We start from the raw sequence: 57,671 nt of genomic DNA on the forward strand, positions 1-57,671 counted from the left end.
TATCAGTTTTCTGATCCAGTTTTAGTGGCCATCCTTCCTGCCACTTTTTTCGGTGCCTTTTTTGATAAAGCGCCTTGTGAGAACATTTAAAATGAAAGAGCTTGATAGGCTTGTCGATTCTCTAGCAAAGAATCGATACTATGTGAGTGATACACTCATTAATAACGAACTAGTGCGTGCTTTAAAAGATGAAGCACTTAGTCGTTTTGAAGTTGGTGAATTTGATCAAGCAAGAGTTGGCAGACAACTCACAAAACGACTCGATCAGCATATCCGAAGAGATAAAATCTCATGGATCTCTTCTGATACAAATGAGCAGACTAATGCCTTGAAAGAATATTTTAGCTTTCTTAACCAATTAAAAGATTATTTAAACCCTCTCTTCTATCTCGGGATTAGAAATTATGAGGGCCACTTTGCCTTCTACGATACTGGTGCCTTCTATAAGAAGCATGTTGATCAGCATCGAGGAAGAGGTTTGAGGCGTCTAAGTGTTATTCTCTATCTAAATGATATGAATGATGGAGATGGTGGAGAGGTTGTTCTCTATGATTTTAATCATCACGAAAATGTTCTTGATACAATTCGGCCAAAAGAAGGTCGACTTTTAATTTTTATCTCTGAAGACTTACCCCATGAAGTTCTGACTGCTCATATGCCAAGACTTTCTCTAACGGGGTGGATGAGAGCATAGAAAGATCAAGAAATTTTAAACCTTATTAATATTAATATGAAATAAAGATTTCATAATAAGAATTATTTCAAAGGAGCCTAAAATGAAAACTAATGAAGGAAATGCAGATCGCATTCTTCGCATCGTAGCTGGTTTAGTCTTATTATCGCTAGTTTTTGTGGGTCCCAAGAGTAACTGGGGCTATATTGGTCTAATTCCTCTCATAACAGGGGTTTTAGGAGTATGCCCAGCTTATAAAATCCTTGGTCTCTCTACTAGAAAGGTCCATCCCACAAAGTAGATATGTGTTATACTCTATTATAGAGTGAGGACATATCTGTGAACGAAAGAGAATTAATCAAATCAGAGCTAGGCTTTGATCAAGTATCCTTATACATTGATGATCGTAGTTATTACTTCTTTTTTATGAAGCATGAGAAAGAGAACTACATGGTTCTTTTAAAAAATGAAATTGAAAAAAAATCACATGAGATGCTTAGAAATTTCTCCTGTGATTATCCTGAACTGCCGACCTTTCTAAAAGAAACGCAATCTCTAATGCTCTTTGATATTCCAAACGGAAAATTAACAAGACTTGTTGAAGAAAAAATCGATAAGGAAATTTCGGGCCAGGCAAAAAAACTACAACAACGTCTTAATGAATTTGTTCTTCAATATGGCTATTATTGGAATTGGGAACTGAATTACTTCTTTGTGACAAATAACAATCTTATGTACATTGACTTAGAAACTTTAGAGATTGGCACAAAAAGTCGAATACTTGATATGCCAATCTATAGTGAACTAAGTCTTGAACAAAGAGTTAGACTCAAAATTAAAAGAGAGAATAAACAACTAAGTAATCACGCCCGCTTTACCAAGTGGCTTAAATAACAGCTTCTCAGTCCTAATTCCTATCCCTTAATTCCACAGCGTGAAAATGCTTCTGGTAGAGAAAGTAAATTTAAGCCTATCTCTTCATCCATTTTTCTTTCAATTCTTTGTGTTATTGGAAAGAAATAAATTTCAGTAGTAACTGCAACCTTTGCTCTAAATAAATGGCCACCTTTACAAGAGAAGTCTTCATCACCTAATACTGTGTGAATATGAAAGAATGGCCTTCCATCAAGATATGATAAGTTTCCATCCAAACTTAATAATTCGAAGTCTCCATTGAATTCTTTTCTGTCGTACGTTTTTGTCTCAAGGTGATAAAAACCTAACTCAACTTCTTTTAATGCCCCAATACCTTTGAGCATTCCCGCTGACAGCTCTTCGGCCACTGCAAACTCTTCGAGAGCAGAAAATAAATCTTCGTCTTTATATAAACGAATTAAATAACATTCCTCTTGCTTGATATATTTCATGTTAAACTCCTGAATTTACACAAATTATACAATGAGAAGGGCCTCCAGTCCCCCCGCACTGCACCCTGAAAATCTTCTAGCCTTGATGGACGCTAGCATTAAGCAATGCTAAACATAATACATGTATAAGATGCGTAAAATTCTCTTATTTTTCACAATTATTTCAGGACAAATAATTTTTGCATCAGAATGTTTTAGTGAGCACTTAAAAGAAGCTATTGAACAAAATCGCCAGCGTAGAGGCCTCTATGCATCAATATCAAATAATAAAAGTAAGTCCATTTCAAATAAATTAATATTTGCTGAAAAAATCGCCCACTTTTATTCAAAAGGCCTAAATAAGAAACTTAGGTCCTATCGTGAAGCAGGTATTCCAATTCTCTGTCTTGATTTCATTGAAATGAGTAAGTCACCGACCTATCTAGGTAAACAAGCTCCTCCAACTCTTATGTACAATGAAATAGATAGCATAGGAGCTAAAGACCTTAAAAAGAATCTAAAAGAGATGCTAAGTGAAGACAGATTTCACCATATTACTGACTTTATCGAAGAAGAACTCTCAAATGAGATCAAATATGGGCCATATAATTGCCTCTTTAAACACGTCCTTGAATCTCTTGGGCGTACATCATATCTAACTCCTTACTATATAGAACATGCCAAGAGCCTTGGCCTTAAGTCACCTCAAAAGCTTCTAAAGAATTATCTTAAGATGAATATCTCAGCATTAAGCTTTGCAAGATATCTCGACAAAAAGGCTAGCTCTCTTCAAGAAAAAGGAATTGGAATTTTATGTAGAGATGTTCCTCATATTCCGTTAAGATTAGACTATGAGATGGAACTTTCTAAATACTAAAATTGGTGTGGCCTTTGGCGGTGGAGCTGCTAAAGGAATTGCCCACATCGGTGTACTTAAAGCTTTTGAAGAAAAAAATATCAAGATATCGTACGTATCTGGTACAAGTGTTGGCGCAATTGTCGCTTCCTACTATGCGTTTGGAAAGAATTATGAAGACTTCCAAGAGCTTGCAAAGAAACTAAATTATAAAGATTCAATAAGCTGGACTATTCCAAAGAAAGGCTTCTTTAGTACAAAGTCAATCAGGGAAATGATCATCAAGGACCTGGGAGATGTAAATATTGAAGATGCACAGATCCCTCTTGCAATTTGTACAACTGATATTTCAACAGGAGAGCAAGTAATCTTTCACAGAGGAAATTTAGCCGATGCAATTTGTGCTTCAGTATGTGTGCCAGGGGCCTTCATTCCTCAAGTAATAGAAGGAAGAACCCTCGTCGATGGAGGAATCACGGAGAATGTTCCCGTCTCACCTCTTTATAAAATGGGTGCTGGAATTATCGTTGCGGTTGATTTAAATGGTGTACAAAAATACCAAGAACCAGATGATACATTTGCCATAATTAGCAATGCTATGGATATTGCAATTGACTTAAGAACAAGAGAACAAATTCAAGATGCAGATATCATCCTATCCCTGGATCTTAGTAAGTATAATCGTCTTAATAACTCAAAGTGTATTGAAGAGCTCATAAACGAAGGCTATAGGCCAATGATCGACTCACTTTCAAGTCTTTCATGGTATCGCAATGCTAATTATCTCGAGTTTCTCAAAAAGCTGATCATTGAGTTTCTACCGTTTAGGATACCGCGCGTTATTTCTAATATTTATAAAAAGAAACTTTCTCAAATTTTTATTAAATAATTAAATTATGAGAATGATTTTTTATTTTTCATAATTTTATCGTTATCATTAAGATATAAATTAAAATGGAGTTTAATTTGTTTAATCACGAAAAAATGATTTCACTTCTAACAGAGAAGCTTTCTCTTTGGTATGAAGCCGTTATCAAAAACATTCCCAATCTTGTTGTTGCCTTTGTCGTTCTTATTTTCTTCTTCTATCTAGGTGGAGTGATTCGAAAGGGAGTTAATAAAGTACTTCCAAAAATTTCTTATAAGAGATCTGTAAATAACTTAGTAAGTTCAATTGTAAATATCGTTGTCATTTTAATTGGTATCTTTACAGCTCTTGAAATAATGGGGCTTGAAAAGACTGTTACTTCAATTCTTGCCGGTGCTGGGGTTATTGGTATTGCTCTTGGTTTTGCCTTTCAAGAAATTGCTGCAAACTTCGTAGCAGGTCTTCTTATCGCTTACCGCGAACCTTATCAATTAGGAGATATCATTGAAATCGATACTATTATCGGACAAGTTACAAATATAGAATTTAGAATTACATGTGTAACAACTTTCCAGGGCCTTGAGGTATTTATTCCTAATAAGGATATGTTCACCAAGCCTTTTATCAATTACACAAGTACACCGAGAAGACGAGTTGATCTAGCTGTTGGTGTTTCATATCGCGATGATTTAGATAAGGTTGAGCGAGTTACAAAAGATGCCCTATCTTCAATCAAAGGCCGTATTGATGATATTCCGGTTGAAGTCTTCTTTAAAGAATTTGGCGATAGTTCAATTAATTTAAGTGCTAGAGTTTGGGTTCACTACAATAATGGAAATGCATATTTTCAGGCACGTCATGAAGCTGTAAAAACGATTAAGAAGTTTTATGATGAAAATGGAATTACCATCCCATTTCCTATTAGAACACTTGAGTTTGGAAATTCTTTGGACGTTAATAAAGGCTAATTACACATCTGTTGCCAGCCTTCAACTTCGGCCAGAACTTTCTTATGATCTTCACGGCATCCCTCTATTGGTACGTATGAGTAATAGAGGGAGCCATTACTAATTTTCTCCATTACATCACGACCTTCACCTGGAACAAAGGCAGGACATCCAAAGCTTCGCCCCATAACCTTTCCTCGATTATAATAAGCTTCATGCATAACAACACCTTGTGACATGGCCTTATCATTTACTCCATCAACGAGCCCTTCCATTCTCATGCCATTATAGTTTCGCCCATTCACACTAAAAGTTGGCCAACCTCTTTGACCCTTAACCCTTTCGTCATGAGAAGCAGACATATAGAAGTTTGCAGTTTTAAAGAAGCCTGGACGTGTCATTGCCCATTGGTCATGCTTTTGTCTTGTTCGCGAATTTTGAGGGATACGACAACGTCTCATCATCCCATTATGATTAGAAGACTTTATGACTTTTCCATCTTTGATTGTAGCGTCACTATACTTCACGCCACCAAGTGAGCCACTACCATGAGAAACTTTCTTATATTCCACTTCTCCTGTTTTCATATTCAACAGAAAGAAGCGCTTTTGAGTAGAGCTTTGTGAATAGTCTGCAATTGAAATATAATTCTTATTTTTAAAAGTATTTTTATGATCTCGATAATAAAGTAGAGCCTGCTTTAGTGCATCTTGAGGAACACCTTGGTCTCTAAAGTCCTCAAAGAAATTACATTCTTCTCCACGATAAATATTATCTGTGACTTCAAAAACATCATCAATTGCATCAAGAATAATTTGAATCTCTGGTAAGACATCTTTTGGGGCACATTCAGTGCTAATTTCTGGATCTGACTCGTAAGAAGTTGGAATAACCTCTTCTGCAAGTATCGATAATTGCATGAATAACAATGAAAATAAGAATAACCTCACATCTCCCCCTAGATTCCTTATCGGAGGAGATGATCGAAACTTAATAAAGAATGTTGACGTTTAAAGGACTACTCATAGCCTATATCATCTTTAATAACCTCTTCCATCACCTTATTTTCTTGAGGTGTAAAGACATCTGTTAGGTTCTTTATCCATCTATTCTTCTTAATAATTGTAATTGCCATTGCCGCACCAAGAATATTTCCAACGACAAATGAGAAGTAGATTCCAACTTGAGCTAATTGAGTATGTTTTGAAAGAAGATAAGCAACAGGAAATCTAATTACCCATAATGAAATGATGGCCACCATCATCGAGATCATTGGACTTCCCCCACCCCTCATGGCACCGGAACATACTTGTTGAACACCTATGAGTCCAAATGTTAGAGCTATAACGCGAATAAATACTGCGCCTTCTTTAATGACGGCAAATTCTCCAGGGACAAAGATTTGCAATGTTTGCTCTGCAAAGATAAAGAATCCAATTCCAGCAATGGTTAGAACAATAAAGATGACCCATAATGCTTTACTGGTTACTTCTTTTGTTCTCTCTATCTTTCCTGCTCCAATATTTTGTCCTACTAGAGTTGATGTTGCCATGGCAAATCCAAGACTTGGAATAATCATTAAAGTTAATACACGAATTCCAATTCCATATGCAGCGAGAACGACATCTCCAAAAGTAGCGATAAGGAAAGTCATAATTGTCATGGCCAGTGCACGTGAAGATTGTTCAGCAGAAGCAGGGAAACCTAGATTAATAATTTTCTTAGCAAGAGTGAAATCAAAATCAATCTTTTTAAAATTAATTTTTATTCCACCTTTTCCTTTTGCTAAAAGATATAAGGCGATAATAGCAGAAAGCCCCTGCGTGCAAATAGTTGCAAAAGCAGCTCCATCAACACCATATGCAGGAACTGGGCCCCATCCCATAATTAAAATCGGATCGATTATAAAGTTTAAGATGACAGAGAAGAGAACAATATAAAAAGGAGTCTTCACATCTCCAACACCACGATAAAGAGACTGGAACATCATATAAAGATAACTAAATATAAGACCTATGAATGATATTCTAAGATATGATGTTGTAATCTTTTGAATCTCTACCGTTGGTGTCATTGCCTCAATAACATAAGGGATAACTGCATAAGCAATCCCAGCAAGTAGAGCTGATGTAGCGAGTATAATAATTAAGGTATGAAGACATACCTTAGAAACCATCGGTGTATTTCTTTGGCCTGTGTACTGAGCAACTAAAATCGTTCCACTAACAGCAAAGCCTGCTCCCATAGAAATTAATAGAAATAAAATTGGAAATGAAAGTGAAAGAGAGGCTATAGCATTTGTCCCTAAGCGACCCACCCAAAATGTATCAGTCAACTGATAGGCCGTTTGTAAAAAATTTGCCATAACAATTGGAACTGACAACTTAAATAAAGATTTGATGACAGATCCTTGTGTAAGATCTCTTCCTTCCACAAATATCCTTTAGTTCGTGACTTAACTAAGTTTAGGCCACTTTTAATTCCTCCGTATCATCAACTTCTTCAATCAAATCTTCAATCTTTTTTTTTATAAAACACTCTTGAGCTTTTTCTAATTCTTCTTTTAGTTTAGTCACTAAAAGAATTTTATCCCCTTTTTCAAATACAGTGGCACCATCTGGAATAATAAAAGCGCCATGCCTCTTAATGAAGAGTACAACAGAGCCAGTTGGTAGACCAAGATCAACAACACGATTATCAACAGCAAAGTCAGTCTCTCTAATTTCAAGTTGAACGATACCGTGCTTTGTTTGCTCAAGTAGCTCTAAGTCCACAGGGAAATTCGCTTCATCTTCTTGCTCAACGATAAGCCCAAGCTTTCTTGCCATTATCTTCAACGTTGAGCCTTGAATTAAGGCAGAAATACTAACAACGAAGAAAACAATATCAAAAATAGTGTGAGCACGCTCCCCCATGTGAGTTGCCGCAAAGCTTGCAAAAACAATTGGCGTTGCACCCTTAAGTCCTGCCCATGAAACAAAGATCTTTTCATTTAAGTTAAAGCGACTTTTTACAAGACAAAGAAATACACTAATTGGCCTGGCCGCAAAAGTTAGGAAGACAGCAATTAACAAACCAGTTGGAGCAATACTTGGTAGTCGGCTTGGAACGACGAGAAGTCCAAGCATAACAAATAGTCCGATTTGTGACAGCCAAGTCATTCCATCAAAGAAGAGTGTTAGCAAGTTTTTATGTAGGATCTTCTTGTTTCCAATAATCATCCCAAATACATAGACGGCCAAGAAACCATTTCCACCTAGCTTTGTAGTTACAGAATAACCGAAGAAGAGAGCAGCTATTGTTAATGGAGGGTATAGGCCATTGTAGTCTAGTTTTATTACATTATTAATTAGGATAAATGCACGAGCAATAACCCATCCACCAGCAAGTCCAATGGCCGGATTTGAAAAAAGTAGAAAGGCGGTATCCTTTACATCTCCAATCCCCTGCTCAATAAAGCCCAGAAGAACGGAAACAAGAAAGTAGGCCATCGGGTCGTTACTTCCTGATTCAAATCTTAAAATATTTTTAACATCACCTACTTGAGTATTTGGATCTTTAAAAGCTGAAAAGACTGCAGCTGCATCGGTTGCTGATAGAATGGCACCGATAAGAAGCGACTCTAATATTCCAATATCAGTGATAAGATGAGTGAAGCCACCAACTAAGAGTGTTGTAAAGACAACCCCAAGAGACGACAAGGCCACACCGCGACCAAAGTCGCGCTTTATTTTATTAAATGGAGTTTCAAATCCACCAGTGAAAATTATTAAACAAAGAGCAACAAGACTTAATGAATGAGTTAGTTCAAAATTGCTAAAGTTGATGCCTCCGATTCCATCTGAACCAGCAAGCACTCCGATAATAAGAAAGAGAATTAGAACAGGTAGACCAAATCGACTTGAGGACTTACTCAAAACCACGCTTAGTAGTAAAAGAATTGAAGACCCCAAAAGGAAATTATTTAAAAACTGCTCCATCAAAGCATCTTATCGGTTTATTGGCATAAAACTTTAGTGAAAACATCGGATTATTTTGTTAATTATTAATATTTTCACACTCACTTTACCGATTGATTTTGAGGGCGTATTAATTGTTTGAACCAACAAACAATTGAACAATAAGGCAAACAAAATGACGCTTTTAAAATCCCTACTCTCTTTTTTATTCCTGGCCATAACTCTATGCTCTGTCAGTGCCTCAGATCTGGCCCCAAGTGCAAACGATATGAAGTTTGTTACTGATTTTACGACTTTTGCCTGCAAGAGTTTTCGAGATAAGGTAGAGGCTCCTTATGAAGTTCAGGACTTAGAGGTCCAATTTACTAAATTAGGTATATCAGGCTCGACGAGAAGAATTATTATTGATGTTGAATCTAGTGATGGTGAGTGTTTTTATAGTGCTGATTACTCTAGACAAAAAGGGCAAAAGCAACTTAAGTTTGAAAAGTCTTATATGACACAAATACCTAAGTGTTTGGAGCTCAAAGAAAGTCTTGATCGCTACCTTTCACCTGGATTTAAATATATCATTAAATACAATGCCTATATCTCAATGTTATTTCTCTCAAAAGAATTAACAAGCGTGTGCGATGAGATCAGTGGTAATAAATTAATCGAGTTTCAATGGAAAATTTAGAATTAGTTGAAGAATATTGCTTAAAAAAATCAAATACTCCAAGTGAGCTATGTGTTCAACTTGGAGATTATACAAAGGATAAGCATCCTCTTGGCCACATGATCTCTGGTGAATTAGTTGCTTCACTTTTGGGCTTCTTCATTAACCTTAATGAATATAAGAACATTCTTGATATTGGCACTTTTACTGGTTACTCAGCTCTATCGATGGCCGAGTTCTTACCAGAAGACGGTAAAGTGATAACTATTGATAAGAATAAAAAAATAAATACTTTTGCAAAATCTTATTGGGATAAAAGTCCACATGGTAAAAAAATTGAAGCTTTATTTGGTGATGCAAACCAGGTACTAGAAAGTTTAACTGATCAAAGCTTTGATTTAGTTTTTATCGATGCAGATAAAGGAAGCTATAAGAATTATCTTGAATTTGCCCTTAAGCTACTTTCTACAAAGGGCGTTATCGTGGTTGATAATGTTTTACGAGCAGGACGTGTTGCAACTGATGATATGCCAAGTGAGGACAAGTCAGTAAATGCAATAGCTGAGTTCAATGACTACGTTGAATCTCGAGATGATCTTTTTAAAACAATGCTTCCAATAAGAGATGGACTTTATTTAATTCAAAGAAAATAATTACTCATCAATGGTAAGACTCATATAGAACTTCTTCTCGTTCATTTCGCCAGGTAATTGAAATGGAATCGTCACTGTACGAGGCCCTGTAATTCGACTTTCATTAACCTTCTCACCACATATGACTTCAGGAGTTGCTCTTTCAACTGTTAAGCCTGTGATCTTATTGATATCGGCCTTAGCTTGTCCTAATACCATATTTACGAACTCACCAGCAGAATCACAGATATCATCTGAAATCTCGCTTCTTTGTTCAGAGAACATATGGTTATAAATTGCTAGGTAGCTGTTTTTAGGAAAGCAGATTGCTAATTCCCCTGTTATCCTTTCGCTCTTTATCGTAATAAGACCTACAATTTCCAATGCTTCAGAAAACTCAATATTTGGATTTACCTCTCCAGCTAGTAGAGGAATATTTAACTGCTTCTTAAATACTTCTAGCAAGGCATTCAAAAATGGCTCGATCAACTCCATTAAAACTATCTCCGTCTTATCAACTAATTTGATTTTAATTGGTTAAAGCATTTACTACAAATGAAGACCCATTTTGCCCTCATGCTTGATTCATTTAATAGACTTTTTTAGTTAACTATTTAACTATCTGATATTTCATCGAGACTATTATCACTGACAAATAATGGTTATCTAAACACAGAGATACTTGGCAGTTTTCATCGTATTTTGGAAGTAAAAAACAAAGTTAACTCATTAACTACCCTGCATCACATTGTATAGGCTTAGGTCAAAGTAAATTTGAGTTAATTATATTAGACAGTTTTAAGAGCAATGTTTATAAAATAAATATAGAATACTTACATAAATAAAGGATTTTACATGCTTAAAATAGTTTTCGCTTTTTTAATTACAACGATCTTATCTTCGAGCGCATTTGCGCAATTCACTTCGGAAGATGAGCTGACATTTATCACTTCAGGTGGAAATACAAATAATAAGACTTATGAATTTGCCACTCGAAATTCTTATAAATGGCCAAAGAATAAGTTCACACTCAATGGATCATACTCACGTGGAGAATCCGATGGTGTTTTAGATGATGATAATTGGACCGCTCTTTTAAGATTTGATCACGACCTAAATTCTCGCCTTGATATCTTTGTTGCAGACTTTTTTGAGTCTGATCAATTCAAAGGTTTTTGGGCCAGAAATAACATCGATATTGGTCTTCAATATAAATTAGCCAATGAAGAGAAACTAAAGGTCTTAATTGATGCAGGTTATCGTTATACTCGCGAAAACTTTGTTCAAGACGAACCAGATAATCATGAGCATAAACTGCGTTTCTATTCTGAAGTTAGCTATATCTACACGAAAGGAATTGAAGCAAAGTACTGGGTAGAATATATTCCAAGTTTAGAAAATAGTGAAAACTATATTGTAAAAATGGAACCATCACTACTAACACTAATCAATAAAACATTTACATTAAAATCAGCTGTACTATGGGAATATGAGAATGAGCCAGTAGAAGGTCGCGATCAGCATGACTATAAGACAACACTTAGTCTGATTGCAAAGTTCTAGGAGAGATGATGAACAAATTATTAAATGAAGCAAATATTGAAAAGGTAACAAAGCTAATGGCCGAATATGGGTTTATCCTTGTTAAGGTCATCATTGTACTTGTCGTTGGTTTAAAACTTATAAGCTATATTGAGAAATTTTTCCAAAAGGTTTTAACTAAAAAGAAAGTTGATGTTTCAATTAGAAAGTTTATCGTAACAATCATTAGCATTACCTTAAAGGTAGGTCTTTTAATCTCAGTCGTAGGTATGGTTGGTATTAAGACGACAAGCTTTGTTGCTCTACTCGGTGCCGCTGGTCTTGCTGTCGGCATGTCTCTTAAAGATGCTCTAGGAAATCTTGCTGGTGGCGTTCTTATCCTTTTCTTTAAGCCTTTTAGGGTTGGTGACTTTATCGAAGGCCAAGGTTATTCGGGGAAAGTTAGAGAGATTGGATTATTTTGTACGAGTCTAAACACACCAGATAATAAGCGAGTAATCCTTCCAAATGGTGGCCTATCATCAGGAAGTATTGTTAACTACTCTGCTGAAGATGTGCGAAGAGTGGATCTTGTTTTTGGAATTGGCTATGATGACGACATTAAGAAGGCTAAGGAAATACTTAATAAATTAGTTAATGATCACCCTCTAACTCTAGATGATCCTGCACCAGTAGTTGCTGTCCTAGCACTTGCAGATAGCTCTATTAACTTTGCGGTTAGACCTTGGGTTAAATCAGCTGATTATTGGACTGTTCACTTTGAGCTACACGAACAAGTTAAATTAACTTTTGATAGCGAAGGAATTTCAATACCATTTCCTCAAAGAGATGTTCACTTATATCAAGAAAGTAAGTAAAAATATAAGCAAGGTTTTAGGGAGAGATCCCTAGAACCTTTGTTCAAAGCCGATTCCCAAGTAATGTTGAAGGTCTAAACGATCGTCGACAAAAGATTGTCCATAAAGTTCAGATAAACGATTATTATAATCATCTTCAACACCCATTCCAACTTTAAAAAACACTCTCGACTTATCTCTTTCATAGAGATTTACTCTCGCCTCAACTCCATAATTTTCATTAACTTCATTCAACTGAGTTATTTGAGCATCGTAATAAAAGCGCGTCTCAACAATTGGAAACTTCGTCTTGTCATCATTATTGATTTTAATTTTTAAATCTCCACCAATTGAAATGAAGTTCTCATTTCCACCGATATAAGAGACTTGCCCACCGGTATAAACCTCTGAAGAAAGGGAGACTTTGTTATCAGGGTCTGTTAGATCGATGATTTTGCCTATTCTTATATTTGCTTTAGGAGACATCACTCGTTCCATATGCTCAACATTCTCATATTGAACAGTCCCATTTTCTTGAGTTAACTCATGCCATCCTCTTTGAGTCGATGCTGCAAGACCTTTATCATCAAATGTTGTAATACCAACACCAACTTCAACAAAAGTAGATTTATCATCACCAATGCGACGATAAACCTTGATATCTAAATCATCTCGATTCAAAGCTTCTTGATTCCAAGTACCGTCCTCATTCTGATAACAATGTCTTTGATACATCAGTCCACCAATTTCAACTATTCCACAAGGCTTAGAAACTAGCTTTGTATAGACTTTAGAACTGTAACTAATAGACAACTCTCCATTTTCATATTTGAACCTGGCCGAAGGTTTTGCTCCAAAGGTTAAGCCTCGGTCATCTCCTTCAAACGTATCCCTCTTTTCATACTCAGTTACACCAACAAACATTAGTGCACCATGCAGAGGATTATCATTACTAGTGTTTAACTCAAATTCTGCAGATTGAAGCTCTCCAAGACCTAGAAAACTATCTTTCTTTAATTCAATCTTTGGAATTTCCATATCAACAACAAAGTCTGGACTCTCTTCATTGATTGAGATTCTTGAATCTCCACAATCGTAATCTTTAGCATTATTAATGGCTTCAAAATCCGAAAGAGCTGACGAGAGAACTTCTTCAGGAGCAGCATCCCCCATTCGATATGTATTCTTAATCAGCTTAAGTCGCTCTTCAAGCTTCTGGCGATCCTCACTTGGAACTTGAATGAATTTTTCCAAAATCATATCGCGATAGCGAAAACGTGGGTATTCCTTTAAAAAGTTTCCATTTTTAAAGATGAACTTATCTTCATTTCGATCATATTCAATTTGTATCTTTTCATGGCGATAAATAACACCAGACTCATTCGCGAATGTAGACAGGCCAAAAAGTAATAAGAATGACGTTAGAGACACAATTTTCATAACTTACTTATCGGTCACATCTTGGCCAAAACCTTATATTTCTTATAATTTCCTTTTAGATCCGTATACTTAGCTAGTTAAAGTCTGGTATAAACATTTGGTGAAAAAGAAAATCCAAGTTCTATTTGAAGATGAGCACTATATTGCGGCCACGAAACCAAGTGATCTGCTAGTACATCCTTTTAAGGCGAGAAGCCAGGATCGTCGCAGCCTTCTTAGATCACTCAAGAAGCAGACCGATCTCTACCTCTTTCCAATCCACAGACTCGACAAGCCAGTATCTGGAGTCGTTCTCTTTGCAAAGAGTAAGGAAGCGACTCGGCTGATGAAAGAACAATGGAATAGTGAGAATGTTTCAAAACACTATATTGCAATGGTAAAGGGAGTTACTGAGACTGAAGGTGTCTATGATTTCCCCATTAAAACAGATAAGGGACTACAAGAGGCCAAGACTTCATTTAAAACTCTTACATCAAATGATGAGTATAGCTTAGTTGATATTGAGATATTCACAGGTCGCCAGCATCAGATTCGAAAACATTTTTCAAGAAGAATGCACAATCTTGTAGGTGATACGAAATACGGACATTCTTCGATTAATAATATCTTTAGAAAGGATTATAAATTCTATCGAATCTTTCTCCATTCTTATCAGCTAAGATTTATCCATCCCTTTACAAAAGAAGAAATCATAATCTCATCTCCAGTAACTGAGGATTGTATAAATATTGCTAATGATTTATTTCAATTCGATCTTACTAATATAGGAAATGAAGCCAAAGAAAATTGACCATATCGTTGGATCACTTAACTTGTCTTCTTCAATACCTTCAACTGCCTCTAATATTGTTTGAGACTTTTCAAGGTTTCTAAGTAATAAGTAGAGTCCTTCTGATAAAATCTGAATTTGGACACGCTCATGATTCTTATATAAAAGAGTGTATTCTTTATTTTGAATTTCATTGAATGATTTATCAACGTCACCTTTTCGCATTTGCCAAAGCTGTGAAAGTTCAACATCACTCTCAAATAAGAAATATGAATTAGGAATAAGCTTTAACTTTTGTTCAAAGATGGCCTCTCCATATTTTTGAGGATCAAAACTTAGTAGGCGATCTTTTTGATGAAAGAGATGCCAAAAGGCACGTTCAAATTCAGCGAGATCCTTTATAAAACTAACATCATGGGCCTTCTTTGCGAGAAATTCAGGAAAGTCATCTCCATAATGAAGAAGATTGGTAAAACTTGAAGGATTTGACTCCACGTATTCATATGAATAACTTAGAAAGTCTTCGTCACCTAAAACAAACCAACAAGCTTCGTAATTATCACCTAGGACTTCCTGTAAGCGAGCACGATAATCATTTTGATAGACTTCCATCACTTGAGAACTCGATAACTCACCTATTGGTATCATCTCATCGAGAATATCTTTTGAAATATCCTTTGTGATAACACCTTTTAAAAAGTCATTTTGAAATTTACTGTTGTTCATAAATCTCCTTTGACTTTAAAAGCTCTTTTTCAAGAATTGGAAAATCAGGGATATCTTCATCCCACTCCAAAAGGATTGGTACATTAAATTTATGACAATACTTTTTAAATAACTTCCATACATCTTGATGTACTGGATGAGAGTGAGTATCAAAGAGATGAGTGCCTAAATCAGAAAAGCCGGCCAGATGAATTTGGGAAACATTCTTCGATTCAATCGTCTCGAAAAAATCTTGCGCTTCAAACTTTTGGTTAATGGCATTCACGTAAACGTTATTGAAGTCTAAGAGTATTTTACAACCTGTCTTATTAGCAAGATTATTTAAAAACTCGGCTTCAGTCATCGTTGAATTTTTAAGAGTAAAATACGCCGAAAGATTCTCAAAAGTCATCTCTCTTCCATAGAAGTCCTGGGCCTTCATCACTTTATCGGCAATGCGATCGAGATTATCTTGAGTATATGAAAACGGTAGTAAGTTATGAAGATTTGAATGTGCATGCCCAGTCCAGCACATATGATCACTTGTGACAAAGGGCTCAAATTGGTCATAGAGCTCTTTGGCCTTTTTCATATAATCAAGGTTTAAGTCTTCATCTGCGGCAATTGAAAGAGAGACCCCATGAAATGCAATGGGATAATCCGCTCTCACTTTTTCAAGCATCTTATATGGGCGACCTTTTGTTTCCATATAATTTTCCAATAAGGCCTCGAACCACTCTATTTCGGAGTGGTTCAAGTTCTCTTCTTTTTCTAAGAATGGAAAATGAGTATGTCTAAGACCGACACCATATTTATGCATAATATAACCTTCGCTTATCTTTGAGCTACTTTTCCACCTTTAGCTTCACACTCTTCTTTAGTCAGTTTAATTAAACCTTTACCTTTACAAGAGTTTTGACCACCACACTTAGTCTCAGCTTGACATCCATTCTTCCCATTACATGCATCAACTTTTCCGTGACAAGCCCCTTGGCCTTTACAAGAGTTAACCCCGTAACACATTACTTCGTTAGCAGATACCTCAGGCATCTTCTTTTCTGTTCCAGTACAAGAAATCATAAGACCAGCAACAGCAGCACCCATTAGTAGTGATTTTTTTGAATTCATTTTTTTCTCCTTATTAGAATATAAAATTATATTCTCTATTCCTTGTTCGAAATTATTTATTGTTTTGTTACATTTTTCTATTCTTAAATTTAAAAAATAAAACTCCAACTCCTGTTATCACTGCAACCGGTAGATAATGTGAGACTAAGAGGTGTTCAGTTGAAAATGAGCATGCAAAATAAAGTATGATAATTGGAATCATAGCACTTGTTAGAAAGCTCAGTGTTAGCATTGAGCGCTCAAAAGCAATAAAGCCTTTCTTAAGCATATAATAATTCTGCGCAAATCCTATTACCATTAAAATACTAAGCTCCAGTAAACAATGTGGACGATGATGTTCCTCTACTGGAAAGTTTGTTGGAAAGAAGTAATTTATCCCCAGTAATAAAAATAAAAGTAAGAACGGGATAAATGAAATAAGGTTCTTTTTTTCACTTAATAGCCCAGGTATCGAATTAGCAAAAACGAGATAGCCCCCTACAAGCAGAGCAATATTGGCAACGATGACCTGCAAAAGAAATTGTATATTTGAAATGTACTTTAGCTGAATTGGAGAACTTAGAAAAATCGCTACGACACTAATAATAATTTGTGATCCCATCCAAACAAGAGTGCGAATCCATGGAGCCGGTAGTGGTTTAATTGGCTTCAAGTCATCAACTAATGAATTTATTAATTTATTATCATTCATAATATTCCCACTTCTACTTTACGACTTTCTTAAGTTTTGCCATAGCGCGAGATATTCTCGTTCTAGCAGCTGACTCAGTGATCCCTAAAGTTTCGGCCACCTCTTTTGTTTGATGGCCCTCAATTTTTGCCATGAGCAATGGCCGTTTCAACTCCTCAGTTAAATACTTGTTTATGAGTACTGATAATTGTTCGTTAATAATCAATTTTTCAATACTATCTATTCCTGTATTCGTAAGACCTTGAGGATTTGTGACATCTTCCTGAAACTCTTCTTCTCTTTCTTTTAATTTTGAGTACTTACGGATGTAGTCAATAATTCTTCGTTCAATGATACAATTTACCCATGGCGTTACCGGTCGTTCGGGTGAGTACGTCGGTAGTGAATGATGAATACTCATTAATATTTCTTGGCATATATCATCTCGATGAGACTCGTTAAAAACTTTCACTGAGACGATCTTTTTCACAATATGTGAAATGGCCTCAAGAAAGATGCGGTAAGCCTCCTGATCACCATTTTGTGACAATATAATGAGTTTTTTTAAATCATTCACAAGGCAATTCTAACATAGTATATTTAAGGGCGTACATCTACTTTGCATCAAAACACTAGAGGAGAAAAGTTGAAGATATATCATATTGTTTGGTCAATGATCGCCATTTTGGCCTTCTTATTCATACTTACACCTTACTATCGTAAGAAAGAAGAAAGAAAGAATCAGAATGAGCGCGAATATTTTACTTTAATTAAGAAGGAACTCGACCAAGAAGATATTTCAGATGAGTTAATCGATGCTGCTAAGAAAGTGCATACTTCTAATTATATTGATACTGAAGAAAAGTTACTAGCAATAATAAAAGAAGATAAGGACTCAATGAGATCATTATGAGCGATGAAAATAATCAAAACTTATTAGAAAGACTGACAAGTGAAATTGATGACGCAAGATGGGACATCTTAAAACCTCACCATGAAAGAGAGGCCCTCTTTATGATTAATGATGAACTTGAACTACCAGCTGTCGGATACACAATGGCATCTGATCAAGTTGAGTATATTAAAAAGTGGTTAGCAGATGGCCAAATGTATCGCCCAACTGACGAGCAAATTGAACTTTGGGAAAAGAATAATACAGAGTTTAAATATTTAATTGTTCAACCATATGTTCTAGTTAAGATAAAAAAAGAAGGACTGGTCTAATGAAATACTTGATGACTTTATTGCTATTAGTTTCATGTGCAAAAGAATTCATTATTCAAGAGTCATCAAGTATCGACAACTTCACTTGTCCGGCCATTGAAAATTGCCTCTCTTCTTTAGAAAAAGACTCGTCTCCAAATTATATTATGCCGTTCAAAATGATAGGGGCCAGTGCTAAAGAAAATATGGATATTATTGAAAAAGTTATCCGTAAGATCGGTGATTTTAAAATTGAAAGAAATAGTGAATACCTAAAAGTTACTAATGATAATGTTCATCTTGAATTTATCGCCAATGGAGCAAAGAAGCGTATTGAAGTTCGCTCTCAAGTGAAAAAACAGAGCTTCTTCTCTTACGACCAAGGCCGTAAACAAGTAGAAAATATCCGTTTTAACTTCTATCAAGGCAATTACTAACACAATCCTTCCCAGTTAAAGCAATCCTTAAGATATGTTAAAATTTCTTCAGTGAAGAGATTTATTCTACCTATATTCTTACTAATTTCATCAAGTACTTACGCCGCAATTGATATTGGTGATGGTTCTGATGGAGCTTGCTCCCTTGGTGGTGCAATTAGTGTTACATCAACTGTATCGGGAACAGCATTCAATTGTACCTCTCTAGTAACAACTGGAGCTATTACAGTCTCTGATGGAAACCCACTAATTATTAAGGTTCAAGGTGATGCGACCATTGATCATACAATAACTCTCTTAGGTACAGCTGGTGGTGCAGCCGCTGGTGGCGGAGTTGTTGCTGGAGCTGAAGGTGGCGATGCTACAAATGCGGTATGTGGTGGTTTTAGTTTTGCTGATATCGGAGGAAGTGGTGGTGCCGGAGGCTCTCACGTTAACCTCGGTGGAAATGGTGGCGTAGGTCAGGCATCAGGGCCAACAGATGGGCTTGATACAATGAGTGCCCCTGGATCAACAACCACAACTTATGACTCGGCCCTTTCACTTGAGACACAGATTCGAGGTGGCTCCGGTGGAGGAAACGGTGGAGATGGTTGTGAAAGTAGTGGTACTTTTACTGAACCAGGTGGAACACCGGGTGGTGCAGGAGGTGGTGCACTTCATCTTGCCGCCGGCGGTGATATTTATATCAATGCACAAATTGATGTAAGAGGTGGAAATGGTCAGCCAGGAACAAGTTCAGCAAACGGCCAATCTGGTGGCTCAGGTGCGGGAGCAGGTGGAGTCATCTTCTTACAATCATCTTTAAATATTGAACTAAACTCTGCCCTACTTGCAAATGGTGGAACAGGTGGTGCCGCAGGAGGTGCCCTTGCTGGAGCAGGTGGAGATGGTGGAGATGGAATTATTCGACTCGATGATCTCGATGGAACAATAACGGGAGTCGGTGGCTCATATTCACCAAGTCCTACAATCATTACTCACGGAGCAACAAGTTTAGAAACACTTTCTTCAGGAATTGAACCAGGGTGTGCCGTAAGAGAAGACATGACACCGAAGAATCAAACGATCCTCGGTGCCTTATTACTTTTAATCTTAATGATTGGATTAAATATCAAAGAGACTAAGAAAGCTAATTGAAGCTGGAGACTCGTTATCCCCAATATCATCAGTATTAGCATTACCTAGCTGACCATGGGTCCCATAACCAATACATTTCACAAGACCTTCATCTGTTGATAAGAAACAGTGATGATGGAAACCACCAGATACTTGAGAAACACTTAGTCCTAGATCAATGGCCGGCAATTGGGCAAGTCCATCTACAATATTAGAAGTGTCTTGTTGTCCAAGTTTCCCCATTGCACCACTACCCCAACACTTAGCTTCTCCAGCTTTAGAGATAGCACATGTTGATGTATTTGAAGCAACAACTGAAGCGGCTTCAAAACCTAAATCAAGAGCTGAATGAGACTCTGTTGTCTCATCGTCACCAATTGACTCACCAGGATTTGAACCAAGTTGTCCAAAGTTATTATTACCAAAACAAAATACTGTTGAATCAGACTGTAGAGCACAAGAGTGAATCCCTCCCGTTGTTACAGCGATAACTCCTTTTGGAGTATATGTTGGCTCAACTGGCGTTAAGACATTATTTAAATGGCCAAGACCAAGTTGTCCGTGAGAATTACGTCCCCAACATTTTAATGTTCCACCAGATAGAATTGCACATGCATGGAAACTCATCGATGAAATATCCATTTGAATGGCCTTACCACCTAAGTCGACTAGACTACCTGTAGATACAGGTTCATCATCTCCGATTGCTTCAGTGTCACCTGTCCCAAGTTGGCCAAATGTATTCATTCCCCAACAACGAACGTCACCAGTCGTTAGAAGAGCACAATTATGATAAGTTCCACCATATAGCTTTCTAACAATTCCACCAATATCAGTATAACCATAAGAAGATAGAGGCTCATCATCGCCTAACTTTTCAGTAGAGCTCATCCCTAGCTGCCCATAGGCACTATCTCCAAAACACTTAACTTTATTTGACTCTGTTAAGACACAAGTGTGAAGGTTACCAGCAATGACCTGTAGAGCTTTTTCTCCACTTAAATCAATTGGAGCAATCGAATCAATTGATTCATCATCACCAATTCTTTCTGTATTACCTTGCCCTAATTGACCATAAGTATTATCTCCCCAGCATTTAACTTCACCAGAAGCTAATAATGCACAAGAGTGGTTACCACCGGCCACGATTTGAATTACTTGTTTTGTTACAAGAGGCTTTTCACAATATTGTACTGCCGCTGTAGAAAAAGGTCCTCTCTCATCATTTAAAGAAACAATATTAGTTTCTGCATCATATGAATACTGAACCTCTCCACCATCAACAAATGTACGAATTGTATTTGTATCAATATTTGATACTTTTAAATTAAAGTCATTAATAGGATCAATACGAGTCATGGCAAGTGTACCTAACTTTGATAGTCCATCACCATAATCACCTGTTGCCATATCAACAGTGAAGCCACCACCGAATTCAACAAACTCTTTATAACCATAACCAATTTCGTTTTCTCCACCAAATGGCATTGTTGAAGCATTATTATAAATTACTCCACCAGTAACAAGTGGGCGGTCATTATAAAGAGCACTTAATTTATCATAAACACTCTTTGGCGTTACAACTTGAGTTTCACCATCAAAACATTCGACTAAACGTGAACGATCCTCTCCCCCTTGTGGGTCAGCGACAGGAGTTACACCATCTGGATAAATCGCACAAATATCTTGTTCATCAGCAACAAAGGCAATAACAAGTGCGGCATCTGGCCTAAAGAATCCTTGTTCCTGAATTGCTGCAAAATAGTCGGCATCAAGAGCACGATTAAGAGAAGCTAAACCAGCTTCACCACCATCGGTTGCATAATCTCCAGCTGGATTTTGCATCTTTGTTTTTAAATGAGTCTTGATCTCTTCAATTGTTAAAGAACGATTAGATAGAATCGTTGGCTCAGTACCTTTTGTATAAAGTTTTCCAAAATGAGATGAGGTTGAACCGTGTCCTAGCATAACTGCAATATTAATATCCGCAGCAGCAGGTATTACATCTAAGAAGGCATCGAATCCCTCAGCAATGTCGGCCCTTTCTTCGATAATAGAACCAGATGTATCTGGAATGATAAGAATATCAATATTTCTCGTTATATCCTCTTCTTTAGGTGCATAAATATCCTGATAGCAGGCAACATCTAGGTTTGGTAAAGTTGGTAGATCTGCCCCAGGCACATCAACTAAGTCATCAAGACTTTCTGGCACACAAGAAGATGTGATAAATGAAATCCCAAGTATAAAGACCAACGTCTTCAACAAATATAAATGTGAATGTGGCCTTTTCTTATTACCCCTCAAAATAGCCCTCACTAGTTAAGTTTAACTTGGTCTTATTATAAGTGGCTGTTCGGTGAGGTTCTGAAATGGCCTAAGAATTTCAAGATTTCAGTTACTTAGGTGTAAATATGAAGATTTATGCCCTTATAAACTGACCAGTATTATGGCCATTCAATAAATTACATTTCCTAGAAGTTGTATTGAAGATTAAAGGCCATACTTTGCTGAGTGGATTCGATGTCGCTATTGCTAAAGTCTTCATAGCTAAAAGATGCCTGATACATATCACTTATTTCGTAAGAAACTTCAAAGTTTAGCCCAGAATAATTTAGAATAAAGTAATTTAGCTCAGCTGAAACCTTACCTATTTTGTAATTAAGAGATGGAGCGAGGTTAAGGTAAAACTCAGCATTTGATTCAATAGAATTGTCGCTTAGAACACTTAGTTCATTTCGATATTCAACTTGAGTGACGACTCCATACTTAAGCCCAGCGACAGAGTTTAAAGGACTTAATACTTGGGCCCCTAGACGTGTACGATTAAAAGCTAGATCTTCAAAAACAACTCCACTTGAATGCTTGAGAGAAAACTTAGCATCATAGTCCTTAATCTTTGTTTTATAACCACCAATGATAGAAATTAGATTCATGTCATCGACTTCTAGTTTCTTTGAATTACTAATAATATCGTAAGTTAATAATTCAGGACTAAACCCTACAAACCAATGGGTATCTCTTTCACTCTTTTCTAGTTTAGGCTTTGATTTAGAAATTCTATTTTCTTTAATCTCTTTTTTAATATCGATTCGACGTTTCTTTGAGTAAATGACATCACCTTTTTCAATTGCTTTAACTCTCCAGTAAAAGCTTTCTTCAAGCTGATTTTTAAATCGATAAGACGTCGCCTTCCCCAAACTAACTTCTTTAATATTTCTAAAAAAGCGATCTTTAGAGAATTCGATATAGAACCTATCACCTCTTACTTGTTCAAATTGAAGTTCAATGACATCGTCTTTCTTAAATCTCTTACCATGTCTAGGTGATAATAAATTAATGCCTTGAGCACCACCAAACTTCTTTGTAACAATTAAGTCTTCTTTAGACGAGAATTCACTCTCTTGGTTCCAATAATCAATAGCAGATACACGCCATTGAAAATGTCCAACTGAATAATCCTTCCATTCATAGCGATTTATTTTCACCTTCTCATCGACGACAATGTCATCTCCATCAAGGATTTGTACACGATATTCTTTTACATCATTAACAGCTTCCCACTTAAGTACAATATCGTCTTTTGCATGAGCAACAGGAATAAGCCAATTCAAAACTCTTCCAACAATTGGCCCTAACTGATTAATCTCAACACGCTTTTCTATCTTTTTAATCTTCGGTGCTGGCGGTGGCGGTGGAGGAACAATTATAATCTTTACTGGAGGAACAAATTTTCCAGACTCATTTTTCACTCGCCAATAATGAACACCAAGCTCTTTAATAAGTAATTTTGTATTGGCCTCAGTTGTTTCAATCTCTTGAACAATATTTTTAAAGCTACGATCTTTTGAAATCTCTACCTGAAAAGAGCGCTCTCCTGGAGCAGCTTTATTTGCCCAAGTTAAGTCAATCATATCTCCTGGCTTTTTAACGACTACCTTTCGTCCATTTTCAAGAGCGGAGTTATCATTATCAAATGTTACACTAAACTCATTCTCATCAGATGCTGATACTTTTTCACCATTAAAGTAATACTCTAGGGACCATTCATAATCGCCACTTTCTTCAATAGGAATCTTATAAGACTGACCGGCCACCAGGTGTCTCTTTCCATTTAAAACGAGATAAGTCTCAAGTCCCTCAGGAAGATCTGCTGTTTCCCAATTAAACTCAACGAGATCTTTCTGGTAGAAATAATATTCTTCACCATTAAACGGTCTTTTAAGAACAATCTTCTCAGGTGCCTTAATAACTTCAATTAAATGACTTTTTGATTTTAAAGCAAATGGGTGTTCAATGGACTTATTACGATAGCTTAATTTATAAGAGCCAACTTCATCGAAATTAACTTTTAAAACGCCATCATCATAATCGACATCTTCAATAATTTCATCATTAATGAAAAAATCGATTGAATCAAAAGACTGTGTATAAATTGTCTTTTCTTGCCCAACAAGTAATCTTGATTCATTTTCTAAATTCTCAAATGTTGGAATCTCTTCAAATATTATTTCAAATGACTTCTCTGTCGAAACCTCTTTATCATTGGAAACCTGCCAGTAGTAAATCCCCTGCCCTAAGTCCTTTATTGCGATTTGATTATTTGTTACGTCAAAGACTTCCCCATTTTCAAATGCAGACTTAGTTTTTGAAAGATGTAGTTTTTCTACATCTTCATTGAAACTGAACTTCACTTGATTATTTTCAACAAGGTAGAAAAGCTTACCATCAGTAGGAGTAAAATCGCTTGGCCAACTTTTCTTTACCGTATAAGAGTCATTCGTTAAAAGTACACGAACACCTTTTTCAATTGTTTCCTCACGATTTCCAAGGCGAACCTTGGCCTGTCCTTCTAATACTGAAAGTTCTTTATTCTTACCATCTGTTGAAATCTTAATCTTTGAACTATCTGACTTAATTTCATAAATCTGATCACCTACTTTTACAACAAACGCTTCACTAGAATTACTTAATGTAGCAAAGACTACACCTTGCTCAATATTAAGATTAATTCCATCAGTATCTTGCGTAATTTTAAAAAGACTTTCTTCAGAAACTTTCAGTCGATTTCCAGAACTAAATTCAAGCTCAGCTGTGGAGTCCTTGTCCGTAAAGATTCGGTCATTATGATATAAGGCTTCATTACTTCCAAGATCATGCCATGAGAAATTATCGAAACTTCTGCGACGGACATCATTTCGAAGTTCAAAGACTTGGCCTAAAGTAATGCGCTCTCCACCAATTATCGGTGGATAATATGAAGTATTAAAAACTTGATTGCCAGCAAAGGCGGCAACACAAATACATACTAAGATAACGAATGTATCTAATAGTGAATTAACTCGTCCCACTATCCTCTTTCCATACTGGTACTCTTTTCTCATTCTTGCGCATGGCGCAAATCGTTAATATCATTGTATCTAAATATTTAAGAGACTTCTACGTAGGTAAATAATGGGCAAGAAACCGATCTTTCCGATCAAGTTTAAACTGATTACTTTAAATACTGCATTGCTGATTGTTGTTATTGCTTTTCTGACAAAGTATGCGACGCACTTATTTGAAAAAGATAAGAAAGCATATCTCTACGAGAACTCGCTCTTTAACGTTACGAGTGTAGCAAAAGAATTCAATTATACTCTTAATCGAATTACTTCCGATCTTCAAAACTTATCACTAATAAAAAACAAAAAGCTTAAATCAAAAGCAATTAGTGAAACAAAGTATATTCTGGCCTACCTTGAAAAAGGAGAATTCATCATTAATCGCGACTTTGATAAAGATGAGAACCAATTCAAATTGGCCATACCAAAGAATCAAAGGAATGATTCAATTGCATCATTTACTTTTGAAGATGAAAAATTTGTTATTCTCACTAAAAAGTTTAAAGACAATCTTGCTTCCATAGTTATTAAGGCCAATATTTTAAGTAACCTACTCTCACAAAACCGCACCTATAATACTCTCGTCTTTCAAAATGGAAAGCTAGTCCTAGGAAATGATCTTATTGGGCTAAGTGAGTATGATAAGAATGAATTCAAAGGAAATAATATTGTTAAAAAGGTTCGATTCAACAATGATGACTACCTTATATCAACAGCACAAACAAAGGCCTTTAAGCTTTCTGTTGTTTCCACTATCTCTGAATCAGATGCTCTTTCAGTAACAAAGTTTTTAACTCAAAGAGCTTTATATTTTGCCATTTTCATTATCGCACTTTCTACAATTATTATCGTCTTATTATCGAGAACAATTTCAAAGCCTATTGAAAAACTTTACAGACGTGCACTAAGTATTGGACAAGGAGACTTTGAGTCAACAGTAGAAATTAAAACAAAAGATGAACTAGGAACTCTCGGCGATTCATTCAACCAGATGTCTCGCGATATTTTAGACTATATTGAAAAGATGAAGGAGAAGGCCCGTTTAGACGAGGAGGTAAAAGTTGCAAAACTTGTCCAAGAAGAGTTCTTTCCACCTAAGGATATTGAAACCAACGATGTCCGTATTAGCTCTTATGCAGCACCAGCAAGTGAATGTGGTGGTGACTGGTGGGGACATCATGAATTTGGTGACTTTATCATAACAATTATCGCAGATGCTACAGGACATGGCCTACCAGCAGCGCTTCTAACATCGGCCATTAATTCGGCTTTTAATAGTATTAAAATAAGACTAGAAGAAGAGACATCTCTTATTTCTCCAGCTGAAATCACTCAGTACTTAAATAAAGTCATCGATCTTTCAAATAATAAAATTCTTCTTACAGCATTTGTTTCGGTCTACAACACCAAGACAAGAGAGTATTCATATACAAACGCTAGTCACTTGGAAGTATTAAAAGTTCCAAAGAAGAATGAGATCACTAAAGCAGATATTATTCCACTAATTGATGCTAAAGGACCTAGACTTGGTGAAAGTAACGAATCTTCATACTCTTATGAAACGATCAAACTAGAGGCCGGTGAGCTTCTTGTTTATATGACGGATGGAATTACTGAAGCTGAAAATAGTGAGGGTAAACAATGGGGACTTAGAAAACTTCTTAAGATCCTTATGACCTATGGGCAGAACACAAGTAAAGAAATTCGTGATACAATAGTTTCTATTGTACACGACCACAGAGGGTCTGACTCATTTGATGATGATCTAACGCTAATTTGTCTTGAAGTAAAGTGATGTAATTATGGGAATAAAGTTAAATATCCAACATTCAGAATTTGAAGAAATTGAAAATCTCAATCTCCATTCTCCAAATCAAAATATTGCAATTGGAGATGAGCTTCAAAAGGCCAGTGATATTTTTATCAGCCGCTATGACACTCTTATTAACTTAAAATATCTAGTTGATAATGGTGCAAACCATATTATTGCAAACTCCCCTAGCCTAAAAGATGAAATTAAATCTGTCGTGGACTTTATAAATGATGAACGAAAAAATAATCTCGAAAGTCGTATCGCTCCCAAGGTGCAAAATAAAGTAATTATTGAAAGTGAAGATGGGTTTGATAAAAGCCTTCAACATCTTCTTCAAGATATTGACTTCGATGGTTATCACGAGAGTATCTCAAGTAAACTAAATCTAGTTACCAACGAGTTCTACACAAATGATATATTTCATAGGACAAGTACCCAAAAAAAGGGAGAAATACGCGTTTCTCAAGATGATTACAAGATTATTATCCACTACAAGAGTTATACTAAAGTGAAGAAATCCTCAATTGTTTCATCCCTTTACCGAGCAGCTAAAGAGAAGAAACCAAGGCAAGAGGGCCGTGGAGCAGGACTAGGACTATACTTCATCTTGCAAAATTGTGATCGCTTGCAAGTTGTTCAAAATCCTGAATCAACAGACTTCTATGTCTATATTGAGAAGAACAAAAGATACAAAGATATTAGTAAAAGAATACCTTCAATAAACTTATATAATTTAAAGGAATAAAACTATGAGTAACTTAAGTGTTGAAGTCAAAACAGAAAATGACACAACCATTGTTAATCTAACAGGAAGAATTGACGAGGATGCTGATCTAAAGCCTATTCTCGATTTGAAAGATAAAAAGTTACATATCAACTTTAACAATGTTGAAATGATAAACTCATGTGGAATTAGAGAATGGATCAATATGCTAGGTGAATTATCTGGCAAGATCACCTACTCTCATTGTCCACAAAGTGTCATCGAACAAATTAATATGGTCCACGGCTTTATCAAGCCCGGTATTGATGTTGAGAGCTTCTATGCTCCATATTACGAAGAATCAACTGACGAAGTTAAAATGATTCTAATTAATACAAGTGACGTTGTTGATAATAAAGCACCTGTTATGAAAAATGATGCAGGAGAAGAACTTGAGTTTGATGCTATCGAAGCACAATACTTTCAATTCATTAAACAGATGAGCTAATATGAGCAACTACAATCTCTACGATTCAATTTTCGAACCTATCTGTGTTGTAAACAAGAGCAATGAAATTGTTTATTATAATCACTACTTTGCTTCATTCTTTAAGAAGTCACCACGAATTTTAAAGAAAGGACCAAAACTTAGAAGCTTATTTACAGGTTTTGAAATTGAAAGTTTTCTCTATGATATTCAAGGTGTAAAAGTCGGTCCAGAAGTAGAGATCTATCTTGACGATCAAACTTTTTACCACGTTATTATTAAAGCGATTGAAGCAAATGATGAAAAGATTGTCTGCTTTAATGATATTAGTATTGAAAAGAATCTTTATACAAAATATCGATATCAAATTGAAGAACTCAAAGAGATACACAACCAAATTATTCAAGCCGATAAACTAAGTACTATCGGAGAGATTACTGCTACGATCTCACATGAGATTTCAAATCCTCTTACGATCGCATCTGGAAACCTTGAATTAGTGGATGCTCTAATTAGTAATGAGAATATTGAATCAAAAGATCTAATCACTGGAAGTATTCACGATACTAAAGACTCTATCGATCGTATTACAAAAATCATAAAAGGCTTAAAGAGCTTCCTACATAATAAAGATAGTAATAAGAAATTTATTTCTGTTGAAAAAGTAGTTGAAAGATCTCTTAGCCTTTTGAAAGTTCCACTCGAACAAGATGGAATCAAAGTTGAATTTGACTGCAAATCGTCTTCAATTATTTTGGCCAACCCAATTGAAATGGAGCAAGTTATTATTAACTTAGTAACTAATGCAATCCACGCCCTTGTAGACGCTAAGGTAGCCTCTCCTACTATTACAATAACAATTACAAAAGATGATGTTTGCCACATTATCAATGTTATTGATAATGGACCGGGAATTAATGCAGAAAATAAAGATCAAATATTTGAGTCTTTCTTTACTACAAAAGAAGTTGGAGAAGGTACAGGGCTTGGCCTTGCTATTTCTTCTAAAATTATCGATTCATATTCAGGTAGTTTAAAGCTTGTGGATTCTGATAGCGGATGTAATTTTGAAATCACTCTTCCAAAAATGGAGACGACTTCATTTACAGATAGTGAACTTAGTATCAATTTAGATTTCAAAAGAGTTCTAGTAATTGATAATGAACCACAAATATTAAACTTATTTGCAAAGTATTTTAAAGATGGGCCAGTAAATCTTATCTTTGCTTCCGATGCAATTGAAGCTCAAAGACTTCTATTGGGTACAAATGTAGATGCCATCATCACAGACTATGATATGCCTGAGAAGAATGGTGTTGAGTTTGCAAAAGAGCTTGCTAGTCAAGGAGATGAGACACCTGTGTTTATAATGTCAGGTGTAGCTCAAAAGAACTTGATAGCAGGTTATCAGGAAATAAAAGGGTTCCTTGAGAAGCCTTTTGAAAAAGAAGATATTCTAGATTTACTTGGAATTAAGAGTGAGGAGAATAACTAATGGCAATGTCTCCGGCAAGTCCACCATTAGCAAAAAAACCTTCTGTTCTCATTGTTGATGATGAGGAAAAGATCTGCTTTCTTATCAAAACATTTTTAGAGCAAACTGGTGCATTTAAAAATATTGTTACTGCTGATACGGTAAGTGTGGCACTTTTAAAACTTAGAAATGAAGATTTTGATCTTGTTATTATTGATTATAAATTACCTGATAAGGATGGAACTTATTTTATCGATGTTGCAAGTAAATCAATGAAGTATCAGAAAATGAAGTATCTTCTTATTTCAGGATTTTTAGATAATCGCTCAATGGTTAGTGTTATTAATTCTGGTGTAACAAATGTTTTAGTAAAGCCATTTTCAAGAGATGATCTCATCGATAAGGTCTACTCTCTCCTAAAGATTAAATAGGCTCGACTTCATTTAAAAACTCATCTTTTGTTAAAAGATAAGACTTATAATGATTACTATATGTATTCACCTCTTCTGGTGTGAGCTTTCTTTTGGCAACAGCAGGAGTACCTATAATAAAGCTCTCAGGGGGATAAACTTTTCCAGGAGGAACAACACTTCCCCCTGCTACAATAGAGTTTTTTCCAATGACAGCACCATCAAGAACAGTGGCCCCCATTCCAATAAGACAGCCTTCTTCAATTGTACACGCGTGCAGAGTTACACTATGGCCCACACTAACATTCTCTTTGATAATTAACGGAATATCTTCAACAACATGAAGCATTGTCAGATCTTGAATATTACAATTATCACCTATGTGTATTTCGTTCACATCACCACGAGCAACAACTTGAAACCATAGAGAAACATTCTTTCCAAGAAAGACCCTTCCTATGACATCTGCTGAGTCGGCGACAAAACATCCCTCACCAAGACTTGGTTCAATTCCTTTATAACGATATAGCGTCATCTATCTCCACCCAATTACTTCATAACCTTTTTCAGCAAGACAGCGATTAACAAAGCGCTGTTTTACTTCATCTTCACTTAGACCTGCTGATGCGGCACCACTCGCTCCGCCAATAGCTGCGCCCTGAGCGGCTCCTCGTCCAGCATTTCCACCAAAGACAGCACTTGCTACAGCACCAACAATAGCACCCCATGCAGCACCTTTTCCACCTTCACGAATCATCTGCCTTCCACGCTCACTTTCTAAAAACTCATCGGCCTTATCCATGCAAAGAGAGATATCTCGATCAGCTTGTTCCTTTCCATATTTTTGATAGGCCTTATTTGGGTAGAGTTTAGGTTTAGAAGCGCAGGCAACTAAGACAATTAAAAGCGATAGTGAAAATATCTTCATGATTGCTCCCAAAAAAAAAGCCGCTTAAAGCGGCCTTATTTAGATTTGAATTTTATTCTTCTTTAACTCCACCCCATGGAATCTTTGAAAGATAGGCTGCTAAATCAGCAATATCCTCTGGGGAAAGTTTTTTAACAATAGTTAACATTTGCTGGTTAACACGTACTCCGTTTTTCATATCAAGAAGTTGCTTCTCAATATACCATTCCATTTGTCCACCAATACGAGGTGCCTTATTAGCGGCTTTCCCTGAACCATCTTTAGCGTGACATGCAATACATTGCTTATAAAGCTTATCTGCTCTTTCAAGTTGTGGAGTATCTAAAGGGATAATTGTCTTTTCTTCGATTACTTCATCAGTGATAACTGGTGGAGCTGTAACTTCAGCGTGTATTTTTGCAAGTTCTTCAACTTCTTTTAAGTGAGCAATATGAGCTTTTTCAGCTGCTTCAAAATTATATTTCTCATTGTTGACTTCAACGCTCTGGTAACTTGATAAGTTCATAACAAGAACTAGCCCTACTAAAGTGAGGGAAAATAGCACTAAACGATACATCGTTTCTCCATTCCAAAAATTAATCTACTTTTAATGGCTTAAGTATAATTGTCCTGACTGATTTTGGCAATCGTAAAGGTATCAAGCTCAAATCTTACTGCCTTGCGCGTCATCAATAACGCACGGCTAATACATGGACGTTCTACATTATAGGGTTTATAATTCGGCCACAAAAACTTAAGTAAATTCAGGAGCTTTTAATGCAGTACAACTTTGGTGAGATTGAACCAAAATGGCAAAAGTTTTGGGAAGACAACAAAACTTTTAGAACCGACTCAACAGACAAGACGAAACCTAAATACTATGTATTGGACATGTTTCCTTATCCATCAGGTGCAGGACTTCACGTTGGTCACGTTGAAGGATACACAGCAACAGATATCTTAGCTCGTTTTAAAAGAATGAATGGGCACAATGTTCTTCACCCAATGGGTTGGGATTCATTTGGACTTCCTGCTGAGAACTACGCCATCAAAACGGGAACTCACCCAAATGTAATAACAAAAGAAAATATTGGAAACTTCACAAGACAACTAAAGGCTTGTGGATTCTCATATGATTGGGATCGTGAGATCGCAACTTCAAGTATTGATTACTATAAGTGGACTCAATGGATCTTTACTCAACTTTATAATAAAGGCCTAGCTTTTGAAGATGAGATTTCTGTTAACTGGTGTCCTGAACTTAAGACAGTTCTAGCTAACGAAGAAGTAATCGATGGAAAATCTGAAGTTGGTGGTCACCCAGTTGTTAGAAAACCAATGAAGCAGTGGATGTTAAAGATCACTGAATACGCAGACCGTCTTCTCGAAGATCTTGATGATCTTGATTGGCCAGAGTCTCTAAAAGAGTTACAGAGAAATTGGATTGGTCGCTCAGAAGGTGCACAGGTTTCTTTTGAAGTAAAAGGTGCAAATTCGAAAATTGATGTTTTCACAACTCGTCCCGATACTCTTTTTGGTGCAACGTACATGGTCCTAGCTCCTGAACACGACCTAGTTGCAAAAATTACCACTGAAGATCAAAAAGCAGATATTGAAGCCTATATCAAAGAAGCGGCCCTTAAGTCTGATCTTGATCGAACGGATCTAAATAAGAATAAGTCCGGTGTTTTCACTGGCGCTTATGCAATCAACCCTCTTAATGGAAAAGAGATTCCAATTTGGATTGCTGATTATGTCCTAATCTCGTACGGAACAGGAGCGATCATGGCCGTTCCAGCTCACGACGAAAGAGACTGGGAATTTGCTAAGAAATACGACCTTGAAATCCTTCCAGTCCTTGAAGGTGGAGACGTTAATGAAGCGGCCTTCACTGGAGATGGTACCCATATTAATTCAGACTTCCTAGATGGGCTAAATAAAGAAGATGCGATTTCAAAAGTTATCGCTCACCTTGAAGAAAAAAATATCGGAAAGAAAGAAATTAACTACAAGCTTCGCGACTGGTTATTTTCTCGTCAAAGATACTGGGGAGAACCATTCCCAATTTTAAAATTTGAAGATGGAACTGTAAGATGTCTTGATGAAGATGAGCTTCCAGTTGGTCTTCCTGAAGTTGAAAAGTATGAACCATCGGGAACTGGTGAGTCACCACTAGCTCGCATTGATGATTGGTTATACTTAACTGATCCAAAGACAGGCAAGAAAGCAAGACGTGAAACAAATACAATGCCTCAGTGGGCAGGGTCTTGTTGGTACTACCTACGCTTCATTGATCCAAAGAACTCTGAAGTTGCTTGGGATAAGCAATTAGAAGAATACTGGATGCCAGTCGATCTCTATGTTGGTGGAGTTGAGCACGCTGTTCTTCACCTACTCTACGCTCGCTTCTGGCACAAGGTTCTATTTGATCTTGGACTTGTTTCTACAAAAGAGCCATTCCAGAAACTTTTCAATCAAGGTCTTATCCTAGATGAGCATGGTGAGAAGATGAGTAAGTCAAAAGGAAATACTGTAAACCCAGATGATATCATCAAAGAATACGGTGCAGATGCTCTTAGACTTTATGAAATGTTCATGGGGCCACTTGAAAAAGTTAAGCCGTGGCAAACAAAAGGCGTAAAAGGAGTATTTAACTTCCTTAGAAAATCATTCACTTTCTATGGAAACCCAGAAAATACTTACGAAGGTGAAGAGAAGAATCAAGATGTTCTAAAGCACCTACACAAGACAATTAAAAAAGTTACTGAAGATGTAGAAAACCTTCGCTTTAACACAGCGATCTCAGCAATGATGGTAATGAATAACGAAGTTATTAAACTTGGTCAGGTTTCAGTTGAGACGGCCAAAGCATTTACAAGACTTCTTTCTCCATTTGCTCCACACGCTGCTGAAGAGATGTGGGCAAACTTAGGTGAAACAACTTCTTGTTCACTTGCTCCGTGGCCGACCTTTGATCCTGAGCTTGCTAAAGATGACCTAATCACAATGGCCATCCAAGTAAATGGTAAAACGAGATCTACAATTGATGTACCTGCTGATATCTCAAAAGAAGACTTTCTTGCACAGGCCAAGGCCGATGAGAAAGTAGCAAAGTTTATCACGGGAACAATTGTTAAAGAGATCTACGTTCCGGGAAGAATTTGTAACATTGTAGTTAAAGGATAAACTATGAAAAATACATTCTATGCAACAACAGCTATCGACTACCCAAATGGGCGTCCTCATATTGGACATGCTTATGAGAAGATCGTAACTGACTCATACGCACGTTGGAATCGACTCCTTGGAAAAGATGTTTACTTCCTAACTGGAACAGATGAAAACGGACAAAAGCTTATTGAGTCGGCCAAGGATGCAGGTCTTGATACACTTGAATTCGTTAATAAGAATGTCGAAGTTTTTAAAAACCTTTGTACAAGAGCAAATATTAGTCATGACGACTTCATCAGAACAACTGAGAAGCGTCATGAAGATTCATGTGTTGAACTTTGGAAGAAACTTGAAGAGAAGGGATTAATTTACCACGGGCACTACTCTGGTAATTACTGTCTTTCTTGTGAGTCTTTCTACACTGAAGCACAAGCACCTGATGGAAACTGCCCTGAGCACCACAAGCCACTTGAACTCAAAGAAGAAGAAGGCTTCTTCTTTAAACTGAGTGAATACCAAAAATGGATTATCGATCACCTAAAAGCGAACCCTGATTTTATTGTTCCAGGTGCACGCTATAAAGAAATTCTTTCTCGCCTTGAAAATGACGATCTAAGAGACCTTGCTATTTCTCGTCCAAGCCAAGGATGGGGTGTAAAGGTTCCGGGTAATGATAACTTTGTTATGTATACTTGGTTTGATGCTCTTATCAATTACTACTCTGCTCTTGATTCAGATCAAAAAGAAAAGTTCTGGCCAGCAGATATGCACGTTATAGGTAAAGATATCCTTTGGTTCCATTCAGTAATTTGGCCATGTATGCTAAAGGCCGCAGACCTTCCACTTCCAAAACAAGTATATGTTCACGGAATGGTACTTGCTGAAGATGGAAAGAAAATGAGTAAGTCTCTTGGTAATGTTGTTGATCCATTTGAGATGCTTGAAAAATATCCAACGGATACTTTCCGCTACTATATGCTAAAAAATATTTCATCATCTGGTGATGGAAAATTCTCTGAACAAGAATTAGTTGATAAGCACAATACTGAGCTTGCAAATGACTATGGAAATCTTTTAATGAGAGTTATCAAACTAGGTCTAAAGAGCTTTCCAGATAAAGTCTACACGCCAGAAGGTGTGGCCCAAGAAATCGATGCTCTTCCATATTTTGAGCGTGCTAAGGAGTTCATGGATAAGCGTGAGCACAACAAGGCCATTGATGCGATTTGGGACCTTATCGTTAGCCTTAATCAATACGTAAATGATAAAGAGCCTTGGAAGCATAAGAAAGATGAAGCAGCATTTGCTCCAATCGCTTATAACTGTTTCTACGGTATGGCAGCAGCATCATATATGCTTCAGGCCTTCCTTCCAGAGTGTACGAAAACAGCTCTTGAATATATTGGTTCAAGTGCTCTTGGAACTGAACTTATGGAATTTGGTGCCGCGACTTATACGCCTCAGCCACCGGAGGCCCTATTCCCTAAAGTAGAACTAAGGTAAAAAAGCCTCCACAATGGAGGCTTTTTTATAAGCATTCATTTACAACATCATCATCTGAATAATAAACCGCACGACCTATTTTTGTGCTCGTCTCAATCACATTTCTGACAACGTTAGTAATCTTAATATGCGGAGAAATTTTATCATTTTCAACTGTTGCTCTAATTGTTCCAAAGTTATTTAAGATAAGCTCATTATCCACAACATCATAGGTCTGAGTAAAAGAAGTTGAATATATACTTTGATCAATATTTGAAGGAAAAGGATATTCGCTATAACTTAAGTCATAGGTTTTAGTTTGGCGATATAATGTAATAAGAACTTGGGAAACAAAACGATCTCCAGCAACATCCTCTGTAATTAAACCTGTGAAGGACATGGCCTTATGCTTACGAGTATTAGCTGAGCATTTGCCAACAGACTCCATATGAAAAGCTTCTTCAACAGAAAGATTCTCTAGTGGATTTAACTTTGTTCCTACAACATAGTCATTTTCACCGCATGAAAATAAAATTAGTATCAGTAGACTTAAAGAAATAACACTCTTCAAAAAAACGCTCCATAATTTAGTTTACTAAATTGTAGAACGTTTAAAGCGTTAATAAAAGATGTTTATTAAGAACGACTTAAGAAAGCATCAACTCTCTAAAATGCCAATTCTAATAACAAGGAACTTCAATATTAAAGTCACCCCATTTCTTTATTCGATATCTCTTCATGTCAAATCGGCCAGAGCCTGGAACATTTCTCGTATGTTCGCCATCAATAATCACATTTCTATTTCTATCGCGTGCATGTAAATAGAGCACTCCATTCTTCGTTTGAAAAAATCTTATGGTTTCACCTGCTTTAAGCGTATAGAAACCTTTCGCTTCCCAGCTGTCGGTTTTGTGATTTTTATAATCAAATGCAATTAAAGTCTCTTTTGATGAACAATTATTTTTAATCAAAACATTAATGATACTTTCATGTTTCATTTCTTTTGAAACCCATTTTTCGATAAAGTCGTTATCTTCACTAAATGATCCGGAGAAAATGGCCTGTGCAATTTTCCCTCTTTCATCTGTTAGAAATGATCCGTAATTTACGCTCTTATATCTATCTTCTCCAGTTATCACACCATGTACATATGAGTTGCCATACTTTTCAGAGTAGACAAGAATTGGTGAACCACTTTGGCCACTTATTACATCACAATAAATATCAAGACGTTTGTCACTTGCTTGATCAATTTCACAATTCTCTTGGAAGTATTGTTGACCATCAGGCTTATCACCTGGATAACCTATCGTTAGAGTTTTTCCATCTGGTAAACTAGACCTACCCCAATAACCGGCAGTACCAACTCTTTTTCCGGCACTTCTTCCCTGAGAATCTAGACCTAGCTTCATAATAGCAATATCTTCATCTGGATAATGTGAAATATTTGAGTAATCTTTTGGATAATAAACTCTCTCAATTGGAAATCGACCGTACTTTGGTTTATTTTTATTTGTTAGACCAGGGTAGAAAAATGAGTTTTGTAAAAGATCTTCTGTCTCTGCTTTAAAGGCACAATGAGCGGCAGTTATAATATAGCTATCATTAATTAGAGTCCCTGAACACGTATTTACTGTCGCAACACCTGTACTTGGATTAACAATTTCAGTCCTAATTTGCCCAACTTTTTTAACAATTTCTTTATTTAAGCGACCAGTTGTTTCAGCGCGATCATCACTACCAATAATTTGATTAGAGCTTTCTACATTCACTTCTTTACTAGAAGCGACCTCGCTATTTTGGCATGAGATGAAATTTAATAAGATCAATGACGTATAAATTAACTGCTTTCCAGTAAACATTCGCTCCTCTCTATTCTAATAAATCAATATATTTATTTTAATAAAAAAGAGTGTTTCTATCCTTTTAATTGGAAGTTTTATAGAGGATGTTTATTTCATGTACAGCTTGAAGAGCTTGTATTTTCAGCAACTTAGAAGAAAGGCTTCCTATGAAAGCCTTCTTATATTAATCATTATCGTATTGATTTGAGCAATTCATATAGATTGGTAAATGGTCACTAATAACTTCTTTTAAGTAATTATAATAAGTCTTATCAAAAAGCTGTGAATCAATAACTCGATCGTAAAACTCTTTTTGACTTTCTTCCATGTCAAACCTTGGAACTAGCTTATTATTTTTTACCGTTAGCTTATTTTGAATTGAGCGAGTGTAATTATCCACAAGATTTTCAACCTTCTCGCGGCCACCTGCTTTAAGGCGGTACATTTCGACATCTCTTGTTTGAGATTGGTATTTTGCATTTGAGCGTACAAGGTAGCGTCGATTAATTAACTTTGAGAAGTCACCTTCAATAAAGTTAAAGATCTTTGCAGTATTGCTACCTTTGCAATTTCTTGTTTCATTAGGATCAAAAAGAAAGTGATCATAATTACTTTTTGTTCCATGAGTGATTGTTCCATCAGATAATGACTTACCTAAGGCCATTGAAGTTGCACCTTCAATTTTTAGCTCCAACCCTCTAAAGTCATTAAAGAAAGTTTCCCAGTAATCATTTGTACTCTCAAGATTAAAGTCACCAAGAATAATATAATCTTGCTCATAGTAACTCTTCTTTAAGTACTCAACTAGTTCGGCCATAAGTCTAACTTCAGCAAAGCGTGCAAATTTTAACTGAGTTACCCCTGGGCCAATATCTTTATAATCTTCTACACCATAAACATTTCGTAGAATTTTCTTTTGAAGATCTTCATCTGAAGGCGTGTTGTGAATAACGTGAGTTGATAAAAGAGTGAAGTCAAATTCACCTGATTCAAACGTTGCAAGAAATGGCCTTCTTGAGAAAAGTCCATCGACATCACGGCCAAAAGTCTTTTCATCTAAGACTGGTAGACAGCCATACTTTCCGTTTCTTCCATACTTATCACGACAATATTGAGTAGCCTTTAAATCAACAACACTACTACGATAGTAGAACCCTGTTAATTCTTTAACAGTCGAATTCTCGCTTCCTTCCTGCTTTCCAGAAAGTACAAGAGACCAAGATGCATCAAGCTTTTGTAGCTCTTTTAAAACTTCAATATATCCAGGAAAATCAAATTGTTCACGAATAAGAGCAAGTTCATTTCTCGTTACACTTGCAGAAAGATCAGCTCCTTGCTCAGTCATCTGAGCAAGACGAGAAGTATAGTACTCAACGATACCTTCATTATGCCTCTTACTTAGGCCATTATTAGAAGTTAATTCAACTGCTGCAACAACATCCCAATGGTCAATAATTTGAGCAACAAGTTGGTGGTCTTTGTATTCAGTTTGAGTAGCACCTGGCTTGAAAAGGTTAAAGGCAGCAATTCTTACTTGATTATATTTAGATTTAACTTTTGAGCGGCTGTATTTACCAACAAATTTAGAGTAGATCTGGTATTCTGATTGACACTCTACTTCACCAACGTTTCCATCAAGAAAGACCTTTAATTGGCGACAAGTTTCAATTTCCGATTCAGTAGCACCATCAAGCTCTGCATGAACAAGTTTTGGCAATAAAAAAGTAGATAAAACTAATACCCTAAATAAGTTTACCATAATACTCTCCCCCGAGTGAGCTAGCATTGTACCCAAGTCATTTTCTTAATTCAAGCCTTGTGAAGCCTTGTAAGGCACCGAAACTAAAGTGTTTTTTATCATTTTTTTCGTCTTAGCACATGCGTCAAGCTAAATATCTGAGTAAAAATAGCCGATAAAGATCTTAGATATATCTTGATGGGGGAATTGATGAAAGTATCAACGAGAATTTACACGCTTATTATGGCCCTAATGCTTACGAGCACTTCGGCTTACGCTTCTGTTTTTAGTCTAATTGAAGCGACTGGCGAAGGGCTAAATCAACTACTTTTAAAAAGCGGTGTATTAGACTCTGAAGTTAGAAGTGTCGTAACTAAAAATCTCGATCTTGCAATGAAAGACCTGTCTCATACAGGAAAAAAAGAGGACTTTAGCTTTAATACTTTAAAGATGATGGTTAAAGGCTCTCAAGATAAGGCCAGACTACAAAAAGTTAGTGAAGTCTTTGCCAAAGAAAACCCTGAAGCAAAAGAGCTAAAAGAAGCTATTAATAGCTTTGTCTATCTGTCTCAAAGATATGGATACAAAAAAAGCGCTATTCTATCATGTGCACCATGTGTGAATAAGAATCTATCTGATAATGGCTTCGACTTTGTTCTTTCTGAAATGAAAGATGAAAGTTCGGCGAGAATCTTTAAAGTTATGTCTCGATATAACTCACCTGCAAAGGTTCAAAGACAGTTATATTCTCAAGTAAAAAATGAAGGATGGTCTGCCCGTGTGCCAATGCTTAACCCTACAGATGAAGAGGCCCTATTATATTTCTTAACGGCCCAAAAGTATGGTTCGTCTGCACAAAAGGAGCTGATCTCAGCAATCAAAGAAGTATCAGTTAGTAATGGAAAGGTAGATCTTTTTAGTAATTTTAACGGACATAAGTTCTATTCATTTCTATCAAGTGGTTTTAATGACAACGAAATGACAGAATTAGCTCGTATTCTAAAAGCGACAGCAGAAGAGATGAAAGAGTCTAAAAAAGGTACTATGGATGCTTTCTATGATGTTCTTCAAAAAGAAGCTGATGAAGCAAGAACGCCAGCAGCTCGTCAAAAGAAGCTAGCGTTACTTGAATATTTACGCGATGATGCAAAATGTTTTAAAAAGTAATTTCTAAAATAACTCGACGCTACCTAAAGCTCCATTATCTTTAATTTGTAGGATTTTGAGGGCATTAAGGTAGCGTTGTAAACTTCCAATATTACTCTCTTCAATCGTATCTCTCATAACTTTATAAGCTAATCCTGTGAACTCTGGTGACTTGAATAATCCTTCAACATCAGCACTTGCCCATAGGTAGCGAGATAATGCATTCTCAACTTCTCCACTTGGAGAATATAGAATTCTATTTAGTTCAGAAAAGATTTGCTCAGGACTAAGTCCGTCAAAGCTAACGCCATGCTTATTCATAAATTGAATAATAGCGCGGTCACTTTCGAGGTTATTATAGATTCCAGAGATTGCCTTTTCTTTAACTTTAGCAATCATCTTTTCCACTTCAGCTACTTCCTTCTTACTCATCTTAGGAAGAGCCTCTAGTACTGAAACTTCAAGTCCACGATATAAATCACCTACTGTCTCGGCCATTAGAACTCTTTTAAGACCAAGTGTTTCTCTTGCAGTTCTTCTTGCCACTTCAGAAGTAAGCCTAGCTCTAGCTGTAAAGATCTTTCTCATTAAAACACCTTCACCGATTGCAGAGATTACTGGAACTCTTCTTCCAAAGAACCCACCAGTATGAGGTGCCCCTTGAACTAAGAGATATGGAAAGTCTCTCTTTCTAAGAGGTATTTTAATAAAGATATCAGTAAGAGTGTCTGCATTCTTAGAGATATATTCTACTAGCTCACCTTCTGGTAATCTTTGTAACTCATCATAAATTCTTAAAAACTCTCGACGGCTTTTTGCAAGATTAGCTGTATTTTCATTCCATGCATGCACAATCCAGTTAGTCCCTTTTAGATACTTACCTTCAGCTGCTTTTCTTAAGCGAAGTCTTGCTCTAGCTGCTTTTGAAGAATTTCTAAACATCGACTTATTCAGCCTTTTTACATAGCTACTCATGTAGTGTCTCAATTCAAGAGGACTTCCGTTAAATAGTTTTGCAACAGTTTGTCCAAGCGCTCTATCCACATCAGCATAACCTAGATCGACAACAACATCACTTGTGTAACGATAGATTCCACCATTAGATTTTGTAATGGCCTCTTCAACACTATTTACGATATTGCGAATACCTTTATTATAAGTAGACTTTGATAATCTTCCTGCTTTATAGCTTTCTTCAATTTTATTCATCTTCTTAAGTGTTGCTTCAACAAATTCTTCATCTAGATCTAAATTCTTTAAGTTGTATGCAACATCATCCATTGTCTTTGCAGAAAGCATATTCTTAAATACATCACGATATTTCTTAAGGCCTAAAACAAGCTTAGCAAATTCAACTTCTGATTCATTTACGATAACTGAAGCATCTTTACCTGATTGCTTTAGTGATTCTTTAATTCCTAACTTTGAACGGTTTCTAACGATTGATTTTAAAGACTCTTTAAAAATCTTCGATCCTACAGATATACTTCTTGTTAGAATTGAGATCATTGAAATTGTACCAATTACTTCAAATGCAACGGCCATCCATCCTTTTGCTACATTTTCAGCAGCATTTGAATCAGTGAATCCAAGGTCGGCCATCTCACCAACATAGTCCTCACTACGATCTGCTCTACGCTTTGCTTTTGTTTCTAGTCTAATTGCATTTGCCTGCATTCCAAAACCAACAGTACCAACTCCTGCAATAGCAATTCCACATAGTCCACCAGTTAAAACAGTACATGATCCAGCTGCTAGAACGGCCCCCATTCCAAGAAGGAATCCAAAAACACCATTAAACATTGCCCATTTTTCATCACTATTCCAGTCTCCCATACGATCCATTAGTTCTTTAGGAACTGCTGGGATTCCAAGAAGCTGATTAAGCTGATCTTGAACTTTTACTGTCGCATAAAAGTTTTCTTTTAAACTATCAACATCATCTTCTTCGATTTGACAGAAACGGTTAAGCTTACGATATGTCTCTTGTTGACGCTCAAGTGCCGATCTTTTCAAAATATCTTTATAAACTGGAGTCTTTAGATCCATATTTAGTTTTAAAAAACTATGTACTAATTCGTAGTCATCAAAGATATCGATAGTATGTGGACGAGATTCAAATATAGCTTTTCTTTCCTCGTGAGACTTTGCTGCAAGAATTTCTTTAAAGAATGCGACTTTTTCAACATCTTCTTCTAAAAGACGATTATCGATATCTTCTTGTGTTTGATATAGTAAGCGACCCTCAACTGCCTTATGTGCAGCGTCTTCAATTTGAGAACGCTCTATTGTAACTTTGTTTGATAGTCCTTCAATTGCTTCATATGCTTTCTTACCTGAGTGTAATTCAGCAGTCATAATCTGAGTTGTATCTTTATTATATTCATCAAAGATATCATTCCATAATTTCTTATACTCATCTTTGCCTAGATTTCTCGTTAAGAAGTTTGGTGTTATCACCTTATCGGCCATAAGCACTTTAGCTGCCTCATCTAGGTTTTCGATATACTTCTTCATGTTATTGTTAAAACATCTATAATCATAGTCAACACGCATCCCACGTGATGTTTTTCTCATTGTCTTAACTCTACCATTCTTAATACTCTCAAGTTCCTCTCTTGCAATTAAGTAACCTAAACGTACTTTTGCTAGTGGATTAAGGGCCTGCATTTGAGCAATAAGATAATCGTATTCATTAGTTATAAGTTCAGGAAATACTCTGGCAGTCGATCTTAGATAGTTAAAGATCTTAGCTAAAACCTGATAGCTTTCTTTTGTCTTTGACTGATCTAGACGTGAAACTGGAATATACTTACCATCAATCTTAAGAGTCTCAATATATTCAGCAACTCTTTTTAAGATATTAGTCTGTCTTGAAACACCTTTACATAGATTTCCAGGTTTTCTGTAGCAGTAACCAACCATCATCATATTATGGCGTGATCCTATTTCGAAATTTTTATCATCTAAGAGCTCTACTGCTTTATCATGAAGAGTATTCAATCCCCAGTTTCTATATCCCTCATTTGCGTAAAGTGATGGGAAATCTACAATGATTGTATTAGACTTTAGCTGAGACTTTACATTCTCACTTATGATGTCTTCAATTTTCTCAGTTCTAGCCTGGGCCATTTTCGAAGCGATATATGGAGATGCATTAATTGCTGATGGATAAATCTGCTCAACATACTTTTGATCTCCTTCAAAAATATCAACTTCAATTGTCTTATTTTCTGGAACAGATCCCGTAATATCCTTAAATAAAGCGATATCTTTAGTTGTAACATCTTTTGAAGTACGTGCTCTTCCCTTATAAGAATAAACTTTTTTCATATATACAGAAGATACTTCAGGCATCTTCATTTTCATGAATTTCTCATATGCTAAAGCTTCATCAAAACCAGCTTTTAAGCTTCTACGATAGAAGTCCTTAGCTTCCTTACCTTTAGCTGCTCTTAAAAAGTTCTCAATAGATGTAGATGAAACCATTGTTTCGGCCATTGGATTTAGCTGCTGAGCTTCTTTGACACTCATTAGTTCAAGATTCATCTCATCATAAGCAAGTCCAGAATTCTTAATTAGATTATCAAGGTATGTCTTAGCTACAGATTCATCTACTTTTAGCTCTAATAGATGAGGCCAATCACCGTTAACCTTATTACGACAACTCTTTGGAATAACAACATGATTCTCTTTTGACTCAATCATGATGTCATAATTTCTAATTTGTGTTGCCATCATTTGAATTGTTAAAATACGAAGTGCTCTAAGATAGTTCTTACCACTTGGAGATTTATTAATAATTACGATATCTCTTTTAAAGTTTTGAAAAGTATCAAGTTCTAAAGTTACATCACTTCCTTCAAAATTTACTTTAAAAAAGATCTTATCTTTCATTTCTCCATTAACAAGAAAACTATATAGTTCTGTCTCTTCTTCAATGAAGTCTGTCGTCAACTTTGGTAGGATAGTATTGATATCAATACTACTCATATTGATAAAAGGAGTTAATGAAACCTTTACATCATGTAGACCTTTTACAAATGAATCGTTGTAAGCAAGAAGTAATTCTTCTTTATCAGCATAAGCTTCATTCGTTTCATTAATAAAGTCTTCTACCTTTGCTTTAAAAGACTTTGCTCTTTCAAAATATTGAATTGCTTTTCTTGCATATCCTTGAATATAACGTTTTTGGCTACGATTTGGAGAATCACCAACTTCGATTTCAGAAATAACTTTTGAGATATCAGTAAAAAGGCTCTTACCTCTTCCCTCATCTTCTTTTTTCTCTTCAGGTCTTTCTTCTTGGATATAATCCCTTACTCCACAAGAATTCTTCTTTAAAGAACCAAGAAACGTAATGAAGTCATTCTCTTCACCAGTCTCACCTTGTGACTCATTATCATTTTGCATTCTAAAGGCTTGCTCATAGGCCGACAGTTCTTCTTCAGAAAGTTCAGACGAGATATTCCCTCTCAGTTCTTTCTTTACCTGGGCAAGCTGCGCTTTAAGATCTTCTAAATCGATATAGCTAGCAATTTGTCTCGTATTTTCAATAGTTTGAGCAAATGCCATCTGAAATGAACAAAGAGAAATAATAAAGAATGTCACAAGTTTTTTAAATACCATGGGTATATAAGAGCAATATGAATGCCAAAATCTCTTTAGTGAATAGACATGATTTCAAGTAGATACGACTGAAGAAGTGTTCAAACTCTGAACACTGTGTAGCTATATTGCTTCATTGAGTGCAAAGTACATCGTAAAGACATCTTCACGCCCGTAGGCCATGTCAATTCGCATATTTAGATTTTGTTTCGGTAGAACCTTATAGCGAATCCCGCTAATCCAAAGCGAGAGGATAAAATACTTTTAAAATAATACTTATACTCTCCTTCAAAACGTAACATATTTGCACCTTCAAACACCTTACCTGTGTATCCTCTTGGGCCACGGGAACCAAAATTATAATTGTAATTAGGATTCGTATCACCAAGATTGAAGCTTGAGTCATATATTCATGAGAATAAATGCCCATTGTCTGAGAGAGAGAAGTATTGAGATAAAGAAGCGTCGATCGTTGTTATATTATCATCTCCTCCTAGATCCTTGCGATAAAAACTAGTTCTTGTATTTAAGTAGAAACCATCTGTAGGAGAGAAAGTATTATCTCTAGTGTCATAGAATAAGTTAAACTTGAAGCCAGTATTTGAAGTACCTAGAGGAGCACTTCCTTCAGATGTAAAAATGACCTCATTCCAAACTGCTCCAAAGCCTAGAAATAATTGTGTACCAACCGCACCCATGGCCGAATCATTTGTTGTTACTTTTGCGAATGCACCAAGTATAGAGGGAGGTACGTTCACATCTTGATTTTTATATTTTCCACTATTGGCATCAAAGAGATACATTCCGATTAAGCTGAGTCCTAGCTTGGTGCTAGGCATATATGAAGGGCCAGGAACAAGTACAAAATTTCCTTTTTGTGAATCATTGCTCACTTTTTCAATGACCTTTTGTGCACGTTGCGATTCTTGAGCAAAAGTCATAGAATTGAGAATAAGTAAAAAGAAAATACAATACTGTAATTTCATGTGAGTAGACCTATGTTGAAAATAATATCTTTATTTCTTATGACAAGCACTTCTATCTATGGAAATGATATCAGTTTTTACAAAAGCATCTTTCCTAAGATTTCTAAAGTTAAGAAAATTAAAGTTGAAGATAAAATCAGTGAGAACCCTATTAATACGACTATTCAGGTCGCTTTCAATAAAGAGGGTAAAAAACTTGGTTTCATAAGAGAAGTAAATACAACAACAGGATGTAATAGCGCATGCCTTCCTGTTATTTTCACACTATTTTACAATACTAAGTATGAGTTTTTAAAATTAAAATCTAAAACTGGTTTAACAAAGAAACTCCATAGGCCAATGACGGAAGATGATATTAATCGCCTTCACCTATTACTTGGAATCAATCCACCAATTTTCAAGACTGTTAAGCATCCAACAGATATGACAGATGCTCTAACAGGAGCAACAAAGCCACAATATGTTGATGCCGTCGTAAAAGAGGCTGCTTATTCCACTTTAAGAATTAACACTTACAATCAGGATACTATTTCTCAACTAAAGAAGCTGGCGTTATAAATTTAACTTAGCATTAAATAAAAAGGGAGCTGGAAGCTCCCTTTCTTTACTATTGACCTCTTAGGTCTTTTCTTAAAATTTTTCCAACATTTGATTTTGGAAGCTCATCTCTAAACTCAATGAACTTTGGTCTCTTGTAACCCGTTAAGTTCTCTTTACAGAATGCCATTAACTCTTCCTCAGTAAGAGACTGATCGTTTTTAACAACAAAGAGTTTAACAACCTCACCCGACTTTTCATTTGGTACACCAACAGCTGCACATTCAAATACTTTAGGATGAGTAACGATAATTTCTTCTACTTCATTTGGATAAACATTGAATCCTGAAACAAGAATCATATCTTTTTTACGATCAACAATTTTGAAGAAACCTTCTTCATTCATAACACCAATGTCACCTGTCTTAAAGTATCCATCAGTAGTCATAACTTTAGCTGTCTCTTCTGGACGTCCCCAGTAACCTTTCATAACTTGTGGACCTTTAATACAGATCTCACCAACTTCACCTGCATTTAAAGTATTTCCATCGTCATCTTTAATACATGCATCAGTTGATGAAACAGGAAGACCAATCATCCCATTGTAATCTTTAAGGTCCATCGGATTAATACATGCTGCTGGAGAAGTTTCAGTTAGTCCATAAGCTTCGATTAGAGGAGTCTTAGTAACTTCCTTCCATCTTTCAGCAACAGCACGTTGAACGGCCATACCACCACCAAGAGTTAACTTTAGGTGAGAGAAGTCGACTGTTTTAAAGTCTTCATTATTTAAAAGTCCGTTAAAAAGAGTATTTACTCCAGTAAGTGCAGTGAAGTTCCACTTCTTTAATTCTTTTACAAAACCAGGAATATCTCTTGGGTTAGTAATTAAAACATTTAATGCTCCAATCTTTGAGAATGTGAAGCAGTTAGCTGTTAATGAGAAGATATGATAAAGCGGTAGAGGTGTAATAATAATCTCTTTTCCTTCTTCAACTACTGGAGAAATCCACTCACCTGCTTGGCAAAGGTTTGCCACAATATTTCTGTGAGTTAGTTCTGCACCTTTTGAGACACCAGTCGTTCCACCTGTATATTGTAGGAAAGCTAGATCAGAATTAATGATCTCAGGTCTTTTGTACTTAGACTCGTCACCTTTATCAAGGGCCTCAAGAAATGACTTAGCACCTGGAAGATCCCAAGATGGAACCATTTTCTTAACATGCTTAATAACAAAATTAACTAGAAGTGATTTTGGAAATTTAAGCATATCACCAATTTGAGTTACAAGTACGTGCTCAATTGGAGTATTTTTAACAACTTCTGCAAGTACAGATGCTGAGTTTTCAAATATAATAATCACTTTTGATTGTGAATCAGTTAACTGATGCTCAAGTTCTCTTGCTGTATAAAGTGGGTTTACATTTACACAAACCATACCTGCGCGAAGAATACCAAATAGAGCAACTGGATATTGAAGAATATTTGGCATCATGATGGCAACGCGATCACCCTTTTGAAGACCAAGATCATTTTGTAGGTATGAAGCAAACTTCTTTGATAAGTGATCAATTTCACCATACGTAAGAGTTTTACCCATACAATGAAATGATGGCTTCGAAGCAAACTTCTCAAAACTCTCTTCTAATAAAGAAGGAATTGAAGCGTACGATTCAGGATTAATTTCTTCAGCTACACCATCTTGATAGTGTTTTAACCAAGGCTTTGTCACAGCAAAACTCCATTTGTTAATAATTAATAATTTTAAAGTACATTTTATTGTATTTTAATTTTTAGCTACTTACAATAAGCATTCTGTACGCGCGTTGCATTATCTCATACATATTCACAAAAGTTCTTGAAGTAATAAATTTTATTCGATATAAGAATGACCGTTTTGCAAAACACCACACACACATTAGGCCCCCTGAATTAGGGGCCTTATCTTTAAACCAAGCCTATGAATGACGCAAAGAAAGATTTCTATATAAATAAAGACGGAAACACTGTCTTTACTGAAGAGTTTCACTTACGTCGTGGCTACTGCTGTGAAAGTGGCTGCCTTCACTGCCCTTATGGCTTTAATGACAAGCATGATAGCGCTAAAAGTGACGTCCCTCACGAGCTTCGTCGCCAAACAGAGATCACAGAAGTCTCAGATGAAGAGATGGCCGAATACTACCTAAATAGCATCGAAAAGATTGAAGAAGCTGAATAAACTTTAGACAGATGTCTGAAAAAATCACAAAATCACCTAGCTAAACACCTGAAATTATAGACATTCATCTTGGCATCCTCTGTGCATTATAAATAGTGTTTAAAACTTGGAGGAAAAATGAAATTACTAAGCATTCTCGCACTTACACTAATTCTAGCTCAGTCTACAATGGCAGCAAAGCCAGAGATTAACTTTAAGTGTTCTTCAAAACGCAAGAATATTGAATTTCAAATTAAGAACAACCTTATTAAGACTGAAGGTCGTATGCCGGCCCAATCAATTACTGGTCGCACTAGCAAGGTTGGAAACTCTGTTACGAATCACTACTCGATGGGTGGTCAGAAGTTTCAAATTCACTTTGATGACATTACTGATTCAAACGAAATGAATACTTATATTTCAATTAGAACTGATAAAGGTCACGAGGTAACTTACCCACTAAATTGTGAGGCTTTATAAAAGATTAAACCTGCTTAACAACTAATACTTGTGAGTCTGTCGTTGCCTTCAAGATGGCAGACTCAATATCTTTTAATACGGCAGTCTGATATTTCGACAATGAGGTTCCATCAATCTCACACTCTCCATCTAAAACCACAACAGAACTAATTCCATTTAATGAAAGAACACTTTCATCATTGGCCTTTAAGATTTTTAAACGGGCATTAAAATATTTATTACTTGTAAGTAGTCCACTTTCCTCTAGATTTTTATATTGGAAGTGCTCTGGGATATTCTTTTCAAGTTCAAAATTAATAACATCCATGGCCTTTTTCACATGAAGCTCTCTTGGATTTCCATCAAGTCCTACTCGATTCCAATCCCACACTCGATAAGTGACTCCAGAGTTTTGTTGAACCTCAACAAGAGTTACACCACTTCCAATAGCATGGATTGATCCAGCAGGGATATTAAAGAAGTCACCTTTTCTAACATTATGAAAATTTAAAAGTTCATTAACGTCTTCATTATTTTCAATGGCCGTTTGTAATCTTTCTTTAGTGACACCGTCTTTTAAGCCGAGATAAATCCCAGCATCATCTTGTGCCTCTAAGATATACCAACACTCATCTTTTCCTAGAGCATCTTCATGGATGTGAGCATATTCATTATCAGGATGTACTTGAATAGATAAATTCTGAGCAGTGTCGATAAATTTAATAAGATATGTTAATTCTTTGCCTTCCAGATCATCTTTTAAACTACGACCTGATTCACAATGAGAAAGTCCATTTTCAAGAGTCGAGACTTCCCAAGTCTCACCTAATGGGCCATCAAAGGACTCGCCTTCTTGAAGCTTAAACTTTTTTAACTTTTCACCACCCCAAACAGTGGTCACTAAATGTGGAAGCTGCTTTAAAATCATATAGATATCCTACCAACACTACCTTAACTATGCTAGCTTTACCTTTATTAATAAGGTTTAAATATACGCGTCAGACTTTTTGTCGATATGATAAATCATGGCAAAAAAGCACTCAAACCGTATGGAAATTCCAATTATAACTCTTCCCAATATTGTGTTTTTTCCGGGGACATCCCTTCCTCTATATGTTGTAGATGAAATCTTTCAGGATATATTTGAAGAGGCAACTTGTGCTGGAAATCCGATTGGAATCTCCCTTGCAATGGAGAAAGATTTTGAAACATACTTCTCTTATCCTTGTGAAATTCTAGGTTACGGAAAACCTCTTATGATTGAGAGAGTCGATGGTAATACCTTAAAAGTATTAATGCGATGTACGGGAAAGTGCCAAGTTAATTATCCCACCCAATCTAGTCCCTACCCTGTCTACAATGTAACGGTATTAGAGGATGAGCATTCTATTATGGGAAATATTGACGACTTTTATCGCCTTGAAAATATTCTCTTTAGCTGGCTTGATGTTAATATCACTGATGATCGAGACCGCGACCACTTTATTGAGACTCTTAAAACCCCACACCAAATCATTAACTACGTTTCAACGTTTATAATAAAAAGTCGAATTCTCAGGCAGATGTTACTTGAACAAAAAAGCATTAATGATCAGATCAAAATCCTAAATTCATTAATTACTGATGAACATAGCTTTCAAGAAGATCCTATCGTGGCCCAAGCATATAAAGAATTTATTAGTGAAAAACTTCAACTCAAACAGGCAAATTAAATTATCTTTCTTAAACTAGAACTAAAAGAATATTTAATAAGGCCATCGCACTTGCTGTAAAGAATGAGAGAGTAAAATTATCATCGATCTTAGTTGAAAGTAATTCAATAATAGCGGTAGCTACTCCCGTAAAGAAAGCAAAGATGACAATTTTTAGACTTAGAGGAAAATAGAGCATCCCATATGTTGCCACAACTAAGAACGTCATAATAAAACACGCATACGATCCCTCAAATGTACGATCTTCTAAAACCTTTCTCTTTCCATAACGTATTCCTACAAATGAAGAGGCAGGATCAGCTAGAGAAAGAATAATCGTTGCCAATAAAGCAATCTGTTCATCAAAAGCAAGAAATGAAAGACCTATTCCCAACAGAAATAGTGGTGTTCCAGTAAAGCCGTTAACTTCAGAATCTCTTAAAACACTGCGACATGCATTCACAAATACCTGATTAAGACCGTCAAATTTCAGACGCAATATTTCGATCAAAGTGAAAAGAGCACTTGCTCCCAAAACAATATAAGAAAATAAAAGAGAATCAATATTTGTCAGAAGATAAATAAGGACTATTCCTAGTCCTGAAATGATGTGGACTAATTTTCTTAATATATGTGGTTCAAACTTACTTGGGAACCGATAAATACTTTCCATTCATTAAATATATAATTTTAGAAAAATAAAATAAAGACCTTTTCGAGGCTTTTTAATTTTGGCTATAATGAAGAAAACTTAAGTAGCGATACAAGGATGTATTTTGAACAACTTAAATAATACACATAATAATTCTAATTCTCACCTAGCAGATGCTGGTAAGTACTTAGGTGCATCAAATAACGGAAAAAAGATTTGGGCCATTGGTGGTGGTAAAGGTGGCGTAGGTAAAAGTCTTGTGACGTCAAACCTTTCAATTTGCCTTGCACTAATGGGGATGAAAGTCATTGCCATTGATATGGATCTCGGAGGAGCAAACCTCCACACTTGCCTTGGTGTCAGTGTTCCATCCAGAACTCTTAGTGACTATTTCACAAAACCAAATACAAAATTATCTGATTTAATCACACCGACTCCATTAGAAAACTTAAGCCTAATCAGTGGAGCACAAGATAATCTTGGTATGGCAAATCTAAAGGCCGCTCATAAGTCAAAGGTTCTTAACGACCTGCGTGAACTTGATGCAGACTATATTCTACTGGATCTTGGAGCTGGAACGACAAATAATACTCTCGACTTCTTCTTAGGGGCCGATGAAGGAATTCTTGTGACTCTGCCAGAGCCAACTTCAATTGAGAATACTTATCGTTTTATAAAATCTATTTACCATAGAAAACTTCAATCAGTTGATGACTTCTTAGAGCTTGGTCCATTGATTGATAAGGTAATGAATGGAAAAGTTGGCGAAAATCGCAAGCCATCAGAGATTATAGAAAAGGCCATGCAAATCAATGAGCAACAAGGCCTAAAGCTAAAAAGAGAGATAGAAAGTATCACTCCAAAGCTCATAATTAACCAAGCTAGAACCCAAGCAGACATTGATATTGGGTTTGCCATGAGAATTATCTCAAAAAAATATTTTGGTATTAATTTAGATTACGTTGGCTTCCTTGAATACGATGCGACTGTATGGCAAAGTGTTAAGAAGAAAAAGCCACTTATACTTGAGTTCCCGAACTCATCACTTGTTAAGAATTTTGAGCATGTAATCAATCGTATTCTTAACCTGACAAAGAAGATGGTATAAAAATGACAACTGAAAAGAATTACTATGAAGTATTAGAAGTAGCACCAAATGCTTCAGCAGATGAGATTTTCAAAGCCTACACAACCGCTAAAACTGCTTATAGTGGAGATAGTATTGCACTCTATTCACTTCTATCTGAAGAAGAGGCCCATAAGGTTCTTGAGCTTATCGAAGAGGCTTATAATATTCTAAGTAATCCAACAAAGAGAAAGAAATATAATCAAGCTCGAGGAATTGTTGTGGAAGATGAAACGAACTTCATGGCCACATCAAAGCCAAAAGAAGAAAAAGAGACTGAAAGTCAGGTCATGAGTCAGATGAATAAGCTTGTGGCAAAGAAGCGCTACGGTCTTGAATACGAGCAAGATACAGAATTTGAAAAAGAAATTGAGCAATGTTCTGAATATACCGGCGAATTCTTAAAAAGAGTTAGAGAATACAAGAAAGTTGATATTGCTCGTCTTGCAGATATGACTAAGATTTCTAAAACTTACCTTCAATATATTGAAAATGAAGATGTTGAAAAAATGCCAGCGATAGTCTATGTCAGAGGCTTTGTTTATCAATACGCTAAGGTTTTAAAATTAAACCCAGACCTTGTTGCCAACTCTTATCTGCAAAGAATTAAGGCCCTCAAAGAAGCAAAGTAATCTATGAGTGATCAGGCCAATTCTTTTGTTATAACTGTTACACAAGAAGACCATGATGAGTTTAGTCGTCTCGATCAAGTTCTGGCATCAAAATTAGAGCAATCAAGAAGCTTTCTTAAAGAACTATATAAGAAAGGCGCTATTACATCTGAAACAAAGATTGAGTTAAAGAAGATGCCTCCTGTTGGAACGCAAGTTTACGTAGACGTTCCACCTCCTCGAGAATCAACTGCAAAAGCAGAAGATATTCCATTAAAGATTCTCTTTGAAGATGAGCATCTGGCAATCGTTGTAAAACCTGTTGGAATGGTTACCCACCCTGCCCCAGGAAATTATACAGGAACTCTTGTTAATGCGATCCTCCACCATTGCAAAGATATTCAAGGTGTCGGCGATGAAAAACGCCCAGGAATCGTTCATCGTCTCGATAAGGGAACAAGCGGTGTAATGGTTGTAGCAAAGACACAAAAGTGTCATGAAGGACTGGTTAATTTATTTCAGGCCCATGATATCGATCGCTACTATGAGGCAATCAGTATAAGTGCGAAGCTTCCGCCAGAAGGAAGGCTTGAATCAACAATCGGTCGCCATCCTAATAATCGCCTTAAGATGGCCGTTGATGTTCGCAATGGAAAAAAGGCCGTAACAAATTTTAAAGTACTAAAATATTACCAAAATCTAAGTCATGTGGAATTAAAGCTTGAAACTGGACGCACACATCAAATCCGCGTTCACTTAAGTCAGCTTTTAAACGGTCATATTCTAATGGACCCTCTTTATGGGGTACCAAAGAACGACTTAAAGAAAGTTGATACTCGTCTTAGAGCAATTATTAAGGATTACGAGCATCCATTCCTCCACGCAAAGATCTTAGGCTTTGTACATCCTATTACAAAAGAGAAGCTCTACTTTGAAGAGCCACCACCTCCAGTCTTCCAAGAAGTACTGGATTTTTTGGAGTCTGAATCATAATGACCAATCGACTTTATCAAAAACAAATCGGTGAATATCTCTTTGAAACCTATGACGATAGACCTGAATTTGAATTTGATGAAGTAAAGCAGATTCACTCTTCCAACATCGCAAAATCACCAACAAATGAAAAAATCGAAGCAGATGGCCTCATTAGTTCACTCACCTTAGCAACTCCTTTGGCCATTAAAACTGCCGACTGCCTTCCTATTGTCGTTATTGGTGAGTTGGGAGTAGCAAATCTTCATGCCGGATGGCGTGGGCTGGCCCAAGGTATCGTTATCAGTGATGATATCAAGGCACTTAGGCCACATACTTTTCTCATTGGCCCTCATATAAGTGCTAAGAATTACGAAGTTAGTGAAGAATTTAAACAAAACTTTCCTAATTCAAATGCCTTTAAGATGATAGAAGGCAGGCTGTGCTTTGATATGCAGCAAGAAGTCGAGGATCAAATTAGAAAAAACTTTATGAGTGCTCAAGTCATTTGTGCCAATATATGCACATTTGCAAATCTCAACTATAATAGTTTTAGAAGAAATCAAACAACTAAGAGAAATTACAATATTTTAAAAAGGAATTAAAATATGAATGACAGTTTTTTAAACAAATTAAGCTTTAATAAAAAGATCCTATTCTTTGTAACGGGTCTTGTTATGTTTGTCTTATCAATCTATCTGACAAACCACTTCTACCAAGTAAAATTCCCAACAGGGTTTGGGGCCGCATCAGCTTGTAATATCAATTCATTCTTAACTTGTGATGCTGCGACTCTTTCTCCTCTTTCAAATATTGCAGGAGTTCCAATTTCAATATTCGGTATCATTATCGGTGCCATGATTATGTTCTTTTACATGGTTAATAAGAAGCAAGCAGAAGGTGGACTCTTCATTCTTCTTCTACTTAATGGAATTGGTTGTCTCGTTCTCTTCATCTACTCTCTTGTAATGCTTGGAACTTTATGTCCATTCTGTACACTTTACTATATCGCCTCATGGGCAGCTCTCTATATGATGTATAAGAATGATGCTTCTCGTGACTTTGATGTGAAATTCTTTGGAATAGCTATTCTATGTATGGTTATTAGTGGTGCTATTGCATATAGCTTTACTAGCTCAAAAACAAAGAAGTCTTCAGCAAGAAGTGCTCAAATTGTAACAATGTTTAAAGCGCTAAAGAGTATGGGAAATCCAACGAACCCTTCTCCATATCGCCTAGCTTCAGCAACTGAAAAATTTGAAGATGCACCTATTCAATTATCTGTATTTTCAGACTTTCAGTGTCCAGCATGTAACGCTCTAAACCTAGTACTGCCTAAGATTGAAGAGAAGTATCACGGTAAGATCAATATTCAATACTTCTTCTACCCACTTGACCACAACTGTAACGATGGAATGCAAGGACCACTTCACCAATTAGCATGTCAGGCCGCTTACCTAGCAAGTTGTTCAGGAGAAGAGAAATTTAAGTCAGTTCATGATGAGATTTTTGAAAATCAACAAAACCTTTCTCAAACATGGATTGATGAAAGAGCAAAAGAGCTTGGTGTTACTGAATGTATGGCAAAGCCTGAAACTAAGCAGCTTGTTGTTGATATGATCAATCAGGCCAATACTTTCAATGTACAATCAACTCCAACTCAGTTAATTAATGGTGTAAAGATTGAAGGTGTTAGACCTTTAAGTGACTACACTGCGATCATGGATCACCTTTTAGAGAAAGCTAAAAACTAAGTATGAGTAAAAAGAAAAAAGAAAAAATTATTCCTAAATATACAGTGGGTCCAATTGAGACCCACTGTCATCTCGACTACCTTAAAGGCCAAGAGTTAATTGATACATTAGAAAAGTGCCAAGAATATGGTGTTGACCAAATTGTGACGATTGCTGTTTCTCCTAGCAACTTAAGTAAGGTCAGAGAATTAACAGAGAATAATATTGTCTTTGGAACTCAAGGGATCCACCCACACGAGGCCAAAGAGATTACACCTGATACATACGAAGAAATAAAAGCAAATATCTCCCATGAGAAAATCGTTGCAGTTGGTGAAATTGGACTTGATTACTACTACGAATTCTCAGATCCCAAAATTCAAAAAGAAGCATTTGAAAAACAATTACAAATTGCTGTTGATAGTGACATGCCAGTTGTTATTCATACTCGTGAAGCAGATGAAGACACAAAGGCCATTTTAAAAAACTTTTCTCAAACATTGAAAAGAAAGGGAGTAATTCACTCCTTTACGTCGAGTAAAGAATTAGCTGAGTTTTGTCTCTCAGAAGGTTTTAACATTGGATTTAATGGTATTGTAACTTTTAAGAACGCTCAGAATGTTAGAGATGTTTTAGATATTGTTCCACTAGAGAAACTTCTTCTTGAAACAGACTCTCCTTATCTAACTCCTGTCCCATTTAGAGGACGAGAGAATGCTCCATTCTACTTACCTTGTGTTGCTGACTACATTGCAAAACACAAAGACATAGATGCTCAAGAATTAATTGAAATTGCAAATAAAAATGCCAAAGAATTATTCTATAAATTGACTTAAGAAATCATTTGAAATTCCATTTGCACAACGAAGAATTTCATCCTCATCTTTTAAATGGAAGCACTTACTTTCGATACGATACTCTCTGTCACATAAAGAATCAGTAAACTCATCCTCAACACCGGCTACATCATTTATCCAACATGCGGCATGATAAGTTAATGCATATAAGGTGGCATACTTTCCTTCAGCACAAAAGCCGAGAGAAGCCGATACGATGGCAGCAATCTTTCTTTTACCGTTTACATCAACAAAGATTGGTCCCCCACTATCAACATAGCAAGTATCCGTTTCTTTATTTCTCATATCTAAATAATTAAATGAAGTTCCGTATACTGGAATTTGCGCCTTTCTCTTTTGTCCGTAGCTAACATCATCATGTATTTCTTCATAAGGAAGAAATCCCAACTCTCCTGTGTATCCATAACCAACAGCTGTTGTTAAATTTCCAGGACGAAGATAATTATAAACATCCACAGGATTTGTAAGCAACGAGTAGTAGCGAGGAATTCTAAGTGGGTTCCAAAGTTCTAAGATAGCAAGGTCTACAGTTCGCACATCTGCTAGGTTTTCAATTGGGCCACCTGGAAATTGAAATTTTACAGAAGGATGGATAAACGCTTTTTTAACTGAGTATTGTGCATTTAATTTATAATCTCTTGTATTAGATAAATCTTTACCGGCTCCCGTATACACCTTAATCGTATGGGCCTTTTTACTCTCTAAACAATGAGCTGCTGTAAGGATATGATTTTGAGAAAGTGCTACTCCAGTACAGAATGCTTTTCCTCTTCTAACGAGGGCCACTACACTTTCATAGTCTTTTGCACCAACTAGCTCTCCACCAACAATGGCAAAGCTAGATGCAGTAAAAATAAGATATGTTAAAACGACGCGAATAAGCATGACACTTCAT

Annotated in this window: 57 protein-coding genes and 1 pseudogene; 33 read left to right on the top strand and 25 right to left on the bottom strand. The window is 36.2% G+C overall.

Annotated elements, in window-relative coordinates; genetic code table 11:
* Positions 1-76 precede the first annotated feature (76 nt).
* From ACN5L8_RS06740 to ACN5L8_RS06750, 3 genes are all read left to right on the top strand, one after another.
* Entirely contained in the window at positions 77-694 is a 618-nt protein-coding gene (locus ACN5L8_RS06740; protein ID WP_115361621.1) for a 2OG-Fe(II) oxygenase, read from the top strand.
* Positions 695-776: 82 nt separating this feature from the next.
* Positions 777-974, top strand: a complete 198-nt coding sequence (locus ACN5L8_RS06745) for a YgaP family membrane protein (RefSeq protein ID WP_419172677.1) — start codon at positions 777-779, stop codon at positions 972-974.
* Positions 975-1,012: 38 nt separating this feature from the next.
* A complete protein-coding gene (locus ACN5L8_RS06750) occupies positions 1,013-1,567 on the top strand; it encodes a hypothetical protein (RefSeq protein ID WP_419172678.1) in 555 nt (184 codons plus the stop codon).
* 20 nt (positions 1,568-1,587) lie between these two features.
* Here ACN5L8_RS06750 and ACN5L8_RS06755 read toward each other — a convergent pair whose 3' ends face one another.
* Positions 1,588-2,040: a PPC domain-containing DNA-binding protein gene (locus ACN5L8_RS06755; protein WP_115361627.1), complete on the bottom strand. Its 453-nt coding sequence runs from the start codon at positions 2,038-2,040 to the stop codon at positions 1,588-1,590.
* Between the two features lie 121 nt (positions 2,041-2,161).
* On the opposite strand from ACN5L8_RS06755, the gene ACN5L8_RS06760 reads away from it, so the two are divergent.
* The 3 genes from ACN5L8_RS06760 to ACN5L8_RS06770 all read left to right on the top strand — a co-directional run bounded on the left by ACN5L8_RS06760 (position 2,162) and on the right by ACN5L8_RS06770 (position 4,711).
* Positions 2,162-2,896: a hypothetical protein gene (locus ACN5L8_RS06760; protein ID WP_120404214.1), complete on the top strand. Its 735-nt coding sequence runs from the start codon at positions 2,162-2,164 to the stop codon at positions 2,894-2,896.
* Positions 2,871-3,764, top strand: coding sequence for a patatin-like phospholipase family protein (locus ACN5L8_RS06765; RefSeq protein ID WP_120404213.1), 894 nt, complete (start codon positions 2,871-2,873; stop codon positions 3,762-3,764). The genes ACN5L8_RS06760 and ACN5L8_RS06765 overlap by 26 nt, the downstream gene beginning before the upstream one ends.
* Positions 3,765-3,841: 77 nt before the next feature.
* Entirely contained in the window at positions 3,842-4,711 is an 870-nt protein-coding gene (locus ACN5L8_RS06770; protein WP_419172679.1) for a mechanosensitive ion channel family protein, read from the top strand.
* Here ACN5L8_RS06770 and ACN5L8_RS06775 read toward each other — a convergent pair.
* The 3 genes from ACN5L8_RS06775 to ACN5L8_RS06785 all read right to left on the bottom strand — a co-directional run bounded on the left by ACN5L8_RS06775 (position 4,708) and on the right by ACN5L8_RS06785 (position 8,670).
* A complete protein-coding gene (locus tag ACN5L8_RS06775) occupies positions 4,708-5,640 on the bottom strand; it encodes a murein L,D-transpeptidase catalytic domain-containing protein (protein WP_419172680.1) in 933 nt (310 codons plus the stop codon). The genes ACN5L8_RS06770 and ACN5L8_RS06775 overlap by 4 nt on opposite strands.
* A gap of 68 nt (positions 5,641-5,708) precedes the next feature.
* Positions 5,709-7,124 carry an MATE family efflux transporter gene (locus tag ACN5L8_RS06780; protein WP_115361637.1) on the bottom strand — a complete coding sequence of 472 codons (1,416 nt, stop codon included), beginning with the start codon at positions 7,122-7,124 and terminating at the stop codon, positions 5,709-5,711.
* A gap of 31 nt (positions 7,125-7,155) precedes the next feature.
* Positions 7,156-8,670, bottom strand: coding sequence for a potassium/proton antiporter (locus tag ACN5L8_RS06785; protein ID WP_419172681.1), 1,515 nt, complete (start codon positions 8,668-8,670; stop codon positions 7,156-7,158).
* Positions 8,671-8,824: 154 nt separating this feature from the next.
* Here ACN5L8_RS06785 and ACN5L8_RS06790 point away from each other — a divergent pair, with 154 nt between their 5' ends.
* Both ACN5L8_RS06790 and ACN5L8_RS06795 read left to right on the top strand, forming a co-directional pair.
* Positions 8,825-9,328: a hypothetical protein gene (locus tag ACN5L8_RS06790; protein ID WP_419172682.1), complete on the top strand. Its 504-nt coding sequence runs from the start codon at positions 8,825-8,827 to the stop codon at positions 9,326-9,328.
* Entirely contained in the window at positions 9,316-9,960 is a 645-nt protein-coding gene (locus ACN5L8_RS06795; protein WP_115361643.1) for an O-methyltransferase, read from the top strand. Before ACN5L8_RS06790 ends, ACN5L8_RS06795 begins: the two co-directional genes overlap by 13 nt.
* On the opposite strand, the gene ACN5L8_RS06800 is transcribed toward ACN5L8_RS06795, so the two are convergent.
* The gene (locus ACN5L8_RS06800; protein WP_419172683.1) at positions 9,961-10,434 is read right to left on the bottom strand and encodes a chemotaxis protein CheX; all 474 of its coding nucleotides are present in this window, start codon (positions 10,432-10,434) and stop codon (positions 9,961-9,963) included.
* Positions 10,435-10,794: 360 nt separating this feature from the next.
* Between ACN5L8_RS06800 and ACN5L8_RS06805 the strand changes: the two genes are divergently transcribed.
* Positions 10,795-11,502, top strand: coding sequence for a DUF481 domain-containing protein (locus ACN5L8_RS06805; protein WP_419172684.1), 708 nt, complete (start codon positions 10,795-10,797; stop codon positions 11,500-11,502).
* An 8-nt stretch (positions 11,503-11,510) separates the two neighbouring features.
* Positions 11,511-12,338, top strand: a complete 828-nt coding sequence (locus tag ACN5L8_RS06810; protein WP_419172685.1) for a mechanosensitive ion channel family protein — start codon at positions 11,511-11,513, stop codon at positions 12,336-12,338.
* Positions 12,339-12,368: 30 nt separating this feature from the next.
* Here ACN5L8_RS06810 and ACN5L8_RS06815 read toward each other — a convergent pair whose 3' ends face one another.
* Complete coding sequence (locus tag ACN5L8_RS06815; RefSeq protein WP_419172686.1) at positions 12,369-13,757, bottom strand: hypothetical protein; 1,389 nt, start codon at positions 13,755-13,757, stop codon at positions 12,369-12,371.
* 100 nt (positions 13,758-13,857) lie between these two features.
* On the opposite strand from ACN5L8_RS06815, the gene ACN5L8_RS06820 reads away from it, so the two are divergent.
* Entirely contained in the window at positions 13,858-14,547 is a 690-nt protein-coding gene (locus ACN5L8_RS06820; protein WP_419172687.1) for an RluA family pseudouridine synthase, read from the top strand.
* Here ACN5L8_RS06820 and ACN5L8_RS06825 read toward each other — a convergent pair.
* The 5 genes from ACN5L8_RS06825 to ACN5L8_RS06845 form a co-directional block, all read right to left on the bottom strand.
* Positions 14,497-15,252: a putative DNA-binding domain-containing protein gene (locus ACN5L8_RS06825; protein WP_419172688.1), complete on the bottom strand. Its 756-nt coding sequence runs from the start codon at positions 15,250-15,252 to the stop codon at positions 14,497-14,499. The genes ACN5L8_RS06820 and ACN5L8_RS06825 overlap by 51 nt on opposite strands.
* The gene (locus ACN5L8_RS06830) at positions 15,239-16,051 is read right to left on the bottom strand and encodes a DUF692 domain-containing protein (RefSeq protein WP_419172689.1); all 813 of its coding nucleotides are present in this window, start codon (positions 16,049-16,051) and stop codon (positions 15,239-15,241) included. Before ACN5L8_RS06830 ends, ACN5L8_RS06825 begins: the two co-directional genes overlap by 14 nt.
* A 14-nt stretch (positions 16,052-16,065) precedes the next feature.
* Positions 16,066-16,359: a hypothetical protein gene (locus ACN5L8_RS06835; protein ID WP_115361659.1), complete on the bottom strand. Its 294-nt coding sequence runs from the start codon at positions 16,357-16,359 to the stop codon at positions 16,066-16,068.
* Positions 16,360-16,426: 67 nt separating this feature from the next.
* Positions 16,427-17,050 carry an NrsF family protein gene (locus ACN5L8_RS06840; protein ID WP_419172690.1) on the bottom strand — a complete coding sequence of 208 codons (624 nt, stop codon included), beginning with the start codon at positions 17,048-17,050 and terminating at the stop codon, positions 16,427-16,429.
* Between the two features lie 13 nt (positions 17,051-17,063).
* Positions 17,064-17,606: an RNA polymerase sigma factor gene (locus ACN5L8_RS06845; protein ID WP_419172691.1), complete on the bottom strand. Its 543-nt coding sequence runs from the start codon at positions 17,604-17,606 to the stop codon at positions 17,064-17,066.
* 69 nt (positions 17,607-17,675) lie between these two features.
* Here ACN5L8_RS06845 and ACN5L8_RS06850 point away from each other — a divergent pair, with 69 nt between their 5' ends.
* From ACN5L8_RS06850 to ACN5L8_RS06865, 4 genes are read left to right on the top strand one after another with little or no spacing between them, the layout of a single operon-like run.
* Positions 17,676-17,942: a hypothetical protein gene (locus ACN5L8_RS06850; RefSeq protein WP_115361666.1), complete on the top strand. Its 267-nt coding sequence runs from the start codon at positions 17,676-17,678 to the stop codon at positions 17,940-17,942.
* The gene (locus ACN5L8_RS06855; protein WP_115361668.1) at positions 17,939-18,253 is read left to right on the top strand and encodes a DUF2288 domain-containing protein; all 315 of its coding nucleotides are present in this window, start codon (positions 17,939-17,941) and stop codon (positions 18,251-18,253) included. The genes ACN5L8_RS06850 and ACN5L8_RS06855 overlap by 4 nt, the downstream gene beginning before the upstream one ends.
* Positions 18,253-18,669: a DUF1499 domain-containing protein gene (locus tag ACN5L8_RS06860; RefSeq protein ID WP_115361670.1), complete on the top strand. Its 417-nt coding sequence runs from the start codon at positions 18,253-18,255 to the stop codon at positions 18,667-18,669. The genes ACN5L8_RS06855 and ACN5L8_RS06860 overlap by 1 nt, the downstream gene beginning before the upstream one ends.
* Before the next feature lie 51 nt (positions 18,670-18,720).
* The gene (locus ACN5L8_RS06865; RefSeq protein WP_334678858.1) at positions 18,721-19,809 is read left to right on the top strand and encodes a hypothetical protein; all 1,089 of its coding nucleotides are present in this window, start codon (positions 18,721-18,723) and stop codon (positions 19,807-19,809) included.
* Here ACN5L8_RS06865 and ACN5L8_RS06870 read toward each other — a convergent pair.
* A complete protein-coding gene (locus ACN5L8_RS06870; RefSeq protein WP_419172692.1) occupies positions 19,777-22,053 on the bottom strand; it encodes an RCC1 domain-containing protein in 2,277 nt (758 codons plus the stop codon). The two genes, ACN5L8_RS06865 and ACN5L8_RS06870, sit on opposite strands and share 33 nt — an antisense overlap.
* Positions 22,054-22,262: 209 nt before the next feature.
* Positions 22,263-25,172 (bottom strand): FecR domain-containing protein, encoded by a 2,910-nt coding sequence (locus ACN5L8_RS06875; protein WP_419172693.1) that lies wholly within the window; start codon positions 25,170-25,172, stop codon positions 22,263-22,265.
* A gap of 70 nt (positions 25,173-25,242) precedes the next feature.
* Between ACN5L8_RS06875 and ACN5L8_RS06880 the strand changes: the two genes are divergently transcribed.
* From ACN5L8_RS06880 to ACN5L8_RS06900, 5 genes are read left to right on the top strand one after another with little or no spacing between them, the layout of a single operon-like run.
* On the top strand, positions 25,243-26,967 hold the full coding sequence (locus ACN5L8_RS06880) for a SpoIIE family protein phosphatase (protein ID WP_419172694.1): 1,725 nt from the start codon (positions 25,243-25,245) through the stop codon (positions 26,965-26,967).
* Between the two features lie 7 nt (positions 26,968-26,974).
* A complete protein-coding gene (locus ACN5L8_RS06885) occupies positions 26,975-27,730 on the top strand; it encodes a hypothetical protein (RefSeq protein WP_419172695.1) in 756 nt (251 codons plus the stop codon).
* A gap of 4 nt (positions 27,731-27,734) precedes the next feature.
* On the top strand, positions 27,735-28,196 hold the full coding sequence (locus ACN5L8_RS06890; RefSeq protein WP_115361683.1) for a hypothetical protein: 462 nt from the start codon (positions 27,735-27,737) through the stop codon (positions 28,194-28,196).
* Between the two features lies 1 nt (position 28,197).
* Positions 28,198-29,670 (top strand): hybrid sensor histidine kinase/response regulator, encoded by a 1,473-nt coding sequence (locus ACN5L8_RS06895; RefSeq protein ID WP_115361686.1) that lies wholly within the window; start codon positions 28,198-28,200, stop codon positions 29,668-29,670.
* Positions 29,670-30,080 (top strand): response regulator, encoded by a 411-nt coding sequence (locus ACN5L8_RS06900; RefSeq protein ID WP_115361688.1) that lies wholly within the window; start codon positions 29,670-29,672, stop codon positions 30,078-30,080. The genes ACN5L8_RS06895 and ACN5L8_RS06900 overlap by 1 nt, the downstream gene beginning before the upstream one ends.
* Here the strand turns inward: ACN5L8_RS06900 and ACN5L8_RS06905 are convergent.
* The 3 genes from ACN5L8_RS06905 to ACN5L8_RS06915 are packed head-to-tail and all read right to left on the bottom strand — an operon-like array spanning position 30,073 to position 31,543.
* A complete protein-coding gene (locus tag ACN5L8_RS06905) occupies positions 30,073-30,594 on the bottom strand; it encodes a gamma carbonic anhydrase family protein (protein WP_419172696.1) in 522 nt (173 codons plus the stop codon). The genes ACN5L8_RS06900 and ACN5L8_RS06905 overlap by 8 nt on opposite strands.
* The gene (locus tag ACN5L8_RS06910) at positions 30,595-30,987 is read right to left on the bottom strand and encodes a cell envelope biogenesis protein OmpA (RefSeq protein ID WP_115361691.1); all 393 of its coding nucleotides are present in this window, start codon (positions 30,985-30,987) and stop codon (positions 30,595-30,597) included.
* 52 nt (positions 30,988-31,039) lie between these two features.
* Entirely contained in the window at positions 31,040-31,543 is a 504-nt protein-coding gene (locus tag ACN5L8_RS06915) for a c-type cytochrome (RefSeq protein WP_115361693.1), read from the bottom strand.
* Positions 31,544-31,743: 200 nt separating this feature from the next.
* On the opposite strand from ACN5L8_RS06915, the gene leuS reads away from it, so the two are divergent.
* Both leuS and metG read left to right on the top strand, forming a co-directional pair.
* Positions 31,744-34,152 (top strand): leucine--tRNA ligase, encoded by a 2,409-nt coding sequence (gene leuS, locus ACN5L8_RS06920; RefSeq protein ID WP_419172697.1) that lies wholly within the window; start codon positions 31,744-31,746, stop codon positions 34,150-34,152.
* Between the two features lie 3 nt (positions 34,153-34,155).
* On the top strand, positions 34,156-35,640 hold the full coding sequence (gene metG, locus ACN5L8_RS06925; protein WP_419172698.1) for a methionine--tRNA ligase: 1,485 nt from the start codon (positions 34,156-34,158) through the stop codon (positions 35,638-35,640).
* 25 nt (positions 35,641-35,665) lie between these two features.
* Here the strand turns inward: metG and ACN5L8_RS06930 are convergent, their stop codons facing one another.
* The 3 genes from ACN5L8_RS06930 to ACN5L8_RS06940 all read right to left on the bottom strand — a co-directional run bounded on the left by ACN5L8_RS06930 (position 35,666) and on the right by ACN5L8_RS06940 (position 39,222).
* Positions 35,666-36,190: a hypothetical protein gene (locus tag ACN5L8_RS06930; RefSeq protein WP_419172699.1), complete on the bottom strand. Its 525-nt coding sequence runs from the start codon at positions 36,188-36,190 to the stop codon at positions 35,666-35,668.
* Positions 36,191-36,299: 109 nt separating this feature from the next.
* A complete protein-coding gene (locus ACN5L8_RS06935; protein WP_419172700.1) occupies positions 36,300-37,481 on the bottom strand; it encodes a trypsin-like serine peptidase in 1,182 nt (393 codons plus the stop codon).
* Between the two features lie 166 nt (positions 37,482-37,647).
* Entirely contained in the window at positions 37,648-39,222 is a 1,575-nt protein-coding gene (locus tag ACN5L8_RS06940; RefSeq protein WP_419172701.1) for a hypothetical protein, read from the bottom strand.
* Positions 39,223-39,411: 189 nt separating this feature from the next.
* Between ACN5L8_RS06940 and ACN5L8_RS06945 the strand changes: the two genes are divergently transcribed.
* Positions 39,412-40,368: a hypothetical protein gene (locus tag ACN5L8_RS06945; RefSeq protein WP_120404206.1), complete on the top strand. Its 957-nt coding sequence runs from the start codon at positions 39,412-39,414 to the stop codon at positions 40,366-40,368.
* A 3-nt stretch (positions 40,369-40,371) separates the two neighbouring features.
* Here the strand turns inward: ACN5L8_RS06945 and ACN5L8_RS06950 are convergent, their stop codons facing one another.
* A complete protein-coding gene (locus ACN5L8_RS06950; protein WP_419172702.1) occupies positions 40,372-44,976 on the bottom strand; it encodes a hypothetical protein in 4,605 nt (1,534 codons plus the stop codon).
* A gap of 389 nt (positions 44,977-45,365) precedes the next feature.
* Positions 45,366-45,941 carry a BamA/TamA family outer membrane protein gene (locus tag ACN5L8_RS06955; RefSeq protein ID WP_419172703.1) on the bottom strand — a complete coding sequence of 192 codons (576 nt, stop codon included), beginning with the start codon at positions 45,939-45,941 and terminating at the stop codon, positions 45,366-45,368.
* Between the two features lie 39 nt (positions 45,942-45,980).
* On the opposite strand from ACN5L8_RS06955, the gene ACN5L8_RS06960 reads away from it, so the two are divergent.
* Positions 45,981-46,499: a hypothetical protein gene (locus tag ACN5L8_RS06960; RefSeq protein ID WP_419168827.1), complete on the top strand. Its 519-nt coding sequence runs from the start codon at positions 45,981-45,983 to the stop codon at positions 46,497-46,499.
* Between the two features lie 49 nt (positions 46,500-46,548).
* Here the strand turns inward: ACN5L8_RS06960 and ACN5L8_RS06965 are convergent, their stop codons facing one another.
* Positions 46,549-48,210, bottom strand: coding sequence for a long-chain-fatty-acid--CoA ligase (locus tag ACN5L8_RS06965; RefSeq protein WP_419168828.1), 1,662 nt, complete (start codon positions 48,208-48,210; stop codon positions 46,549-46,551).
* A gap of 228 nt (positions 48,211-48,438) precedes the next feature.
* Between ACN5L8_RS06965 and ACN5L8_RS06970 the strand changes: the two are divergent.
* Both ACN5L8_RS06970 and ACN5L8_RS06975 read left to right on the top strand, forming a co-directional pair.
* Positions 48,439-48,579 (top strand): annotated as a pseudogene (locus ACN5L8_RS06970) (DUF5522 domain-containing protein); the annotation flags it as partial.
* Positions 48,580-48,813: 234 nt separating this feature from the next.
* Positions 48,814-49,155, top strand: a complete 342-nt coding sequence (locus tag ACN5L8_RS06975) for a hypothetical protein (RefSeq protein WP_120404202.1) — start codon at positions 48,814-48,816, stop codon at positions 49,153-49,155.
* A gap of 4 nt (positions 49,156-49,159) precedes the next feature.
* Here the strand turns inward: ACN5L8_RS06975 and ACN5L8_RS06980 are convergent, their stop codons facing one another.
* Positions 49,160-50,062: a type I phosphomannose isomerase catalytic subunit gene (locus ACN5L8_RS06980; protein ID WP_115361721.1), complete on the bottom strand. Its 903-nt coding sequence runs from the start codon at positions 50,060-50,062 to the stop codon at positions 49,160-49,162.
* Positions 50,063-50,159: 97 nt separating this feature from the next.
* Here ACN5L8_RS06980 and ACN5L8_RS06985 point away from each other — a divergent pair, with 97 nt between their 5' ends.
* Entirely contained in the window at positions 50,160-50,846 is a 687-nt protein-coding gene (locus ACN5L8_RS06985) for an LON peptidase substrate-binding domain-containing protein (protein WP_120404201.1), read from the top strand.
* Positions 50,847-50,856: 10 nt separating this feature from the next.
* On the opposite strand, the gene ACN5L8_RS06990 is transcribed toward ACN5L8_RS06985, so the two are convergent.
* The gene (locus ACN5L8_RS06990) at positions 50,857-51,498 is read right to left on the bottom strand and encodes a diacylglycerol/polyprenol kinase family protein (RefSeq protein WP_115361725.1); all 642 of its coding nucleotides are present in this window, start codon (positions 51,496-51,498) and stop codon (positions 50,857-50,859) included.
* 103 nt (positions 51,499-51,601) lie between these two features.
* Between ACN5L8_RS06990 and ACN5L8_RS06995 the strand changes: the two genes are divergently transcribed.
* Genes ACN5L8_RS06995 through ACN5L8_RS07020 form a run of 6 tightly spaced genes read left to right on the top strand, consistent with a single transcriptional unit; the run spans position 51,602 to position 56,755 of the window.
* Positions 51,602-52,585, top strand: coding sequence for a P-loop NTPase (locus tag ACN5L8_RS06995; protein WP_419172704.1), 984 nt, complete (start codon positions 51,602-51,604; stop codon positions 52,583-52,585).
* 2 nt (positions 52,586-52,587) lie between these two features.
* A complete protein-coding gene (locus tag ACN5L8_RS07000) occupies positions 52,588-53,235 on the top strand; it encodes a helix-turn-helix domain-containing protein (RefSeq protein WP_115361729.1) in 648 nt (215 codons plus the stop codon).
* 3 nt (positions 53,236-53,238) lie between these two features.
* The gene (locus ACN5L8_RS07005; protein ID WP_419168829.1) at positions 53,239-54,207 is read left to right on the top strand and encodes an RluA family pseudouridine synthase; all 969 of its coding nucleotides are present in this window, start codon (positions 53,239-53,241) and stop codon (positions 54,205-54,207) included.
* Positions 54,207-54,791 carry a polyphenol oxidase family protein gene (locus ACN5L8_RS07010; protein ID WP_419168830.1) on the top strand — a complete coding sequence of 195 codons (585 nt, stop codon included), beginning with the start codon at positions 54,207-54,209 and terminating at the stop codon, positions 54,789-54,791. Before ACN5L8_RS07005 ends, ACN5L8_RS07010 begins: the two co-directional genes overlap by 1 nt.
* Before the next feature lie 3 nt (positions 54,792-54,794).
* On the top strand, positions 54,795-55,940 hold the full coding sequence (locus ACN5L8_RS07015; RefSeq protein ID WP_334678840.1) for a thioredoxin domain-containing protein: 1,146 nt from the start codon (positions 54,795-54,797) through the stop codon (positions 55,938-55,940).
* Positions 55,941-55,942: 2 nt separating this feature from the next.
* A complete protein-coding gene (locus ACN5L8_RS07020) occupies positions 55,943-56,755 on the top strand; it encodes a TatD family hydrolase (RefSeq protein ID WP_334678839.1) in 813 nt (270 codons plus the stop codon).
* Here the strand turns inward: ACN5L8_RS07020 and ACN5L8_RS07025 are convergent.
* Positions 56,735-57,661, bottom strand: a complete 927-nt coding sequence (locus ACN5L8_RS07025; protein ID WP_115361739.1) for a S1 family peptidase — start codon at positions 57,659-57,661, stop codon at positions 56,735-56,737. The two genes, ACN5L8_RS07020 and ACN5L8_RS07025, sit on opposite strands and share 21 nt — an antisense overlap.
* Positions 57,662-57,671 lie beyond the last annotated feature (10 nt).

This window comes from Halobacteriovorax sp. (genome assembly GCF_048381875.1).
Taxonomy (GTDB): Bacteria; Bdellovibrionota; Bacteriovoracia; order Bacteriovoracales; family Bacteriovoracaceae; genus Halobacteriovorax_A; species Halobacteriovorax_A vibrionivorans.

Coding starts and splice junctions, on each gene's coding strand:
- leuS (WP_419172697.1), top strand. CDS start 31,744: ATGCAGTACAACTTTGGTGAGATTGAACCAAAATGGCAAAAGTTTTGG.
- ACN5L8_RS06810 (WP_419172685.1), top strand. CDS start 11,511: ATGAACAAATTATTAAATGAAGCAAATATTGAAAAGGTAACAAAGCTA.
- ACN5L8_RS06940 (WP_419172701.1), bottom strand. CDS start 39,222: ATGGTAAACTTATTTAGGGTATTAGTTTTATCTACTTTTTTATTGCCA.
- ACN5L8_RS06980 (WP_115361721.1), bottom strand. CDS start 50,062: ATGATTTTAAAGCAGCTTCCACATTTAGTGACCACTGTTTGGGGTGGT.
- ACN5L8_RS06895 (WP_115361686.1), top strand. CDS start 28,198: ATGAGCAACTACAATCTCTACGATTCAATTTTCGAACCTATCTGTGTT.
- ACN5L8_RS06795 (WP_115361643.1), top strand. CDS start 9,316: ATGGAAAATTTAGAATTAGTTGAAGAATATTGCTTAAAAAAATCAAAT.
- ACN5L8_RS06885 (WP_419172695.1), top strand. CDS start 26,975: ATGGGAATAAAGTTAAATATCCAACATTCAGAATTTGAAGAAATTGAA.
- ACN5L8_RS06760 (WP_120404214.1), top strand. CDS start 2,162: ATGTATAAGATGCGTAAAATTCTCTTATTTTTCACAATTATTTCAGGA.
- ACN5L8_RS06835 (WP_115361659.1), bottom strand. CDS start 16,359: ATGAATTCAAAAAAATCACTACTAATGGGTGCTGCTGTTGCTGGTCTT.
- ACN5L8_RS06945 (WP_120404206.1), top strand. CDS start 39,412: ATGAAAGTATCAACGAGAATTTACACGCTTATTATGGCCCTAATGCTT.
- ACN5L8_RS06790 (WP_419172682.1), top strand. CDS start 8,825: ATGACGCTTTTAAAATCCCTACTCTCTTTTTTATTCCTGGCCATAACT.
- ACN5L8_RS06840 (WP_419172690.1), bottom strand. CDS start 17,050: ATGAATGATAATAAATTAATAAATTCATTAGTTGATGACTTGAAGCCA.
- ACN5L8_RS07020 (WP_334678839.1), top strand. CDS start 55,943: ATGAGTAAAAAGAAAAAAGAAAAAATTATTCCTAAATATACAGTGGGT.
- ACN5L8_RS07000 (WP_115361729.1), top strand. CDS start 52,588: ATGACAACTGAAAAGAATTACTATGAAGTATTAGAAGTAGCACCAAAT.
- ACN5L8_RS06765 (WP_120404213.1), top strand. CDS start 2,871: ATGAGATGGAACTTTCTAAATACTAAAATTGGTGTGGCCTTTGGCGGT.
- ACN5L8_RS06960 (WP_419168827.1), top strand. CDS start 45,981: ATGACAAGCACTTCTATCTATGGAAATGATATCAGTTTTTACAAAAGC.
- ACN5L8_RS06955 (WP_419172703.1), bottom strand. CDS start 45,941: ATGAAATTACAGTATTGTATTTTCTTTTTACTTATTCTCAATTCTATG.
- ACN5L8_RS06875 (WP_419172693.1), bottom strand. CDS start 25,172: ATGAGAAAAGAGTACCAGTATGGAAAGAGGATAGTGGGACGAGTTAAT.
- ACN5L8_RS06915 (WP_115361693.1), bottom strand. CDS start 31,543: ATGTATCGTTTAGTGCTATTTTCCCTCACTTTAGTAGGGCTAGTTCTT.
- ACN5L8_RS06975 (WP_120404202.1), top strand. CDS start 48,814: ATGAAATTACTAAGCATTCTCGCACTTACACTAATTCTAGCTCAGTCT.
- ACN5L8_RS07015 (WP_334678840.1), top strand. CDS start 54,795: ATGAATGACAGTTTTTTAAACAAATTAAGCTTTAATAAAAAGATCCTA.
- ACN5L8_RS06805 (WP_419172684.1), top strand. CDS start 10,795: ATGCTTAAAATAGTTTTCGCTTTTTTAATTACAACGATCTTATCTTCG.
- ACN5L8_RS06935 (WP_419172700.1), bottom strand. CDS start 37,481: ATGTTTACTGGAAAGCAGTTAATTTATACGTCATTGATCTTATTAAAT.
- ACN5L8_RS06950 (WP_419172702.1), bottom strand. CDS start 44,976: ATGGTATTTAAAAAACTTGTGACATTCTTTATTATTTCTCTTTGTTCA.
- ACN5L8_RS06785 (WP_419172681.1), bottom strand. CDS start 8,670: ATGGAGCAGTTTTTAAATAATTTCCTTTTGGGGTCTTCAATTCTTTTA.
- ACN5L8_RS06800 (WP_419172683.1), bottom strand. CDS start 10,434: ATGGAGTTGATCGAGCCATTTTTGAATGCCTTGCTAGAAGTATTTAAG.
- ACN5L8_RS06825 (WP_419172688.1), bottom strand. CDS start 15,252: ATGAACAACAGTAAATTTCAAAATGACTTTTTAAAAGGTGTTATCACA.
- ACN5L8_RS06815 (WP_419172686.1), bottom strand. CDS start 13,757: ATGAAAATTGTGTCTCTAACGTCATTCTTATTACTTTTTGGCCTGTCT.
- metG (WP_419172698.1), top strand. CDS start 34,156: ATGAAAAATACATTCTATGCAACAACAGCTATCGACTACCCAAATGGG.
- ACN5L8_RS06900 (WP_115361688.1), top strand. CDS start 29,670: ATGGCAATGTCTCCGGCAAGTCCACCATTAGCAAAAAAACCTTCTGTT.
- ACN5L8_RS06855 (WP_115361668.1), top strand. CDS start 17,939: ATGAGCGATGAAAATAATCAAAACTTATTAGAAAGACTGACAAGTGAA.
- ACN5L8_RS07005 (WP_419168829.1), top strand. CDS start 53,239: ATGAGTGATCAGGCCAATTCTTTTGTTATAACTGTTACACAAGAAGAC.
- ACN5L8_RS06905 (WP_419172696.1), bottom strand. CDS start 30,594: ATGACGCTATATCGTTATAAAGGAATTGAACCAAGTCTTGGTGAGGGA.
- ACN5L8_RS06990 (WP_115361725.1), bottom strand. CDS start 51,498: ATGGAAAGTATTTATCGGTTCCCAAGTAAGTTTGAACCACATATATTA.
- ACN5L8_RS06755 (WP_115361627.1), bottom strand. CDS start 2,040: ATGAAATATATCAAGCAAGAGGAATGTTATTTAATTCGTTTATATAAA.
- ACN5L8_RS07010 (WP_419168830.1), top strand. CDS start 54,207: ATGACCAATCGACTTTATCAAAAACAAATCGGTGAATATCTCTTTGAA.
- ACN5L8_RS06910 (WP_115361691.1), bottom strand. CDS start 30,987: ATGAAGATATTTTCACTATCGCTTTTAATTGTCTTAGTTGCCTGCGCT.
- ACN5L8_RS07025 (WP_115361739.1), bottom strand. CDS start 57,661: ATGCTTATTCGCGTCGTTTTAACATATCTTATTTTTACTGCATCTAGC.
- ACN5L8_RS06860 (WP_115361670.1), top strand. CDS start 18,253: ATGAAATACTTGATGACTTTATTGCTATTAGTTTCATGTGCAAAAGAA.
- ACN5L8_RS06830 (WP_419172689.1), bottom strand. CDS start 16,051: ATGCATAAATATGGTGTCGGTCTTAGACATACTCATTTTCCATTCTTA.
- ACN5L8_RS06985 (WP_120404201.1), top strand. CDS start 50,160: ATGGCAAAAAAGCACTCAAACCGTATGGAAATTCCAATTATAACTCTT.
- ACN5L8_RS06745 (WP_419172677.1), top strand. CDS start 777: ATGAAAACTAATGAAGGAAATGCAGATCGCATTCTTCGCATCGTAGCT.
- ACN5L8_RS06880 (WP_419172694.1), top strand. CDS start 25,243: ATGGGCAAGAAACCGATCTTTCCGATCAAGTTTAAACTGATTACTTTA.
- ACN5L8_RS06890 (WP_115361683.1), top strand. CDS start 27,735: ATGAGTAACTTAAGTGTTGAAGTCAAAACAGAAAATGACACAACCATT.